The sequence below is a fragment of the Lentibacter sp. genome (assembly GCF_029254145.1).
Lineage (GTDB): Bacteria > Pseudomonadota > Alphaproteobacteria > Rhodobacterales > Rhodobacteraceae > Lentibacter.
In genome coordinates this window covers 1-51,148 of record NZ_JAQWYD010000113.1, presented here as the reverse complement: position 1 = coordinate 51,148, position 51,148 = coordinate 1, and the positions used below count along the sequence as shown (strand labels likewise).

49 protein-coding genes and 1 pseudogene are annotated in these 51,148 nt (G+C 55.5%); 20 read left to right on the top strand and 30 right to left on the bottom strand.

Features of this window, described 5'->3' with window-relative positions; translation table 11 throughout:
* Positions 1-305 precede the first annotated feature (305 nt).
* The 10 genes from P8O11_RS13100 to guaA form a co-directional block, all read right to left on the bottom strand.
* Positions 306-926: a TetR/AcrR family transcriptional regulator gene (locus tag P8O11_RS13100; RefSeq protein WP_300294868.1), complete on the bottom strand. Its 621-nt coding sequence runs from the start codon at positions 924-926 to the stop codon at positions 306-308.
* On the bottom strand, positions 919-1,788 hold the full coding sequence (gene ppk2 / locus P8O11_RS13095; protein ID WP_300294867.1) for a polyphosphate kinase 2: 870 nt from the start codon (positions 1,786-1,788) through the stop codon (positions 919-921). Before ppk2 ends, P8O11_RS13100 begins: the two co-directional genes overlap by 8 nt.
* Before the next feature lie 10 nt (positions 1,789-1,798).
* Positions 1,799-2,791, bottom strand: coding sequence for an alpha/beta hydrolase (locus tag P8O11_RS13090; RefSeq protein WP_300294866.1), 993 nt, complete (start codon positions 2,789-2,791; stop codon positions 1,799-1,801).
* The gene (gene metA, locus P8O11_RS13085) at positions 2,791-3,744 is read right to left on the bottom strand and encodes a homoserine O-succinyltransferase (protein ID WP_300294865.1); all 954 of its coding nucleotides are present in this window, start codon (positions 3,742-3,744) and stop codon (positions 2,791-2,793) included. The genes P8O11_RS13090 and metA overlap by 1 nt, the downstream gene beginning before the upstream one ends.
* A gap of 30 nt (positions 3,745-3,774) precedes the next feature.
* Positions 3,775-4,644, bottom strand: coding sequence for an ATPase (locus P8O11_RS13080; RefSeq protein ID WP_300294864.1), 870 nt, complete (start codon positions 4,642-4,644; stop codon positions 3,775-3,777).
* Between the two features lie 52 nt (positions 4,645-4,696).
* A complete protein-coding gene (locus P8O11_RS13075) occupies positions 4,697-5,608 on the bottom strand; it encodes a DMT family transporter (protein WP_300294863.1) in 912 nt (303 codons plus the stop codon).
* Between the two features lie 114 nt (positions 5,609-5,722).
* A complete protein-coding gene (locus P8O11_RS13070; RefSeq protein WP_300294862.1) occupies positions 5,723-7,012 on the bottom strand; it encodes a hypothetical protein in 1,290 nt (429 codons plus the stop codon).
* 163 nt (positions 7,013-7,175) lie between these two features.
* Complete coding sequence (locus tag P8O11_RS13065) at positions 7,176-8,051, bottom strand: DMT family transporter (protein ID WP_300294861.1); 876 nt, start codon at positions 8,049-8,051, stop codon at positions 7,176-7,178.
* A gap of 155 nt (positions 8,052-8,206) precedes the next feature.
* Positions 8,207-8,476 carry a hypothetical protein gene (locus P8O11_RS13060; protein WP_300294860.1) on the bottom strand — a complete coding sequence of 90 codons (270 nt, stop codon included), beginning with the start codon at positions 8,474-8,476 and terminating at the stop codon, positions 8,207-8,209.
* 76 nt (positions 8,477-8,552) lie between these two features.
* A complete protein-coding gene (guaA, locus tag P8O11_RS13055; protein ID WP_300294859.1) occupies positions 8,553-10,124 on the bottom strand; it encodes a glutamine-hydrolyzing GMP synthase in 1,572 nt (523 codons plus the stop codon).
* Between the two features lie 187 nt (positions 10,125-10,311).
* Here guaA and P8O11_RS13050 point away from each other — a divergent pair, with 187 nt between their 5' ends.
* Positions 10,312-11,862 carry a trimethylamine methyltransferase family protein gene (locus tag P8O11_RS13050; protein ID WP_089891271.1) on the top strand — a complete coding sequence of 517 codons (1,551 nt, stop codon included), beginning with the start codon at positions 10,312-10,314 and terminating at the stop codon, positions 11,860-11,862.
* Positions 11,863-11,920: 58 nt separating this feature from the next.
* Here the strand turns inward: P8O11_RS13050 and P8O11_RS13045 are convergent, their stop codons facing one another.
* Positions 11,921-12,232, bottom strand: coding sequence for a DUF6477 family protein (locus P8O11_RS13045; RefSeq protein WP_300294858.1), 312 nt, complete (start codon positions 12,230-12,232; stop codon positions 11,921-11,923).
* 191 nt (positions 12,233-12,423) lie between these two features.
* Here P8O11_RS13045 and P8O11_RS13040 point away from each other — a divergent pair, with 191 nt between their 5' ends.
* The 3 genes from P8O11_RS13040 (at position 12,424) to lipA (ending at position 14,503) form a co-directional block, all read left to right on the top strand.
* Positions 12,424-12,756, top strand: a complete 333-nt coding sequence (locus P8O11_RS13040; protein ID WP_300294857.1) for a hypothetical protein — start codon at positions 12,424-12,426, stop codon at positions 12,754-12,756.
* Positions 12,757-12,835: 79 nt separating this feature from the next.
* Positions 12,836-13,438 carry a DUF6456 domain-containing protein gene (locus tag P8O11_RS13035; protein ID WP_300294856.1) on the top strand — a complete coding sequence of 201 codons (603 nt, stop codon included), beginning with the start codon at positions 12,836-12,838 and terminating at the stop codon, positions 13,436-13,438.
* 111 nt (positions 13,439-13,549) lie between these two features.
* Complete coding sequence (gene lipA, locus P8O11_RS13030) at positions 13,550-14,503, top strand: lipoyl synthase (protein ID WP_300294854.1); 954 nt, start codon at positions 13,550-13,552, stop codon at positions 14,501-14,503.
* 42 nt (positions 14,504-14,545) lie between these two features.
* Here lipA and P8O11_RS13025 read toward each other — a convergent pair whose 3' ends face one another.
* Positions 14,546-15,439, bottom strand: coding sequence for a cytochrome c (locus P8O11_RS13025; protein ID WP_300294853.1), 894 nt, complete (start codon positions 15,437-15,439; stop codon positions 14,546-14,548).
* Between the two features lie 66 nt (positions 15,440-15,505).
* The gene (locus P8O11_RS13020; protein ID WP_300294851.1) at positions 15,506-15,991 is read right to left on the bottom strand and encodes a cytochrome c; all 486 of its coding nucleotides are present in this window, start codon (positions 15,989-15,991) and stop codon (positions 15,506-15,508) included.
* Positions 15,992-16,126: 135 nt separating this feature from the next.
* Between P8O11_RS13020 and P8O11_RS13015 the strand changes: the two genes are divergently transcribed.
* Complete coding sequence (locus P8O11_RS13015; RefSeq protein ID WP_300294849.1) at positions 16,127-17,011, top strand: LysR family transcriptional regulator; 885 nt, start codon at positions 16,127-16,129, stop codon at positions 17,009-17,011.
* Here P8O11_RS13015 and hpt read toward each other — a convergent pair.
* Positions 17,008-17,559, bottom strand: coding sequence for a hypoxanthine phosphoribosyltransferase (gene hpt / locus P8O11_RS13010; protein ID WP_300294847.1), 552 nt, complete (start codon positions 17,557-17,559; stop codon positions 17,008-17,010). The two genes, P8O11_RS13015 and hpt, sit on opposite strands and share 4 nt — an antisense overlap.
* Positions 17,560-17,632: 73 nt before the next feature.
* Here hpt and P8O11_RS13005 point away from each other — a divergent pair, with 73 nt between their 5' ends.
* On the top strand, positions 17,633-18,076 hold the full coding sequence (locus P8O11_RS13005) for a type II toxin-antitoxin system RatA family toxin (protein ID WP_300294845.1): 444 nt from the start codon (positions 17,633-17,635) through the stop codon (positions 18,074-18,076).
* Positions 18,073-19,341 carry an MmgE/PrpD family protein gene (locus tag P8O11_RS13000; RefSeq protein ID WP_300294843.1) on the top strand — a complete coding sequence of 423 codons (1,269 nt, stop codon included), beginning with the start codon at positions 18,073-18,075 and terminating at the stop codon, positions 19,339-19,341. Before P8O11_RS13005 ends, P8O11_RS13000 begins: the two co-directional genes overlap by 4 nt.
* A gap of 44 nt (positions 19,342-19,385) precedes the next feature.
* Here P8O11_RS13000 and P8O11_RS12995 read toward each other — a convergent pair whose 3' ends face one another.
* The 4 genes from P8O11_RS12995 to P8O11_RS12980 all read right to left on the bottom strand — a co-directional run bounded on the left by P8O11_RS12995 (position 19,386) and on the right by P8O11_RS12980 (position 22,792).
* Positions 19,386-20,564: an ammonium transporter gene (locus P8O11_RS12995; protein WP_300294841.1), complete on the bottom strand. Its 1,179-nt coding sequence runs from the start codon at positions 20,562-20,564 to the stop codon at positions 19,386-19,388.
* Between the two features lie 115 nt (positions 20,565-20,679).
* A complete protein-coding gene (locus P8O11_RS12990; protein ID WP_300294839.1) occupies positions 20,680-21,177 on the bottom strand; it encodes a CinA family protein in 498 nt (165 codons plus the stop codon).
* Positions 21,174-21,671 carry a phosphatidylglycerophosphatase A gene (locus P8O11_RS12985; protein WP_300294837.1) on the bottom strand — a complete coding sequence of 166 codons (498 nt, stop codon included), beginning with the start codon at positions 21,669-21,671 and terminating at the stop codon, positions 21,174-21,176. Before P8O11_RS12985 ends, P8O11_RS12990 begins: the two co-directional genes overlap by 4 nt.
* Positions 21,668-22,792, bottom strand: a complete 1,125-nt coding sequence (locus P8O11_RS12980) for a bifunctional 2-C-methyl-D-erythritol 4-phosphate cytidylyltransferase/2-C-methyl-D-erythritol 2,4-cyclodiphosphate synthase (protein ID WP_300294869.1) — start codon at positions 22,790-22,792, stop codon at positions 21,668-21,670. The genes P8O11_RS12985 and P8O11_RS12980 overlap by 4 nt, the downstream gene beginning before the upstream one ends.
* 181 nt (positions 22,793-22,973) lie before the next feature.
* Between P8O11_RS12980 and dusB the strand changes: the two genes are divergently transcribed.
* The 9 genes from dusB (at position 22,974) to hflX (ending at position 35,113) form a co-directional block, all read left to right on the top strand.
* Positions 22,974-23,951, top strand: a complete 978-nt coding sequence (gene dusB / locus P8O11_RS12975; RefSeq protein WP_300294835.1) for a tRNA dihydrouridine synthase DusB — start codon at positions 22,974-22,976, stop codon at positions 23,949-23,951.
* A complete protein-coding gene (locus P8O11_RS12970; protein ID WP_300294833.1) occupies positions 23,948-25,015 on the top strand; it encodes an ATP-binding protein in 1,068 nt (355 codons plus the stop codon). Before dusB ends, P8O11_RS12970 begins: the two co-directional genes overlap by 4 nt.
* A complete protein-coding gene (locus P8O11_RS12965; protein ID WP_300294831.1) occupies positions 25,016-26,380 on the top strand; it encodes a response regulator in 1,365 nt (454 codons plus the stop codon).
* 136 nt (positions 26,381-26,516) lie between these two features.
* On the top strand, positions 26,517-28,739 hold the full coding sequence (locus P8O11_RS12960; RefSeq protein WP_300294829.1) for a PAS domain-containing sensor histidine kinase: 2,223 nt from the start codon (positions 26,517-26,519) through the stop codon (positions 28,737-28,739).
* A 7-nt stretch (positions 28,740-28,746) separates the two neighbouring features.
* Positions 28,747-30,156, top strand: coding sequence for a sigma-54 dependent transcriptional regulator (locus tag P8O11_RS12955; protein ID WP_300294827.1), 1,410 nt, complete (start codon positions 28,747-28,749; stop codon positions 30,154-30,156).
* A gap of 395 nt (positions 30,157-30,551) precedes the next feature.
* Positions 30,552-31,928, top strand: a complete 1,377-nt coding sequence (gene trkA / locus P8O11_RS12950; RefSeq protein WP_300294825.1) for a Trk system potassium transporter TrkA — start codon at positions 30,552-30,554, stop codon at positions 31,926-31,928.
* A gap of 3 nt (positions 31,929-31,931) precedes the next feature.
* Complete coding sequence (locus P8O11_RS12945) at positions 31,932-33,446, top strand: TrkH family potassium uptake protein (protein ID WP_300294823.1); 1,515 nt, start codon at positions 31,932-31,934, stop codon at positions 33,444-33,446.
* A gap of 153 nt (positions 33,447-33,599) precedes the next feature.
* Entirely contained in the window at positions 33,600-33,839 is a 240-nt protein-coding gene (hfq, locus tag P8O11_RS12940) for an RNA chaperone Hfq (RefSeq protein WP_089891201.1), read from the top strand.
* On the top strand, positions 33,836-35,113 hold the full coding sequence (hflX, locus tag P8O11_RS12935) for a GTPase HflX (protein WP_300294821.1): 1,278 nt from the start codon (positions 33,836-33,838) through the stop codon (positions 35,111-35,113). Before hfq ends, hflX begins: the two co-directional genes overlap by 4 nt.
* 4 nt (positions 35,114-35,117) lie before the next feature.
* On the opposite strand, the gene P8O11_RS12930 is transcribed toward hflX, so the two are convergent.
* A complete protein-coding gene (locus P8O11_RS12930; RefSeq protein WP_300294819.1) occupies positions 35,118-37,595 on the bottom strand; it encodes a penicillin acylase family protein in 2,478 nt (825 codons plus the stop codon).
* 94 nt (positions 37,596-37,689) lie between these two features.
* Between P8O11_RS12930 and P8O11_RS12925 the strand changes: the two genes are divergently transcribed.
* Positions 37,690-38,562, top strand: a complete 873-nt coding sequence (locus P8O11_RS12925) for an NAD(P)-dependent oxidoreductase (protein ID WP_300294817.1) — start codon at positions 37,690-37,692, stop codon at positions 38,560-38,562.
* Between the two features lie 89 nt (positions 38,563-38,651).
* Here the strand turns inward: P8O11_RS12925 and P8O11_RS12920 are convergent, their stop codons facing one another.
* Together P8O11_RS12920 and P8O11_RS12915 are read right to left on the bottom strand one after the other, a co-directional pair.
* A complete protein-coding gene (locus tag P8O11_RS12920) occupies positions 38,652-38,981 on the bottom strand; it encodes an SMR family transporter (RefSeq protein ID WP_300294815.1) in 330 nt (109 codons plus the stop codon).
* An 11-nt stretch (positions 38,982-38,992) separates the two neighbouring features.
* Positions 38,993-39,448 (bottom strand): Lrp/AsnC family transcriptional regulator, encoded by a 456-nt coding sequence (locus P8O11_RS12915; protein WP_300294813.1) that lies wholly within the window; start codon positions 39,446-39,448, stop codon positions 38,993-38,995.
* 119 nt (positions 39,449-39,567) lie between these two features.
* Between P8O11_RS12915 and P8O11_RS12910 the strand changes: the two genes are divergently transcribed.
* Both P8O11_RS12910 and P8O11_RS12905 read left to right on the top strand, forming a co-directional pair.
* A complete protein-coding gene (locus tag P8O11_RS12910; RefSeq protein ID WP_300294811.1) occupies positions 39,568-39,774 on the top strand; it encodes a DUF6356 family protein in 207 nt (68 codons plus the stop codon).
* Positions 39,774-40,430: pseudogene (locus tag P8O11_RS12905) on the top strand (class II glutamine amidotransferase); the annotation flags it as partial. The gene P8O11_RS12910 and the pseudogene P8O11_RS12905, both read left to right, overlap by 1 nt.
* Positions 40,431-40,627: 197 nt before the next feature.
* Here P8O11_RS12905 and P8O11_RS12900 read toward each other — a convergent pair.
* From P8O11_RS12900 to P8O11_RS12880, 5 genes are all read right to left on the bottom strand, one after another.
* Positions 40,628-42,832 carry an NADP-dependent isocitrate dehydrogenase gene (locus P8O11_RS12900; RefSeq protein ID WP_300294809.1) on the bottom strand — a complete coding sequence of 735 codons (2,205 nt, stop codon included), beginning with the start codon at positions 42,830-42,832 and terminating at the stop codon, positions 40,628-40,630.
* 140 nt (positions 42,833-42,972) lie between these two features.
* Positions 42,973-44,205, bottom strand: a complete 1,233-nt coding sequence (locus tag P8O11_RS12895) for a multidrug effflux MFS transporter (RefSeq protein WP_300294808.1) — start codon at positions 44,203-44,205, stop codon at positions 42,973-42,975.
* The gene (locus P8O11_RS12890) at positions 44,202-44,504 is read right to left on the bottom strand and encodes a potassium channel family protein (RefSeq protein WP_089891166.1); all 303 of its coding nucleotides are present in this window, start codon (positions 44,502-44,504) and stop codon (positions 44,202-44,204) included. Before P8O11_RS12890 ends, P8O11_RS12895 begins: the two co-directional genes overlap by 4 nt.
* Positions 44,501-45,139 carry a DsbA family oxidoreductase gene (locus P8O11_RS12885; protein ID WP_300294805.1) on the bottom strand — a complete coding sequence of 213 codons (639 nt, stop codon included), beginning with the start codon at positions 45,137-45,139 and terminating at the stop codon, positions 44,501-44,503. The genes P8O11_RS12890 and P8O11_RS12885 overlap by 4 nt, the downstream gene beginning before the upstream one ends.
* 86 nt (positions 45,140-45,225) lie before the next feature.
* On the bottom strand, positions 45,226-46,743 hold the full coding sequence (locus P8O11_RS12880) for a class I adenylate-forming enzyme family protein (protein WP_300294803.1): 1,518 nt from the start codon (positions 46,741-46,743) through the stop codon (positions 45,226-45,228).
* A 52-nt stretch (positions 46,744-46,795) separates the two neighbouring features.
* Here P8O11_RS12880 and P8O11_RS12875 point away from each other — a divergent pair, with 52 nt between their 5' ends.
* Positions 46,796-47,422 (top strand): XRE family transcriptional regulator, encoded by a 627-nt coding sequence (locus P8O11_RS12875; protein WP_300294801.1) that lies wholly within the window; start codon positions 46,796-46,798, stop codon positions 47,420-47,422.
* On the opposite strand, the gene P8O11_RS12870 is transcribed toward P8O11_RS12875, so the two are convergent.
* The 4 genes from P8O11_RS12870 to P8O11_RS12855 form a co-directional block, all read right to left on the bottom strand.
* Positions 47,419-48,075 carry an MIP/aquaporin family protein gene (locus P8O11_RS12870; RefSeq protein WP_300294799.1) on the bottom strand — a complete coding sequence of 219 codons (657 nt, stop codon included), beginning with the start codon at positions 48,073-48,075 and terminating at the stop codon, positions 47,419-47,421. The two genes, P8O11_RS12875 and P8O11_RS12870, sit on opposite strands and share 4 nt — an antisense overlap.
* Entirely contained in the window at positions 48,072-48,548 is a 477-nt protein-coding gene (locus P8O11_RS12865; protein WP_300294797.1) for an arsenate reductase ArsC, read from the bottom strand. The genes P8O11_RS12870 and P8O11_RS12865 overlap by 4 nt, the downstream gene beginning before the upstream one ends.
* A 2-nt stretch (positions 48,549-48,550) precedes the next feature.
* Positions 48,551-49,393 (bottom strand): ArsR family transcriptional regulator, encoded by an 843-nt coding sequence (locus P8O11_RS12860; protein ID WP_300294795.1) that lies wholly within the window; start codon positions 49,391-49,393, stop codon positions 48,551-48,553.
* 53 nt (positions 49,394-49,446) lie between these two features.
* The coding region (locus P8O11_RS12855) for an extracellular solute-binding protein (RefSeq protein WP_300294793.1) at positions 49,447-51,148 on the bottom strand (1,702 nt) is incomplete at its 5' end.

The following is a 51,148-nucleotide window of genomic DNA, read 5'->3' as shown; positions in this document are numbered from 1 at the left end:
CTCTTCGGAGCGGCCTTTTTCTTTGGGCGAGGTGTTTCGGCTGACGCCGATCCGCTGGGGGCTTTGCCCCCAGACCCCCAGGATATTTTTCAAGAGAAGAAAAAGGGGACGGTATGACCCGCCCCCTAGGATAGAGTTGCCTCTTCTCCTCTTACGGTCATCGGCGTCCCCGCCTGTACCGCATTTTCACTTTGCATGAACTTTCTTAACAAGCCCCTACTTCTTCTCTTCTAAAATATCCCAGGGGGTCTGGGGGACTGGTCCCCCAGCTTGGCGACGACGACGTCGGCGCAATACATCAGAGGCTATTCGTCAGGTTTGATCAGGCCCAGCCCACGCAAATAGATGCCAATGCCCGACTCTAGCAGATCTTCGGGGGAAAACGGACTTTGAGTTCCTGGGGAGTTGCGTGCAAAGAGCTCCACGACACCATGGCTCATCGCCCATATATGTGCTGAGAACATTGAAGCAGGTGGGCGCTTTTCAGCAGGGATGTGTTGGCTCAGCTCGGAAGCGGCAGTTTCCAGTACGGCGCGGGCCCGTGCGGCAACTGTGGCCAGCTCGGGCGTGCGATTGACAGAGATCCCGCTTTCAAACATGGCGATGTAGTGACCCGGATACTTGCGGGCAAAGGCGAGATAGGCACGGCCTGTGGCCTCAAAGGCGGCGAGGGCGGAAGGCTGGCCCGTCTCGTAAGCATATTGCATCAGGTCAGCAAATATCTCATAGCCTTGACGCGCTGCTTCGGCGATCAGGTCTTCACGGCCTTCAAAGTGCCGATAGACTGCGGCGGGTGTAACGCCTGCTTCTTTGGCAGCTTCAGAGAGCGTAAAGCCCGTCGGCCCTTTGGCCTCGATCAGTTTCAAAGCCGCTTCGACCAGCGCTTGGCGCAGGTTGCCGTGATGATAGCCGCGTTTTTTAGGCATCCCAGATCTCGGGGCCGCCACAGACGAGGGGATCGACCGTGCCCAAGGCTTTTATGTCTTTGCGGGCGTAGTCGACTTGGCTGAGCACAGCGCGGATTGCGTTGAGGCGGGCGCGGCGCTTGTCATCGGAGCGCACGATCGTCCAAGGGGCCTCGGCTGTATGGGTGCGGGTCAGGGTTTCAGAGATGGCAGCGGAATAGCCCTCCCATTTCTTCAGCCCTTCGACGTCAATCCAGCTCAGTTTCCACTGCTTGAGCGGGTCACTTTCGCGGCCCAGAAAGCGGCGCAGCTGTTCGGCGCGGCCGACATTGAGCCAGAGTTTGACGAGGTGAATGCCTTCATCGACGAGCATCTTCTCAAAGGAGGGTGCTTGGGCGAAGAAATGTTCTCTTTGATCTTGTGTGCAGAAGCCGAAAACATGTTCGACAACGCCGCGATTGTACCAGCTGCGGTCATAGAGGACGATTTCCCCGCCTGAAGGCAGGTGATCAATGTAACGTTGGAAATACCATTCGGTTTGTTCTTTTTCGGTTGGCTTGGAGAGTGCAACGACGCGTGCGCCGCGAGGATTAAGATTTTCACGGAAGCGCTTGATTGTGCCGCCTTTTCCCGAGGCGTCACGGCCTTCAAAGACAATTGCGATGCGTGCGCCTGTTTCTTTGGCCCAGGTCTGGAGTTTGACCAGTTCGATTTGCAGGCGGGCGAGGTCTTTTTCGTAGGCTTTGCTCGGCATCCGCTCTGAATGTGGATAGGTCGGGCTGAGGATATCTCCCTTTTCAGCTCTCTTTATGGCCGCACGGACGGCCTCGGGGGCGTCTTGTTCAAAAAAGGTGCTGATCGCACCGTCAAAGGGCAGCTCCATGAGAGGCCTCCTACTGGTTTTCACTTACTATGGCGGCTTCGGCCGCGGCGCGCAATCCTGAGCGCGTGGCGGCGCGACCGATGGCGGCGACAACCTGATCTTCTGCGCTATGCTGGACCATATGGCCGTGGCCTTTTGCGCGTGTGAGCGCCGCATTGGGCAAGTCTTGGAGCAGCGGTTCAGCATGTATCCGCAGGCCGACCGTGATGTCTTGGGTGCCATGAAGAATTTCGACGGGTAGGTTTACTTGAGGGTATAGAGGGACCATCGCATTGATTTCGTTCAATAGATTGGCACGCTGGAGGGATGTGGCGCGCATCGAAGTGTATCGGAGCGAGAGCTTTGGGCCGAAATAGTCAAAGTAGCCTTCAGGTACAGGATCTGGTGCGAAGACGTTCGTGAGCGCGGCTTCCAGATAGGGCTCGGTTATCACCGCTGGCAGGAGCGGCAAAAATACAAGGCCGAGAAGCGGATTTGAGCCCGCGCGGTAGAGAGGATCAAGGGGGGTGTCCCATGGGTGGGACGCGGCGGCGAGCAGGACAAGGGCCGACAGGCTCTCTGGCTCATATGTGGCCCAAGCCAGCGCGACCGACCCGCCATAGGAGTGGCCCACCACAATCGGTTTTTTCGCGCCCATTGCAGTTGCGGCGGCCGAAATTTGCGCCGCTTGCGCGCGCAGGCTGTCGCCCTTGGGGTCAATTGCAGCGCTATACCCAAGCCCTGGTCGATCTACCATAAAAATGCGGTAGGTCGGCGCGAGCTTGGCCGCGAGTGAAAAGCTCATGTCACGGGTGTGGCCGTTGGAGCCGTGAATGAGGACGAGATCGGGACCATCAGGCGCGCCAGTGACGACCACATGCATTGGTGATCCATTGACGGTAATGATGTCTCCTCGCGCAGGTGCAGCCTCCTCGGCCGCGCGCTCTGCCCTTTGCGCGACAAGCCAAAGTGCGAGCCAGAGGAGCGCGAGTATGATGAGGCTATAGAGGGCGGGCTTGAGCATCAACCGCGCAGATCGGTGCTTTCGAGGCCGATCTTTTCGATATCAAAGGGCGTGGTTTCATAGATTTCTGAAATCCAGTTGCCATAGAGCAGATGGGCGTGGCTGCGCCAGCGGTTGAGCGGTGTTTTGCTTGGATCATCTGCGGGGAAATAGTTTTTAGGAAGCTGAATGTCCGCCCCTTCGATCTGGTTTTGCGCGAGGTCGCGCGCGTATTCTTCGCCCAGCGTGCCGCTATCATACTCAAGATGATTAAAGACATAGAGCGCGCGGTGTGCTGTGTCTTCGACCAGTGCGGGGCCGACTTCTTCGGAGTGCAAAAGTACGGTGAGACCGGCCGCTTCGATTTCGTCGCGACGCATCTCTGTCCAACGGCTTACAGGCATCACGAAATCGTCAGAAAATCCTCTTAATAGAGTGCTTTGGGGAGCGAAGTTAAGGTGTCTGTAGCAACCAAAGAGCTTGTGATCGAGGAGGTGCTTTTTGACGCCATGGAAATAGCCGAGCATGGCCATACCGCCCCAGCAGACGCCAAATGTGCTGTGGACATGGGTTTGGGTCCATTCAAAAACGCGCGTCAGTTCGTCCCAGTAAGTGACCTCTTCAAAAGGCAGATGTTCGATCGGGGCGCCTGTGATAATCAGACCGTCAAACTTCTCGCCTGACTCTACCACCTCTTCAAAAGAGCGGTAAAACTCTTCGAGGTGTTCTGCGGCTGTGTTGCGGGCCTGATGTTCGGACATGCGAATGAGCGAAAGCTCAATCTGCAAGGGCGTTGCGCCGATGAGGCGGGCGAACTGATTTTCAGTCTGGATCTTTTTGGGCATCAGGTTGAGAAGGCCGATCCGCAGCGGGCGGATGTCCTGACGGCTGGCTTGATCTTCGCCCATCACCATAACCCCCTCGCGACTGAGCACGGAATAGGCGGGCAAGTGAGAGGGCAGTTTGATCGGCATGGGCTTGGCCTTGTATTGGGGAAGACTGATTTAGGACGCTTTGGCGCGCGCCTCAAGAGCAGCCATGACGACTGCATCGAAATCACGGGCGTCGCGGACTGTTGCGATATCTGTGGCGTCAATGGTGACGCCCCATTTTGCCATGGCTTCGTAGCGAGGCTGACGGTGGGCGAGGGCGCGCGCATATGTGAAACGGATGAAGCTGTCTGGATCAACTTCGTTTTCAGTGCATTGGTTTTCGCTCAAGTATTCGCCCCAAACGCGCGCAAGAAAGCTGGGCTGATAGGCCATTGGCTTGGGCGCACGATCGAAGCGGCGGATGAGCTCTTCGGTATGGGCCTCTGAGCCTTTGAGCCAGATCATCAGGGTGTTTTCACTCAAAGCCTTCATGAGCTCATCGTTTGGGTTGGACGGATCGACCCATTCACAGATTGAACCACCTGTGTCGCATATGAAATGCGGATAACCATAAAGGGCTTCGGCGCGGTCAATGAAATACGGGGTGTCGAGCAGGGCTGCAATCTCAGCCCGGCGGAACTGTTCTTGGCGGGCGCCGTAGCGCCCCATGCTCATACCGCCTTTGGCCTCAGAGCCCGGCTTGCCGAGATAGGAGGAGACGGCGGCAAGATTGCCGAAGGTGATATTTGAGCCGATATATATGGAATCGCTCATCAAAAGCTCACGCAAGAAGGGCACTTTCATGGCCTCGCGCTTGGCATTGTCGGCGATATATTCGCCCATGTAACGCGTACCGATGCGGTAATCGATCGAGTAGTGAAACCAGTCGCCTGTTTCGCGCAGGCTATTGGCAATATGGGTTTTGCCAAGGCCCGACATACCGAAAAAGAGCGCCTTCTTTTGCGCGGCTTGCTGCCAGCTTTGGGCTGTTGGATAGATCATGCTCGGCCTCTTTGTTCACCTTCCTCTGGAGTAAAGGGGTGGCGCACGAGGGTCAAACTCTATTGCGAAGATACGAAAAGAGGCGACCATCCAGAATGAGCAGGCCAAAGGCGAGAATAGCAAAGCCAAGGAGTGCCCGCGGGTGTAGCGCCTCGCCCAAGACAGCCCAACCCAAGAGAATTGCGATGGGCGGCATGAGTAGGGTCACGAGCATGAGATTGCCTGAACCAGCCATGGCGAGGACGCGGTAGTAGAGCAGATAAGCGAGCACTGTCGCGACGAGGGCGTAATAGGCTATGGCGGCGAGCGTCTCGACACGCAGGGCAAGCGACAGGGGGCCCTCAACGTGCCATGCGAGTGGAACCATGATCAGCATGGTCGCGGTGAGCATGCCAGCGGCGGCGACAAGCGGTGGGAGGCCAGCCAGATGTTTGCGTGCCCAAACGCCTGCAAAAGCGTAGGACAGCGTGGCAGTGAGCACCGCGATCTGGGCAAGGGAGCGAATGTCAAAGTTGCGCAGGTTTTCAAGGCCGATGGCTGTGGCGACCCCCAAGAAGCCGATGCAAACGCCCGCAAGTTTGCGGGCACTCAGGCGTTCATCCGCGAAAAAGAGGCTGGCGAGAAGCACCCCAAAAATGGCTGTGGCACTGTTGAGAATGGCGGTGAGGCCGCTTTCTATGTGGAGCTTTGACCAGTTGAGCAGGGTGAAGGGAATGATGTTGTTGAGCAGTCCCATGACCAGGAAGGCACCCCATACGGGCCAAGCGCGTGGAACAGGCAGGCGCAGGGCAAAGACGAGGCCCCACAAGACGAGCGCGGCCCAGAGTGCGCGGTGCGCGACCGTAGAGAGCACGCCCACTTCGTTGAGCGCGATGCGCACAGAAAGAAACACGCCGCCCCAAACAAGCGCCAGAAGCAGAAGCTCGGCCCATGCACGGGACGAGAGGGATTTTTGATCTGTCATGAGGGAGCTATGCCTGCTTTAGAGCAGCTTCACGACCCGTTTCTTGCGGGAAGGCCACAAAAAAACGCCCCGCCGATTTGGCAGGGCGTTTGGGTTCTTTAAAGCTTCTGAGCTTTAGAAAACGACCTCGATTTTTAGTCCCGCTCCAACTGCCGAGTTGCTTCCAAACGAAGCCGCTGTCTGTCCTCCGACGCCCGCATTGGCGGCTCCGAGCCAAGTGTAGTTCAACCCGCCTGAAATATTGACGTTGTTTTTCGAATAGCGTCCACCGACGGTTAGGCCATAAAGGCCATCTGTTGGGCCAAGTGGCGATACTGTGGCTGCATTGCCAGCTTCCTCGTAGGACAGTGAAACTGTTCCTGCAAATTGATCAGAAAAGCGATGCGCAACACCGATTGAATATCGGTAGGAGTCGTCGATGTTTACTAGATCAGAGCCGAGCAGTGTTGGAACAACATCAACAGCCGAGAAGTCTGTCCAGCGGAAATTGGCTGTCAGCAGGGTGTTTTTGGCAACGCCTGTCTGGAAGTCGAGATTGAAGGACTGTGGCGTGACATAATCGACTGTGCCGGGCACAGAACTCAGTCCTAACATGCTTTCTGTTGTAGCGGCGCTGTGGTCGGTTTCGAACCGATAGCTGGCAGCCAAACGAAGGGCAATGTCCGGTATTTCATAGGCGGCGCCGAGCAGGAAGCCGACAGAAGTGTCTTGCTTCATGTTAAACTTATAGCCGTCATTGGTAGCGAAATTAGTCGCTGTCGTTCCAAGCGAGCCTGCCAAAGTCGCGAAAGTGCCTGCGCCATATGTTGTATCAATTGCGGTTTGTGCTGTTGTATCTCCGAGTGCTGCGGCACCCAATGTTGCGGAGCTGAGCTCAGCGGCTCCTGATGGTAGGCTGGCATTAAAACCTTTTGCGACGGCTGCTGCTGAAATCGCACCGCGATAGGCCGTGCCGTTTAGGTTCACGGTTCCCTCTACGGTCTCAACACTGATCCCGCCCAGAAGGCTGAAGCGTGGCGAGAGAGCATAGCGGCCAACAACTGTCGCAGCATGGCTTGAAAGATCGGCCATTGTGCCGCCAAGTGTCGATGTGAGTGGGCTGTTGCCATATGTGACATTGGCGCCATAAGGCTGGTCAATGATAAGAGCGTAGCTGAACGCGTTAGCCTTTCCACCCGTGTATGAATATCCATATTGTTGGTAAGCATCGCCGACATTGTAGCTATTGCCAGCCGTGTCGGTTCCCTTGATTGAGGGTTTCACGGCTCCAAAGGATACTGACGTTGAGCCTGGGGCGCTAAAGATCGCTGAAATGCTTTGACCTGAGCGATCAAGACCGCCAGCGAGCGCTGCGCTTGACGCTAGCGCTAGAATGCTTGTGCCGAGTACGAGTGTTTTCATCATATTCTCCTCCCAAAGAATTTTATTAAACGGTATCGGCAAAAGCTTGCTCGTAAAATAGGTTCCGTAGCGGCAGGACTTGAAAAGCCAGTTTTTGTGACATGAAAGACAAAAACATGGCGATCTGGGCCCGGAATAGCGTTATTTTGGGGCGCTGGCTTGTGTTTTATCGCAGTGATTTGCGCGTTTCAGTCCAGATGTTGAAGTAGTTTCCAGCGAAAATCAGCAGGGCTCCGACAAAGACCCTGACGTCCAGCGCCTCGGCGTAGGCTGCCCAGCCGATGACGGCAATGACGGGGAGGCGGGCAAAATCAATCGGCACAACCACTGTGGCTGGTGCGAGACTCAGCGCCGTTGTCAGGCAGAAATGTGCAAGAAGGCCCGCGCAGCCGATGAGCAAAAGCCATGGTGCTGTGGTGGCGGAGGGCAAGGCGACATCGCCGTCATAGCCTGCGGCAAGGACGCCGAAGACGGCTTGCATGACGGTGAGGTAAAACAAGATGCAGGTGATTTTCTCGCTGCGCGTGAGTCGCTTTGTGAAGATGATGGTAATGGCAAAGCAGATGGCGGCGAGAGAAGCCGTGACCACGCCAAGCCCGACTGTTTCGCCGAAGGGGCGGGCCACAATCAAGATGCCCGCAAAGCCGAGGAGGGCGGCGAGGGCGCGTGTTTGGGTCATGCGCTCCCCCAAAACGAAAGGCGAGAGCACGAGCACCCAGATTGGTGATGTGAATTCGAGCGCAAAGACTTGTGCAAGCGGGATGACTGTGAGGGCGAAAAACCAGAGATTCTGGCCTGCGAAGTGGGCGATATTGCGGATGGTGTGGGCGCCCATTTGCCGGCGTGTAATGTCGCCCAGATGTCCCGTGCTGGCTGCGATACCGATCACGATGATCATGCCGATAAAGCTGCGGTACATCATGATTTCAAAGGTATCGAGTTCAAAGCTGACGGCGCGGCCTGCAACGGCCATTGCTGTGAAGGAGGCGATGGCCCCGATCATCCAAAGCGCTGCGCGCAGGGTTTGGGGCGTATCGCTCATTTGGACTTGGTTCCCTTGCCCTTTGCTTAGGCCGCGAGGTTAACCGAAGTCTGCACGAGGTTGGAGCCCTAAATGATATCTGATCATTCGAAATATTCTTTGGAATGTCGACGCGCTTTTGCCCTGAGTTGCTGGTGGTTCAGTTGCTCAGGATTTCAGACCACCCGGGCCTCGGTGTCGAAGGTCAGCAGAGCCTCTTGCCAAGTGGGAATGCTGTTGGCCTCGTACCCGCAAACTTTGCCTTGTGCGATCTGGGCGAAAACCTTCATGGTTTTTCGGTGAACCGGAGATGACCTATCGGCCATCATTGATTTCTTATCGACCCAAACGGTCAGAGTGTGGTGGTATCCGTCACGTTTTTTCGCTTCGCAAAACAGACAGCCCGCCGCTTTTTGGGCCGCTCTGAAGGCGGGCACAGCCAACATCCAGAATCTCACACGGCCAAAAAATGCTTGGGTTTCAAGCCTGTTACAGAAACATACACCGTCTAACAGCTCCAGCTCACTCCCACTCGATCGTTCCGGGCGGTTTGGATGTCACGTCATAGGTCACACGGTTGATGCCTTTGACTTCATTGATGATACGAGTCGCAGTCTCGCCAAGGAATTCATGCGTGAACGGGTAGTAATCCGCTGTCATGCCATCCACAGATGTCACCGCGCGCAGGGCGCAGGCGAAGTCATAGGTTCGGCCGTCGCCCATGACACCCACGGTGCGCACAGGAAGGATTGCCACAAAGGCTTGCCAGATTTCATCATAAAGCCCGTGCTTGCGGATCTGGTCGATATAGACCGCATCTGCCTTGCGCAGGATTTCGAGTTTTTCGCGCGTGATCTCGCCAGGGCAGCGAATTGCGAGGCCCGGGCCAGGGAAGGGGTGACGGCCGATAAAGCTGTCGGGTAGGCCAAGCTCGCGGCCGAGCTCGCGCACTTCGTCTTTGAAGAGACCGCGCAGGGGCTCGACAAGTTTAAGCCCCATCTTTTCGGGGAGGCCGCCAACGTTGTGATGCGACTTGATTGTGACGGACGGGCCGCCAGAGAACGAAACGCTTTCGATCACGTCAGGGTAGAGTGTCCCTTGCGCGAGGAACTCGGCGCCTTCGATCGTATCTGCGTATTTCTGGAACACGTCGATGAAGAGGCCACCAATGATCTTGCGTTTGGTTTCTGGGTCGGACTGACCCTCAAGCTTACCAAGGAAAAGCTCGGTTTCATCGGCGTGAATGAGATTGAGATTGTAGTTCTCGCGGAACATTTTTGTGACTTCTTCGGCCTCGTTCAGGCGGAGAAGTCCGTGATCGACGAAAACGCAGGTGAGTTGGTCCCCGATGGCTTCGTGCAGGAGAAGGCCTGTCACCGAGCTATCCACCCCGCCAGAGAGTGCGCAGATCACTTGCTTGTCGCCGACTTGTTCGCGGATCAGGCGGATCATTTCTTCCCGGTAAGCGCCCATTGTCCAGTCGCCAGAGAAGCCTGCGAGTTTTACGAAGTTTTCATAGAGTGTTTTGCCGTTCGGAGTGTGGTGCACCTCGGGGTGGAACTGCACAGCAAAGAAGTTGCGTGCGAGGTCGGCTGTCATCGCAAAAGGTGCGCCGGGGGATGTGCCAAGAACTTCAAAGCCGGGCGCGATTTCGCTGACGTGGTCGCCGTGGCTCATCCAGACTTGTTCGCGGCCTGAACCATCCTGGAACCAGCCGTTGATAAAGGCGCCGCTTGTGTCTGTTGGGGTGACCCATGCGCGTCCAAATTCGGCAGTGGCATTGTCGCCTGCTTCGACTTTTCCGCCGAGATCATGCATCATCACTTGCTGGCCGTAGCAGATGCCCAAAATAGGCACACCGAGCGTGTAGGCACTCGCGGGCGGGCGCGGCGAGCCATCCCGCATCACGGAATCAGGACCACCCGAGAAGATGATCGCCTTTGGCGCCAGCTCCGCCAGAAACGCGTCTGTGACGTTCTGATAGGGATGAATTTCGCAATAGACGTTTAGCTCACGCAAACGGCGCGCAATAAGCTGCGTCACTTGGCTGCCAAAGTCGATGATCAGGAGTGTTTCATGCATAGGTGTGTTCATGATTTGCTCGTAAGGGCAAATGCCTGCGGTATCAAGACCCCAGCCGCGCCACGAGGCTTGCTGCGCGCACAACTTCGAGCAATGTCGCTTTTTCCTGCCAAGGGGCGCAAAAGCGCCGCAGGACAGACGCGCCGCAAGCTATCTAGAAACAGATTTTTTCCTTTGTCACAGAATCAAGGATGGCCCAATGACCGAGGCAGCAGTACGTAGACGTGGACGTGGCGCAGGAGGCGGCGGTGCAGCTCGCCGCGCTGAGCGCAGTGCCGTTTCTTTTGAAACAGCCAAGTATATCGAACGAAATATTCCAAACTTCGAAGTGCTCAACGAAGAAGCGCTGGCAATTATCGAGGCCAACGCCGAGACGATTCTGGAAGAGGTTGGTGTCAACTTTGTTGACAATCCCGCCGCGCTTCAGCGCTGGCGCGATGCGGGCGCTGACGTTCAAGGGGAACGTGTTCGCCTTCCAAAGGGTCTTGCACGTGAGCTGATCAAGACCGCTCCGAGCGAGTACACACAGCATGCCCGCAATCCTGACCGCAATGTTGTGGTGGGGGGGCGTAATCTTGTGTTAGCACCAGTCTATGGACCGCCCTTTGTGCGCGATGCCGCGGGTGGCCGCCGCTATGCGACAATGGATGACTTCAAGAAATTTGTGAAGCTTGGCTATATGTCAAAGTGGCTGCATCATTCGGGCGGCACAGTGTGCGAGCCAACAGATGTTCCGGTGAACAAGCGTCACCTTGATATGCTGCTTGCGCATATGCAGCTCAGCGACAAGCCGTTTATGGGCTCCGTAACCGAGCCAAGTCGTGCGCAAGACTCTGTTGATATGTGCGGTATTCTTTTTGGCAAAGAGTTTGTTCAAGAAAACACAGTGATGACGTCGCTGATCAACATCAACTCGCCCATGACATTTGACGATGTAATGATGGGTGCGCTTGAGGTTTATGCCGCCAACAACCAAGCCTGTATCATCTCGCCGTTTATTGTTGGTGGGGCTATGGCGCCCGTTTCGGTCGCGGGCACGCTAACACAGGTTTTGGCTGAGGTTTTGGCGGGCGTGGCGTATTCACAGCTCTGCAAAGCAGGCGCGCCTGTGATTTTCGGGGCGTTTGTGAGCTCGATTGATATGAACTCTGGTGCTCCGACCTTTGGAACGCCAGAGGCGAGCCTTGTGACCTATGGTGCAGGCCAGCTTGCACGCCGCTTGGGTCTGCCGTTCCGATCTGCTGGATCGTTCTGTGGCTCAAAGCTGCCAGATGCACAGGCGGCCTATGAGACGGCCAACTCGCTCAACATGGGCTTGCTGTCAGGGGTGAACTTCATGTTGCACTCTTGCGGCTGGCTTGAAGGCGGCCTTGTGGCTGACTTTGAGAAGTTTGTCATGGATGCCGATCAGCTTGGTGCGCTGCACCAGATGGCCAAAGGCATTGATATGAGCGAAGGCATGCAAGCGATGGATGCGATCCATGAAGTTGGGCCAGGTGGGCACTATCTGGGCTGCGCGCATACGCAGGCGAACTTCAAGACGGCGTTCTGGAAGTCTGATTTGTTTGACTACAAACCGTTTGAAACTTGGGAAGATGAAGGTGCGCGCGATACGCGTCAGCTTGCGACGTCTCGGGTTGAGCGCCTCCTCGGGCAATATGAACAACCCGCGATGGACCCTGCGGTAAATGAAGCTCTTGAAGCCTATGTGGCTGAAAAGAAGGCTTCTATGCCTGACGCGTTTATCTAAAGCGACTGATCTACAAAATAGACGGGCCTCGCAGACTGCGGGGCCCGTTTGCGTTTGGCTATTCCGCGGCAATAGGCTGGCAAGTGGCGCGCAGCGTCTGCGCCTCGGCCAATGTAGCAATAAGAACTTCAACATGGCGGAAGTAGCTATAGCCTGCTTCATTCTTGTGGCGCTCGTCGTTGAGTTTCTGCTCAATTTCCAGCAACTCCTCCAAGGCTTCGAACGGCCTAATCAACCGCGCATGGCCCTGACGACCCAAGGCACGAGACAGGTGTGTTTCGCGGTGGTAGTGACGCAAACCAGCGCGCGCGGCCTCAAGCAGCAAACAGGGACGGCGCAGAGACTGAACGCGGGAAAGGGGATCTTGCATGGCAACCTCACAGAAAATTTAAAATTATGAGGGTAGGCTAATCAACTCTGACGGGTGTTGCGCAAATGGAAGGTCCAGCGCACGCAGGCTTCAGCTTTGTTTAGATTTTATCAACAATAGTTTCCAATACGTAAAAATTAACGAATGCGTAACCACACAAGCTTAGGCTGTGGAGAACGTGAGGACTTTGAATGACCGTCATTCGCTTTGAGTTGGCAGAAACTGAACGCTTCGGTGCGCGACTGGGCCTTTGGCCTCAGTGGTTTCCGAGTTCTGCTCTTGCTTACCTGGCGCATACGGATCTTGGTGTATCGATCAGGGCATTGAGCCGTTTGAGTCAGTGTCATCCGTCAACGATTTCGCGGCAGATCAGCCGATGGGAGCGTTTGCGCGACGAAAGCCTGATTGACGAGGCGCTAAGTCGCCTGAGTCTGAAGCCCTTAGCCATCGCAGCGCATGACAAGAAAAAGGAGCCTGCTTTGATCCATGTAATGCCCCCCCGAGACGTCATGTTTACCAGATGATCAAACGTTTGCAGCCGAGGCACGACGGATATTACGCCGCCTGAGCGAGCCGGGGGCCGTGTTGGCGCTGGCGAGTGACATGGAGAAAGGTGTTGTGGTGCGCGAGACGGAGGCAGGCACAACAACGCGTACAGCCGTTGTGGAACGCGCTTTGGCGCAGGCATTGGCCGTGAAAGACTGGATTGTTTGTGCGGCTGAAGGGCGGATCACGCGCTACAGGATCACTTCGGCAGGCCGTGCAGCGCTTGGTGAGCTTTTGGCAAAAGCGGAAAACCATGCGCAGGGCTTTGCAGAGGGGCAGGTGCGGTTTGACAGCCGCGCTGCGAAGGGGGGAGCGCGGCGTGCGATGGTGGGGGAGACGCCGCTCATGATCTTGTCGCGGCGCCGTGAAAAGGATGGTGAATTGTTTTTAGCTCCCGCACAGGTCAGTGCTGGCGAACGGCTGCGTGAGGACTTTGAATTGGCCCAAATGGTGCAGGGCGCGAGTTATGATTGGGAGGCGCTCTTGGAGCAGGAGAGCCAACCTGCACGGTGGAAAACGGAGCCTTTGAGTGCAGAGGCCGCGGCAGACCGCGGACTTGGCTGGTCGGCCCGGTCCGGGAAGATTGTGCTCCGCATCGCTCTGGAGCGGCTAGGGCGGTATTATGTCAGTCTGGGCGAGCGCAATAAGATGATTGGCTGACTGCGCCCGTTGCGAGCTATGCACTGAGCGAAAGGCTGAGTGCCGCGCTTCCTGCGTGACAGGGCGCGGCGTTTTGGCTATGGGTGGGCGAACTGTGAAGGAAGCTCTCTCATGCGTGATCTGAAGATACCCGAACAACGCCACCCCGAGAAGGCGCGCAAGCCCGACAACGCCCAGCCGCGTAAGCCAAGCTGGATCAGGGTCAAGGCGCCACAAGGCGACGGTTATAAAAAGACTCACGAGATCATACGCGAGCACAAGTTGACCACCGTCTGCGAAGAAGCCGCTTGCCCGAATGCGGGTGAATGCTGGAGCCAAGGCCACGCCACCATGATGATCATGGGTGAAGTTTGCACGCGCGCTTGCTCGTTTTGCAATATTGCTACAGGAAAGCCGCCTGAAGACCTTGATCCGTTTGAGCCAGGACGTGTGGCAAACGCGGTTGAGAAACTCGGATTGAACCATGTCGTTATCACCTCGGTTGACCGTGATGATGTCGAAGACGGGGGGGCGGAGCACTTTGCCCAGACCATTCGTGCTATTCGTCACCGCTCGCCAGAGACCACGATTGAAATATTGACGCCTGATTTTTTAAAGTGTAATCCCAGTGTGTTGGAGATCGTTGTTAAAGCTAAACCAGACGTTTTCAACCACAATCTTGAGACGGTCCCAGGGCTTTACGCTGAAGTGCGCCCTGGCGCTCGGTATTTTCATTCCTTGCGTCTTTTGCAGCGGGTGAAAGAGCTTGATCCGTCAATTTTCACGAAGTCAGGCATTATGGTGGGCCTCGGTGAGGACAAGCAATCTGTGATGCAGGTGATGGATGATATGCGTGCGGCGGATATCGACTTTCTGACGATTGGCCAGTATTTGCAGCCGACACCAAAGCACCAGACGCTCGACCGCTTTGTGCATCCAGACGAGTTCAAGGCCTATGAAACGGCTGCGTATGGCAAGGGCTTCTTGATGGTTTCGGCGACACCTCTGACGCGCTCAAGCTATCATGCGGGTGATGACTTTGCGCGGCTCCGTGACGCACGAGAAAAGAAGCTTGCACAGCGCTAGCGCGCGTTTTTTGCCAGTGCGGTTGTTTGTTGACGAAAGCGATCAGGGCAAAGCGGCCAGATAGGCCGCGATTGCTGCTCGATCGTAAGCGGGGAGCTTGGCCAGATTTTCGACCACAGCGGCCATATGACCGCCAGCACTGTCAAAATCGGGTGTGAAGCCGGTCTCTAAATAATAGGCGATGTCCTTTTCGCTCCAGTCGAGCGCATTTATCGCAGGAATGCGGCCTTCGCCTGAGGGGTTGGCCGCGCCTGCGAGCCACTGGGCATTGATTGGGGCGCCAACAGGGTTTTTTGGTGTGTGGCATTCTCCGCAGTGCCCCAGCGCTTCGACAAGGTAGCGCCCACGTTGCAGGGGAGCGCTTTCAAGTGGCATTGACGCAACCCAGTAATCATCCAGAAAAACCCGCTTCCAGAGGCCAAGGCCACGTCGGATGTTAAAGGGAAAGCCAACCTCATGTGGCCGGCTGGGTGTTTCTGAAGCTGGAAGTGTTTGCATGAAGGCATGCAGATTGGCGAGGTCCTGAAGGCCATCGCCGCGCAGTTTCATGCGCACATAAGAGCCATAGGGAAAGGCAGGGTAGTAGTGTTGACCTGTGGGCGACGTGCCATAGAGCATCGCGTTTGCCAGATCGGTTTTGCTCCAGCCGCCGATGCCGTGGATTGGATCGGACGAGATATTTGGAGCAATGAAGGTTCCGAACGGAGACGCAAAGCGCATGCCTCCGACAAGCACGAGCTTGTCATCGCCGCGGTCTTCGGGAGCAGCGTGGCAGGATGCACAACCTGCTGCGTGGAAGACCTGTTCGCCCGCGTCTGCATCTCCGACTAGGTCAGCAAGGGCTGCCTCAGGAAGGCTTTTGGGAGAGGAAAGCTGCCAGGCAGCGAAGCCGCAGACGGCAATAACAGCAGTCAGGCGGATCATCAGGCGGCGCATGTCATCTCCTTTGCTCAAAGCGTTCGCGCGCAAGGCTGACGCGCGCGAACGCGAGATAGGCTCGTGTCAGCTGTCAGACTGACGATACACCTTGTGGCAGCCACCGCAAGATGCGCCAACTGCGCCAATCGCCCCTTGCAGCGCTTCAAGGCTTTCACCAGCGGCGGTTTGCATTGCCGCGGCTGCCTCACGCAAGGCTGCTGCTTTTGCGCCGACATCTGATCCGCTTTGCCAGATGGCAGGGAGGGCCGTTGTTACATTTTTGCCAAGGCTGTCGATGTCGGAACCCATGGGCCAAACAGCTGCGCCGTTGAGATTGGAGAGCTGGACAAGATTGCCTGCAGCAGCACTGGCAAGACCAGCATCATAGGGCATCTCGCCTTTTGCCATCGCGCCAAGCTGTCCGAGATTGAAGGCATAGAGTTGCATCTGAGCCTGACGGGCTTCGATGGCTTTGAGCATTGCTGCGTTGGCGGCTGTGTCACTGTTGGCGACAGTTGTGAAGCTGGCCACGAGTGCGAGGCCGAGCACAGGGAGGGTAAGGTGACGCATTGTGTTTCCTTTCTTAAGAGGGCGACTGGAGCCGGGGGGCAAATGGAAGAGAGTGGCTGAGAGTACTCCCAAGAGCAGTATATCTGTGCTAAACTTGATGCGTATTCTGTAATTACGCAGGTGAACTGTCGATTTATGCACAGATATAGTTGGTACGACCTTAAATTTGTCTTGGCAGTTGCAGACACTGGTACGATCAGCGCCGCGGCGCGGCTGCTTGGCGTAAATCATGCAACGGTTTTGCGGCGGATCGCTAATTTTGAGAAAGAACACGGTGCGCCTGTGTTTGAGCGCCAAAGCCATGTATACTCACTGTTAGATGACAAAGCGGGGGTGATTGAAGCGGCTCGAGAGGCGCAAGAGGCGATTTTTTCAGTCGCCCAACGCATGCAGGGGCGTGCGGACGCGATTGCGGGTGTGGTGCGATTGTCATCGACAGATACGTTTTGTCAGGCTGTGCTGCCAGAGTTTGTAAAGCATATGACAGAGGTCAACCCAGAGCTTGAAATTGAACTCTTATGCTCAAACGATTACGCAGATTTAGCACGTCTTGAGGCGGATATTGCTGTGCGCCCTGCGCTGAAGTTGCCTGAAGTGTTGCGTGGCGAGGCCGCAGGGTTTCTTGGCTTCGGTGTTTATGCTCGCCCAGACATGGCAGCTGAAGAGACACGCTGGCTTGGCCTGCAAGGCGCATTGAAACGCTCCACCGCAGCCCGCTGGCTTGTGGAGGAAACCGCAGGCCGCCCCAATGTGTTCGGGGCACAAGCGGACAGCTTTTTAGTCTTGCGGGCGTTGGCGCTTCAAGGGCTGGGGCAGGCCCTTTTGCCATGCTGCCTTGGTGATGAGGTGTCAGGGCTTGTGCGCCGGCATGGGCCGCTTGAGGGCGCGCGGGTGCCGATCTGGGTTCTGACCCATAAAGACAGACGGATGACGCCGCGCCTACGCGAAGTTCAGCGGCGGCTCTGTGCCTTTTTGCGCGCCAAAAGCTTGCGTCTGTCTGGCGAGGATATTGCAGATTAAGCTTCGTTTTCGGCCAGAAAGCGTACGCATCCGATAAAGGGCAGGTTACGATTGCGTTGGGCAAAGTCGATCCCGTAACCCACAACAAATTCATCAGGGATTTCAAAGCCGATCCAGTCGGCCTTAACGCCCGTTTCGCGGCGTGTGGGTTTGTCGAGAAGGGCAATGGTGCGCAGTTTGCGCGGCTTACGGCTTTGCAGAAGGTGCAACACATGCTCCAGCGTAAAGCCTGTATCGATAATATCTTCGACGACCAGCACATCGCGGCCTTCGATCTGGCCGCGGATGTCTTTTAGGATGCGCACTTCGCGAGACGATTCCATTCCGTCGCCGTAAGAGCTGGCCTCGAGAAAGTCGACTTCGACAGGCAAATCAAGCTCGCGCACGAGATCGGCGATAAAGACAAAAGAACCGCGCAGGAGCCCAACGACCACGAGCTTGTCTGTATCTTTGTACTCTGTCTTGATGGCACGGCTCAGCTGTTCGATCCGTGCCGCGATGGCTTTGGCCGAGATGAGTTCGTCGATCACATATGGACGCTGTGGCATGCTACCCCCTTGAATTCTGCGCGCTACCATACGAAATGGGGGGTCACTGTAAACGCTAAACTTAAGAGGCCCCATGCCCAAACACGAAGAGACGCGGGTTTTGCCCTATAGCCCTGAGCAGATGTATCAGCTGGTGGGCGATGTGGCGCGCTATCCAGAGTTTTTGCCGTGGTGTTCTGCAGCGCGTGTGCGTTCGGTTACGCCGATTGATGACGGTGAGGAAATGCTGGCCGATCTTGTGATTGGGTTTCAGGTGTTTCGGGAACGCTTTGGCAGCCGCGTGCGGATGTTTGAAGGGGATGCGCGGATCGAAACCGAGTATCTGGACGGGCCATTCAAATATATGCGCTCAAATTGGCGGTTTGTTACGGCGGAGGGCGGTTGTGAAGTGCGCTTTGATGTGGATTTCGAGTTCAAGAATTTTTTATTGCAGAAGGCTGGTGGGCTTTTCTTTTATGAGGCCATGCAGCGGATTGTGAAGGCCTTTGAGGCTCGTGCAAAGGAACTCTACGGATGAATGCACTTGAGACACTGGCGGCGTTCTATGAAACGCAGCGAGAGGCGGAGTTGCCTCGCTCGGCGACTGATGTGATGCGTCTCTGTCTGCTGGATTGGCTGATTGTGGGCCGCGCTGCAAAGGGTGATGCCGTGGCCGAGAGTGCGCTGGCGTATGCTGGCGGGCAGGGTGAGGCTTCGCTTTTCTTTGGCGGCGGTGCGACTGCGCGGATGGCGGCACTCGCCAATGGAACTGTGAGCCATGCGTTGGATTATGATGATACGCATTTTGCCCATATCGGCCATGTGAGCACTGTTGTAATCCCTGCTGCAGTCGCTGTTGGTGAGGCACAAGGCGCATCGCTTGAGACGATCTTGCGCGCGGCTTTGATGGGCGCCGAGGCGGCGACGCGCTTTGGGGTTTGGCTCGGTCGGGATCACTATCAGATTGGCTATCACCAGACCGCGACGGCTGGTGCAATCGGTGCTGCTGTGGCGGCGAGTATCGCGGCGGGGCACAGTGATGCGCGGGCTGCTTTGAGCAACGCAGCGGGCTTTGCGGCTGGGCTGAAGGCGCAGTTTGGCACGGGGATGAAGCCTGTGAATGCGGGTATGGCGGCGGCCAATGGTGTCGAAGCTGTTTTGATGGCTGAAGCGAGGCTGTCTGGCTCTGAGGCTGTGTTTGAAGCCTTTGCAGAGACCCATCACGGCATCAAGGACCACGCGGCCTGGGACGGGATTGGCGAAACGTGGCTTTTTGAGGCGGTGACGCATAAGTTTTACCCTTGCTGCCACGGCACTCACGCAATGATCGAGGCACTGAGCGAAGCTTTGCAGAGGATGCCCGCGCCCGAGCGGATCACAGTACGTACCCATCCACGCTGGATGAGCGTGTGCAACAAGCCAAGTGTTAAGGATGCGCTGGAGGCAAAGTTCTCATACCGCGCTTTGGCCGCGCTTTTGATACAGAATGGCGGCACAGGTGTGGATGAAGTGGGATTGCAGGGCCTCTTTCCAATGACGGATGTTGCGCGAGCGATTATGGCGCAGGTTGAGGTGATTGCGGTTGAGGGAGTGAGCGAGGAGGCGTCACGTGTCACGCTTGAGGCGGGCGGACAGGTCGTTCAGGTGGAACATGACTTGCGCGCACCGATGAGCTTTGAGGCGCGTCTTGAGAAGCTTTTGGCCAAGGGCGAAGGTGTCTTGCCCAAAGCTGAGGCGGCGCGTTTCTGGGATGTTGTGCAGAGTGCAGATGTCCAAGCGCTTCTGTCTGTAATCACCGAATAGAAAACAGACTGGAAAACGGGCGCCCCGAAGAGCGCCCGTATCATTTAGGATCTGTGGTCGTAGGCGCGTTCGCCGTGGACCGCGAGGTCAAGCCCGTTCACCTCTGTTTCCTGATCTACACGAAGAGGCGTGATCAGTGCACAGAACTTGAGCAGAGCGTAGCTCACGACGACTGTAAACACGCCGACGATGGCAAGGCTGCCGAGCTGTGCGGCCCATGAGCCAGCTCCGAAGGCCGCGATCATTATCGTTCCGAAGATTCCGCCGACACCATGTACGGCAAAGACATCGAGCGTGTCGTCGATCTTGAGCTTATGACGAATGAGCGTCACAGCCTCTTGGCAAAGCACACCTGCGACCGCACCAATCAAAAGGGCTTCGACGGGGCCAACAAAGCCAGAGGCTGGTGTAATGCTCGCAAGACCTGCGATTGTGCCTGTGACGATGCCGACAAGTGAGGATTTGCCGTATTTGATGCGCTCCCATAGCGCCCAAGTGAGTGAGGCCGTTGCCGCGGAGATATGTGTAACGGTCAGGGCCATGGCTGCACCACCATCGGCTGCAAGCTGTGAGCCGCCATTGAAGCCGAACCAGCCAACCCAGAGCATTGCTGCGCCGATAAAGACATAGCCAGGGTTGTGCGGAGGTGTCGTTGCGTTGCGGCGCGGGCCGAGAGCCGCAGCAATCACGAGGGCTGCGAGGCCTGCTGTCTCGTGCACCACGATGCCGCCTGCAAAGTCACGCACGCCTGTGTCACCAAAAATACCGCCATCCGACAGAAAGCCGCCGCCCCAGATCCAAGCCACAACGGGCGCATAGCATAGCAGCATCCAAAGCCCTGAGAAGAGCAGCACGAAACCAAAGCCGATACGCTCAACATATGCACCAACGATCAGGGCTGGGGTGATGATGGCGAAGGTCATTTGGAAGGCGAAGAAAAGAATTTCGGGGAGGCTGCCTGAGAGGCTGTCTGCATCAACGCCCCAGAGAAAAGCTTTGCCAAGGCCGCCCCAGTAAGCATTGGCCCCACCAAAGGCGATAGAATAGCCCACAGCAAGCCAAAGCACGCTCATCAAGCACGCGATGGCGTAGACCTGCATAAAGACGCTGAGCACGTTACGCGCCCGGACAAGGCCGCCGTAGAAGAGCGCAAGGCCGGGTAGGGACATGAAAAGGACCAGCGCTGTTGCGACGATGATCCAAGCGGTGTCGGCTCCGTTCATTTTAGTATTCCTTCTTTGCTTTGAAGTGCTCAAAGCGCAGGCGGAGTGCTGAAAGAAGGGGCGTGAACGCTTAAATCGCGGGCGTTTTGCGTATTGCCTCAATTTTAGGCGATATTTAGCATCCGCGCCTGAAAAATGTGCGCGATGTGGAGGCTGCCTTGAGTAAGAGCGCGAGGGCGTGAAGGCATGCCGCGTGCCGCACTTCGGCACGGCCGAGAGCACCGAAGTCTACCGTTTCTGTCTTGGTGGCTTTGCCAAGTTGGGCAAGGCCAAAGCAGACGCGGCCTTCGGGTTTGTGCTCGGAGCCGCCAGGCCCTGCGATACCTGTGATGGATACAGCTAGGCTGGCGTGTGAGCGTTCGAGCGCACCGTCGGCCATTTCGCTTGCGACATCTTCAGACACAGCGCCGTGGGCGATAAGTGTTTGTTCTTTGACACCTAGCATCTCGCGTTTGGCAGCGTTGGAATAGGTGACAAAGCCACGCTCAAAGACATCCGAGCTGCCAGCGATATCTGTCAGGGCCGCGGCGACCATGCCTCCGGTACAGCTTTCGGCAGTTACAAGTGTGAGGCCAGCGGTGCGCGCGGCTTGAAGGAGGGCCGCGGCGCTCACATCAAGAGCCCGTGCCAGACATAGGCTGCGAGGCCCACAGTGAGGGCCGCGGTGACACCTGCGATGATATCATCGAGCATCACACCCAAGGCATCGCCTCGCCGATCGGCCCAGCCGATGGGGCCGGGTTTCAGAATATCAAAGAAGCGAAACCCAAAGAAGGCCACGAGCCAACCTGGCCAGAGCGCAAGGGCGTCAACGCCAGCGTGCGATGCGCCGATCAGGACTGGTAAAAGCGCAATCCACTGACCTGCGACTTCATCTATGACAACTTCTGAGGGGTCGTGGTCATCCTGCCCTTCGATCATAACCGCCGTGGCCCACCAACCGATGAGAAAGGCCGCAAGCGCGCCTATTGCAACAAGCCAATAGCCGCCAACCAGATTGAGCGCATAGGCTACGGGGAGGGCGGCAGCGGAGCCCCAAGTCCCTGAAAACGGGCGCATATAGCCCACATAGAAAAATGTTCCTGCGAGTCTCGCGAGAGGTTTCATGATTTCATCAAGGTTGCTGTTGCGATGGCGGCAATCCCTTCTTCGCGGCCTGTGAAGCCAAGGCGCTCTGAGGTTGTCGCTTTTACAGAAATACGGGATGTGTCCAGCTCCATAATGCGGGAGAGCTTGGCTTGCATTGCGTCGGCGTGCGGGCCTATTTTGGGCTGTTCGCAGATCAGCGTGCAGTCGATATTGTTTATGTCATAGCCGCTGGAGCGGGCAAGTGTGCAGGCATGGGCAAGGAAGATATGGCTTGCAGCGCCCTTCCATTGGGGATCGCTGGGCGGAAAGTGGCGCCCGATATCGCCTTCGGCCATCGCGCCATAGAGTGCGTCCGTGATCGCATGCATTCCGACATCAGCGTCAGAATGGCCTAGCAGAGCTTTGTTGTGTGGAATTGTGACGCCGCAGAGGACGACATGATCACCTGTCGTAAAAGCGTGTACGTCAAACCCATTGCCAAGACGAATGTCCATGTTGCCTCTCAAGATGCGCTCGGCGCGGATAAAATCCTGCGCGTGGGTGAGCTTTAGGTTATCTTCATCGCCCAGTGTGATCGTGACATCAAGCCCAGCACTGCGAGCAATCTGAACATCATCCAGCGCATCTCCTTGATGGGCGCGGTGTGCGGCGAGAATAGCGGGGAAAGCAAACCCTTGCGGTGTTTGGGCGCGGAAGAGGCCTTCGCGCGCTTGTGTGCCAGTGACGCGCTCATCGGCGCCCAGCCAGAGCGCGTCTGTCACAGGCAGCGCGGGGGCGGCAGCTTCGCTTGACTGGAGCGCTTCAATGACGCCCGAGATGGTGGCGGGGGAAACGCAGGCGCGTGCCGCGTCATGTATCAGCACGTGGCTGAAACCTGCGCCATCAAGTGCTTCAAGCCCCGCGCGTACAGAGGCAGCACGTGTGTCCCCGCCGTGAACGGCTTCAAGGCCAGCAGGCAGATAGGCATGATCATCAGGGTGCACGACAGCGACAACATGGGCGATGTCGCTGTGTGATTTGAAGGCTTGATATGTCCAATCAAAGACGCGTTGACCAGCCAGAGCGCGCCATTGTTTAGGCAGCCCTGCGCCTGCGCGGGTTCCGCGGCCAGCTGCGACAAGAATAGCGGCGATCTTCATCATTGATCCTTTCGTTAGAATGTCTTGTATCATTGAGGCGCGGAAGGGCAATGCGATGAATTAACGTGCAAACTGCTTAATTTTTATGCAATAGGTTTGAGTGTAGGGTGCGCGCGGGCGTAAGAGCTTGAGACACTTATGAAAAGCCCCTTAGGGCTAGGATGAGAATGCGGACATAACAATGCAAAATACCAGCCAAACACTTCTCCAAAATCCGCCAGTGGCACTTGCACCACTGGCTGGCATCACTGATCTGCCCTTCCGCAACCTTGTTTCCTCCTTTGGTGCAAGTTTTGTGGTTAGTGAAATGGTGGCCAGTCAAGAGATGGTGCAGGCCAAAAAGGGTGTCCGTGAAAAAGCAGAACTTGGCTTTGAAAGCGCCAATACGGCCGTTCAACTCGCTGGGCGTGATCCATATTGGATGGCCGAAGCTGCACAAATGGTGGCGGACAATGGCGCGCAAGTGATTGATATCAATATGGGGTGCCCAGCTAAGAAGGTCGTTGGAGGCTTGTCTGGATCAGCTTTGATGCGTGATCTGGACCATGCATTGAGGATGATTGAAGCGGTGACTGCGGCTGTCACTCTGCCTGTTACGCTAAAGACGCGCCTTGGCTGGGACGACGATAGCTTGAATGCAGCCGAGCTTGCTCAGCGTGCTGAGAGTGCGGGTGTAAAGCGTTTGGTGATCCATGGTCGTACGCGCTGTCAGTTTTACAAAGGGCGGGCAGATTGGGCGGCTATTCGCGCTGTGAAAGAGGCAGTGAAAATTCCTGTTTTTGCCAATGGTGACATTTGTAGCGCAAGTGATGCACGCAATGCGCTTGGAGCCTCTGGCGCCGATGGTGTGATGATTGGGCGCGGTGCGCAGGGGCGGCCCTGGGCCTTGCAACAGATTGCCCATGAGTTGGGCGATGCGGCAGCGCCATCGATTCCCGAAGGGAGCGCATTTAGTGACATGATTACAGGTCATTACGAGGCTATGCTTACGTTTTATGGTGTTCAGTTGGGTGCGCGGATGGCACGCAAGCATTTGGGATGGTACATGGATGTAGCCAATACGCCTGTGGCGCTGCGGCGCGAGGTCCTGACCGCGACGGATATGGCACAGGTTTTGCGTTTAATACCGCTCGCGACGATTGAGAGGAGCGCTGCATGAAGGATGCAGACAAACTCTGGACGTCCTTGCCGCTGCCAGCCTTATTGATAGGGGCGGATGATCGTATCGAAGCGGTAAACCCTGCAGCAGAACAGCTTTTGATGGGGTCCGAGAAAAGCCTCGCTGGTAAACCTTTGTTTGAAGCCGTGAGCTTTGAAAACGCTCTCAACGAAGCCTTTGAGCGGGCACGGCGTGAGGATGCGCCGCTGTTTGTACGCGATGTCGGGCTGGCGCGATCCGGTCGTGCTTTAGAGCGGTGCGATTTACAGCTTGCGCCTTATGAGGCGGCACGGATGCTGCTACTGATCACGCCGTTGGCGCAGGTGAGCAATCTGCCCAAAGGCCGCCGTGCCAAAACAGCTGCGCGCTCTGTGATCGGTATGGCCGAGATGCTCGCGCACGAAATCAAGAACCCTTTGGCGGGTATCACGGGCGCCGCACAGCTCCTGTCGATGGGGTTGCGCGGAGATGATCTGGAACTCACCGATCTGATCGTTGCTGAGAGCCGCAGGATTGTGAAACTCCTGGAGCAAGTGGAGGAGTTCGGCAATTTGAGTCCGCCTGAACGTGCACCTGTGAATCTACACGATGTGCTCGACCGTGCGCGCCGTTCAGCGCAGCTTGGTGTGGGGGCGGATGTCCAAATTATTGAAGAGTATGATCCGTCTTTGCCAGAGGCTTGGGCTGATGCGGATCAGCTTTTGCAGGTTTTGCTCAACCTTCTGAAAAACGCGGCAGAGGCGGCTGGTGCGGGAGGTGTGATCCGCTTGCGCACATCATATGAGCACGGGTTTCGCCTGCGCACAGAAGATGGGCTGGGGCGGCCTTTGCCGCTTCAGATCGAAGTGATTGATAACGGACGCGGGATTGCGCCCGATATGATCGACGATATTTTTGAGCCGTTTGTTTCGGGCCGTGAGAACGGAACAGGGCTCGGGCTAGCACTTACAGCAAAAATTATGGCGGCACATGAAGGCTGGGTCTCGGTGCGTTCCGAACCTGGTGCAACAGTCTTTCGGCTGTCTTTGCCGCGTGCGCCTAGAGCGACTGAAAAGGAGAGTTAGATGGATGGCACGGTGCTTGTTGCGGATGATGACCGCACCATCAGAACGGTTCTGACCCAAGCGCTAGCGCGTGCGGGCTGCAAAGTTCAGGCGACAAGTTCACTCACGACGCTTATGCGGTGGGTTGGCGAGGGGCTCGGTGATGTTGTGATCACTGACGTCATGATGCCTGATGGCAATGGGCTTGAGATGTTGCCCAAGATCGCCGCAGACAGACCTGACTTGCCTGTTATCGTTATTTCGGCGCAGAACACTATCATGACGACGATCAAGGCGGCTGAGGCCGAGGCCTTTGATTATTTGCCCAAGCCCTTTGATTTGCCTGACCTGATGAAGCGTACGGCGAAAGCTCTTGAGGTCAGCCGAAAGCGTGGCGGTGGGCGCGCGATGAATGTTTCGCCCGAACCAAACGAACTGCCGCTTGTGGGGCGCTCTGTCCCGATGCAAGAGGTGTATAAGCTTGTGGCGCGTGTTCTAAACGCCAATTTGCCTGTTATCGTGACGGGCGAGAGCGGCGCGGGAAAGTCTCTTGTCGCACGGGTCATTCACGATATGTCCGACAGGCGGACCCAGCCTTTTGTGGTTCTGACCGAAAGCGCTTTTGGCAAGAGCGGTGCGCTGGCCGATGTGCTCGCTGAGGCGGGGCAGGGCACAGTGTTGTTTGAAGAGATCAGTGATCTGCCTGATGCCTATCAGATGAAAGCGGTACACCTCATGGACGCAGCTGGGCGCAATGGCCCGCGCTTTTTGGCGACGTCTCAGATGGAATTGTCCCAAGCGATGGCGCAGGGCAAGCTGCGCAATGATTTGTTTTATCGTCTTGATGGGGCCGTCTTGAGCCTGCCGTCTTTGAGGGCGCGTGTGGAAGATATCGGGCTGCTTGCAGAACATTTCCTAAGTCAGAGCCGCGCGACGGGGGCCGCACACAGTTTTGCACCTGCCGCGCTGGAGGCGCTCAGACATTACAGCTGGCCTGGAAATGTGCGCCAGCTCGCCAATACCGTCGAGCGATTGGCTTTGACTGCGCGCAGTGGCGAAATCAGCGAGACTGAAGTCGGATCGGCTTTGGCCGCGCAGCCTGCTTTGGCGCCGAGCCTTGGGTCTTTGTCTGACGAAAAGCTCGCAGAAAGCGTTGCACGTCATGTGAAGCGTTACTTTGATTTGCACGGTGATGCTTTGCCGCCCCCCGGACTTTATGCGCGGATTTTGCGTGAAATGGAGCTGCCTCTGATCGAGATCGCACTGGATGCGACAGGGGGTAATCAGGCGAAATGTGCTGATTTGTTGGGCCTCAACAGAAATACCTTGAGAAAGAAGATCACCGACCTCGATATAAGCGTGACACGGCGCCGTAAATTGATGTAAAACCGCAACAGAAGCGTGGCGGCCTTGCATCACGCGAGGTTCAAGCCACCAGGTTTGGCGGTTGAGGGTTGATGCAACACAGTATGGGGGAGGCGTAAGCGTGGCCTCCCGACCACATAAGTTAAGCTGGAACCGGTTGAGCAAGCTGCGTCGTCGTAGACGTGTGCAGAACTTTGCGACACTCGGATTGGTGATTCTGGGGCCAGTTCTTGTTCTGGCGACCTTCCTTGTCTTTGGTCCATTTGACCAAGGCGCACGATCTCCTGCGCTTCGGATCGTTCTGCTTGCTGATCTTGTTTACGTATTGCTTGTTGCGGCGCTTGTCATGCAGCGCGTGGCCAAGATGATTGCGGCACGGCGCTCGCGCTCGGCGGGGTCGAATTTGCACCTGCGCTTGACGGGCGTGTTCACAATTATGGCCTTGATCCCGACTGTTACTGTGGCGATTTTTGCTGTGCTGACTGTGAACCTTGGCCTTGAAGGCTGGTTCTCAGACCGCGTACGGCAAGTGGTTGGTTCGTCTCTCTCTGCCGCTGAGGCTTATGAGGGGGAGCACCGCGACAACTTGATGCGCAACGCACAGTCTTTGGCGCGGGTGATTGACTTTGAACACTCGCTCACGCCCTTTATGCGCGACCCAGATTTGCGTGAAGTTCTAACGCTTGGGCAGCAACGCTTTCAGCCCGATATGCGCGAAGCCTATGTGATCGACGGGGTCGGAGAGCTTAAGGCGCGCGGTGAGCGCTCTTATCTTTTCAACTTTGAAAAACCGAGCGCTGCCAAGATAGAAGAGGCCCGTGAGGTCGGTATTGCGGTTATTCAGGATTGGAATAACAATGAGTTTCGCGCCATCGTACCGCTGGCTACATTTCCAGATAGATTGGTTTATGTGAGCCGCGACGTTGACGGGCAAATCCTGAACCTGTTGAGTGAAACGCAGGAAAACGTACGCCTTTACAATCAGTTGGAAAGCGATCGCGGGCAAGTTTTGTTCCAGTTCGGTCTGGTTTATCTTGGGTTTGCTGTCATTCTTATTCTCGCAGCCGTATGGCTTGGCCTATGGTTTGCCGAGCGGCTATCACGCCCAGTTGGGCGGCTAACGAGTGCTGCCCAGAGGGTAGGCGAGGGCAATCTTGATACGCAGGTGATCGAAGAAGAGGGTGATGACGAAATCAGCCAGTTGAGCCGCTTGTTCAACCAGATGACCCGTCAACTCAAAGGTCAGCGTGATCGCCTTTTGGAGAACACCGAGCAAATTGAACTGCGTCGGCGCATGTTTGACTCTGTTTTGAGCTCTGTGACCTCTGGCGTTGTCGGCTTGGACGCCGAGGGGCGCGTCGCTTTTGTGAACCGCTCTGCAGAGCGATTGCTGGACTGGGAAAGCACCAAAGACACTCTCGAACTACGCGTTGCTGTGCCCGAGTTTGGTCCGATCTTTGAGGCGGTTTTGCAGAGCAGTAGCGGGATCGTTCAAGACGAAGTGAAGGTCACGCGGGCAGGACATCTGGAGAACTTGCTGGTGCGTATGTCGGTGCGAGAGGGCGAGGGCGGCCAGATAGAAGGCTATGTTGTTGCTTTTGACGATGTGACTGATCTGGTGAGTGCGCAGCGGATGGCGGCTTGGGGTGATGTTGCGCGACGCATTGCGCATGAGATCAAGAATCCATTGACGCCTATCCAGCTTTCGGCGGAGCGTATCAAGCGCAAATTTTCACGCGAACTGGCTGAAGCGGACGCATCAAAGCTTTCAGAGCTGACTGATGTTATTGTAAGACAAACCAATGACTTGCGCCGCATTGTTGATGAGTTTTCCAAATTTGCGCGGATGCCTGAGCCTGAGCGACGGGCAGAAGACCTCTGCACGCTTTTGAGCGGAGCGATTACACTTCAAAAGGCGGGACAACCTGATGTCCGTTTTGATGTTGATCTTGGTGGAGAGCCACTAGAAGGCCAGTATGACGCAACAATGGTCGGGCAAGCTTTGACAAATCTGATCAAGAATGCCGGCGAAGCCATTGAGACGCGCCTAGAAGACCTCGGGGGAGACATCGTCCCACAGATCAAGATTACAGCGCGGCGCGTGGATAATGACGCAGAAATTTCCATTTCGGACAATGGCATCGGCCTTCCTGAAGACCGCGCCAAACTTTTTGAACCCTATGTGACCACACGGGACAAGGGGACAGGGCTTGGCCTGCCGATTGTGAAGAAGATTATCGAAGAGCATGGCGGGAGCCTCAAACTAGAGGATGCCGCGCTTTTTGAGGGTGAGAGCCACCACGGAGCTATGGCTCTGATACGGCTGCCTCTGAGTCTAGGCAGTGAAAGTGACATTAAACAAGATTCCAGTGCGGAATGAGGGCAATATGAGCGATATTCTGATTGTAGATGACGAACGCGATATTCGGGAATTGATCTCGGATATTTTGGAGGGTGAGGGCTTTACGACGAGGCTCGCTGGGAACTCAGACGATGCGATGAAAGAGGTGCATGAGAAGCGCCCCGGCCTTCTTATTCTCGATATCTGGCTTAAAGACAGCAAGATGGACGGTATTGATATTCTTAAAGCCGTGAAGACAGATTACCCCGAAGTGCCTGTGGTGATTATTTCGGGGCACGGCAATATCGAGATCGCTGTCGCTGCGATCCGTCAGGGGGCATATGATTTCATCGAAAAGCCTTTCAACATCGACCAGCTTTTGGTCGTTATTCGCCGCGCCATGGAGACTTCGAGGTTGCGTCGCGAGAACATAGAGCTGCGCCGCAAAGAGACTGTCCCGTCAGAGATGATCGGTGGTTCGGCTGCATTTCGTGCGATGCAGGGGCAGCTGGATAAGGTCACAAAATCAAACGGTCGCGTAATGCTGTCGGGGCCTTCGGGTTCGGGCAAGGAAAGTGCTGCACGCTATATCCATAGCAATTCCAACCGTGCAGCTGCGCCATTTGTGACAGTAGGATGTGCTGCCATCGAACCTGACCAGATGGAAAACGTTCTTTTCGGGCGCGAAAGTCTCGAAAAGGGCGTAGAAATGGGTTTACTGGAAGAGGCCAATGGCGGGATCATTTATTTTGATGAGATCGCAGATATGCCGCTCGGTACGCAATCCAAAATTCTGCGTGTGCTTGTCGATCAGCAGTTTTTGCGCGTTGGCGGTACCAATAAAGTCAAGGTTGATTTGCGGGTTGTCTCGTCGACGTCAGAGAATCTGGAGAGCGAAGTGTCGGCAGGACGCTTTCGAGAAGAACTATACCATCGCTTGAATGTAGTTCCGATTGCTGTGCCCTCTTTAGAGGACAGGCGCGAGGATATCCCATTACTTGCGCAGCACTTTATCGAGCGATTGAACAAAGAGCAGGGGCTGGCCCAGCGCGCTGTGAGCGACGATGCGCTGGCGCTTTTGCAGACGATGACCTGGCCTGGAAATTTGCGTCAGTTGAAAAACATGATCGAGCGGCTGCTTATTTTGGGCGACAGCAACGGGGACATTAGCGCCAAAGAACTCTCTGCTGGTGACGCGCTGCAGGGCAATGATGACACAGGCAAGATTGTCTTGCCGAGTGTCATGGCAACATTGCCTCTCCGTGAGGCGCGAGAAGAATTTGAGCGCGAGTATCTGCTCACCCAAATTAACCGTTTTGGCGGCAATATCTCTCGCACGGCTCAGTTTGTCGGAATGGAGCGCTCGGCCTTGCACCGCAAGCTTAAATCCCTTGGTGTTGTGACCTCAAACCGCTCAGGGGCGCGGATTGCTGAACATGAAGGTGAGGAAGAGTAGAACGCCTACGGGGATACGATCTGCCATGTTGCACCTTGGTTGCGGATAACTCAGCTTTGGGAGCTTAGCTTTGAGAAGTGTGTTGTCGCGGCCGCAGGCGCCAGCCTGTCGCCGTGTCTCTAGATGTCTGGATTCGAACGCCTTGATTATAATCGATATAGAGTGGAATTTAGGCCGACAGAAAAAGCGTGGCGGCCCAAATAAAGCGTGTCTGGCACATCTGTTTCCCCGATGTATATGCGCCGCTGTGGCGGATATTTTGAGCGAAGTCATTTGCTTAAGAGTGCGAACGTGGTCTAAAGGCAAAGAAATGCCTATAGTCATCAGCATGACAAAGGAATTGACGCCTTGAGGCGCTTCTGGCACGAAACCTCACCAAGGATCGGGGAAGACCTATGAAAGTGATCATTTGCGGGGCAGGGCAAGTTGGCTGGCAAATTGCGCGCCATTTGTCCGGAGAAGCCAACGACGTCACTGTCATTGATAGCAACCCTGATCTCGTGCGCCGCGCGATGGATACTTTGGATGTCCAGGGGTTTGCGGGCTTTGCGTCATATCCTGATATTCTAGACAAAGCGGGAGCGCGCGATGCTGATATGGTTATTGCAGCGACCCATTCTGACGAAGTGAATATGGTGATCTGTCAGGTCGCTCACTCGATTTTTTCGGTTCCGCGCAAAATTGCGAGATTGCGCTCTCAGAGCTATCTAACGGCGATCTACTCAGACCTTTACCGCCGTGACCACTTGCCGATTGATGTCGTGATCAGCCCTGAAAGGGAAGTGGCCGAAGCGGCGCTGCGCCGTCTTTCAGCACCGTCTGCCTTTGATATCGAGACGTTTATGGGGGGCAAAGTGCAAGTTTTGGGGATCAGGCTTGAAGCCGATTGTCCAGTGATAAACACGCCTTTGCGCCAGCTTTCTGACCTCTTTTCAACGTTGAAGGTGATCGTGATTGGCGTGCGTCGAAAGGGGAGATTGTTTGCGCCCGATGCTGGTGATCAGCTTTTTGTTGGTGATGAGTGCTATCTTTGTATCGCGCGTGAAGATGTGCCACGCACACTTGAAGTCTTCGGCAAAAGCTCAGCGAAGCAAGAACGCGTTGTGCTGATTGGTGGAGGAAATGTCGGCCTTACTGTGGCGCTGGCTCTTGAAAAGCACGAAACACGGATCAGAGCGAAGGTTATTGAGCGGAACAGAACTACAGCGGAACACGCAGCCGATGCATTGGAGCGCACGATTGTACTCAACGGCGATGGATTGGATGTAGCTCTTTTGGCTGAGGCCAATATCGAGCGGGCAGATGCGGTGCTTTGTGTGACCGATGACGACAAGACAAACCTGCTGGCCGCTGTCCGTGCCAAGAGCGAGGGCTGCAAAATGGCGATTGCCCTCATCAATGACCCGACCCTGATCCCGCTTATGGCGCCAATGGGTATTGACGCCTATATCAATCCGCGCGCAACGACTGTGAGCTCAATCTTGCGCCATATTCGTCACGGCCGCGTGAAAGGCGTTTATTCTATCGGAGATGCCGAAGCAGAGATTATCGAGGCAGAAGTTCTCTCGACCTCGCCAATTTCTGGTCAGGCCATACGGGATATTCCGTTTCCCGAGGGTGTGCTCATTGGCGCGCTTATGAAAAATGGCGAAGTGATAAAGCCGCATGGGGGCACCCGTGTCGAAGAGGGCGATGTGATTGTGCTTTTCGCTATGGCGGCAGATGTGCCAGAGGTGGAGCGATTGCTGCAAGTCACGATCGACTTTTTCTAAGCCATGAAACGCCTCGCCGAGATCCCTTTGTTTTTGCAGCTCACGTTGTTGGCATCTCTTTCGATGTATGTTCCTGCCGTTCACGCGCTGAACTGGAACAACCACCACGAAGCGCGCGTCTTTTTCTACGCAGGGTCTCTCGGTCTGTTTGTTTCGATCTTGATCGTGATCACGCTGAGCTCGGGGCGAACACGCCGACGTGGTGGGCTTGGTAATCTTGCGGCTGTGGTTGCGGCATATTTCCTGCTACCACTTTTGTTAGCGGTCCCTTTTTATGAGGCGGTTCAAACAACCAGCTTTCTCAATTCGTATTTTGAGATGGTTTCAGCCTTTACCACAACGGGTGCGCCACTTTTTGAGCCGGGTCGGCTTTCGGGAACCATGCATCTTTGGCGCGCGCAGGTTGGCTGGCTTGGGGGCTTGTTTGTTTGGATCACCGCGGCGGCTGTTCTTGCGCCTTTGGCGCTTGGCGGGTTTGAAGTCACCGCGTCTGCAGAACCAGGGCGCGGAGATGTCCCTTTGGACCGTTATGTTCCTGCCAATGATAGTAGGCGCCTCATTCGGGGCTTGGCGGGGCTTGCGCCGCTCTATGTCGGGCTTACAGCTGTTTTGACGATTTGCTTGATCATTATTGGAGATACACCCCTTGTCGCTGTGATCCACGCGATGGCCACACTTTCTACCAGTGGCATCTCTGCGACAGGTGGGCTTGAGGGCAGTGCTTCGGGGTTGCGTGGAGAATTTGTTATATTCCTGTTCTTATTCTTCGGTTTGTCACGGCTGACTTTCTCGACGGATACGATCACAACGGGGCGGCATGGGCTTCACAACGACCCTGAATTTCGTATGGGGATGATGATTGTCGTTGGGGTGACATTTTTACTTTTTGCGCGTCATTGGGTTGCGTCTTTTGAAATCGCGCAAGAAGAAAACATCGTTTTGGCGCTGCGCGCCCTCTGGGGCAGCTTTTTCACAGTCATGTCCTTTTTGACAACAACGGGATTTGAGAGCGCGGATTGGGAGGCTTCACGGGGCTGGTCCGGGCTGGGAGCACCTGGGCTTATTCTTTTGGGGCTTGCGCTTATTGGCGGTGGCGTTGCCACAACGGCAGGGGGCGTGAAACTATTGCGCGTCTATGCGCTGTATTTGAACGGTCTGCGAGAGATGCAGCGCCTTGTGCACCCGTCCTCGGTCGGGCGGGCCAGTAGCCAAAGCCGACGCATACGCTCAAAGGGGGCTTATGTTGCATGGATTTTCTTTATGCTGTTTGCTCTCTCAATGACTTTTGTGACGCTTGTCCTCACTTTTACAGGGGTTGGATTTGAGGAGGCCATGGTTTTGGCGGTTGCCGCGCTGTCGACAACGGGGCCTTTGGTACATGCTGCTGCAGAAACGCCAATCATGCTGGGACAGTTGAGCTCCGCTGCCAAACTGACGCTTTGCGGCGCGATGGTTGTCGGGCGTCTTGAGACACTCGCGATTATCGCAATGTTTAACCCCGCACTCTGGAGAGATTGAAAACCTTAGGGTTGTGTGGCGAGTGAAGCGCGCAAGCAACAGAATTGGATAGTCTAAGCGTTTTGGGGGTTTAAAGTTTCTGTGCCGCAAGACATACTGCGGTATACACACGGCCGATGCACGGCCGGAAACTGACAATAAGGCATTAGAACCATGGCTTCCGACCGTCAAAACCTTCAGGATGCGTTCCTGAACCACGTCCGTAAGACAAAAACACCAGTGACCATCTTTCTGATCAACGGCGTTAAGCTTCAAGGTGTGATCACTTGGTTTGACAATTTCTGCGTGCTGTTGCGCCGCGATGGCCAGAGCCAACTTGTCTATAAGCATGCGATCAGCACAATTATGCCTGCGCAGCCTATTTCTCTTTATGAGGGTGAAGAAGCTCAGTGAGCGAACATGATCCAGCGCTGACGAGGGCGTGGGTTCTTCACCCCGAAATCCGCAAAGACGAGCAAAGCCGAACGCCTGCACATGCGCTTGAAGAAGCTGTGGCGCTCGGAGAAGCTATGCCGGGGCTCGAAATTATTGGCTCCGAAATTGTGAAGCTTAAGAAGCCACACGCAGGGATGCTGTTTGGCAAGGGTAAGCTTGACGAAATCAAAGAACGGCTTGAGGCAGGCGAGGTTGAGCTTGTTTTGATCGATGGGCCCGTAAGCCCCGTTCAACAGCGCAATCTTGAGAAAAAGTGGGGCGTCAAGATTCTTGACCGCACGGGGCTTATTCTTGAGATTTTCTCCGATCGTGCGCGCACGCGAGAGGGTGTTTTGCAAGTTGAGATGGCGGCGTTGAGCTATCAGCGAACGCGGCTTGTACGCGCGTGGACGCACCTCGAACGTCAACGGGGCGGTCTTGGTTTCGTTGGGGGACCAGGCGAAACCCAGATCGAGGCAGACCGTCGCGCGATTGATGACCAGCTTGTGCGCTTGCGCCGCCAATTGTCCAAAGTTGTCAAAACGCGTGAACTGCACCGTAAGAGCCGTGCGAAAGTGCCTTATCCGATTGTTGCGCTTGTCGGCTATACCAATGCCGGCAAATCGACGCTCTTTAACCGTCTGACAGGCGCGGATGTTTTTGCCAAAGACATGCTTTTCGCAACGCTCGATCCAACCATGCGCAAAGTGACACTGGGTGAGTCCGGACTTGAAGTCATCATGTCCGATACCGTGGGCTTTATTTCGAATTTGCCAACAGAATTGGTGGCTGCCTTCCGTGCGACGCTTGAAGAAGTCTTGAGCGCTGATCTCATCCTTCATGTGCGTGATATTGCGCATTCTGAAAGTGAGGCTCAGGCCAAAGATGTGACCAAGATCCTTGAGAGCCTCGGCATCAATGACGAGACGCCACTCTTTGAGGTACTCAATAAAACCGATCTGCTGGAGCCTGAAGACAAAGAGGCTGTTGAGACACAAGCCGCGCGCAGCGAGACGGTGTTTGCTGTGTCGTCAATCACAGGTGATGGGTTGGAAAGCTTGCTCGCAGCCGTGGCAGAGGCCCTTCAAGCCAGCGCCAAGACCGAGGCCCTAAGCCTATCCTTTGCGGAGGGACGCAAGCGAGCTTGGCTCTTTGCGCAAGGCGTGGTTGAGGATGAGCGGCAGACTGATGAGGGGTATACGCTGAAGGTCAGATGGACACGCAAGCAGTCAGAGCAATTCGTGCGGCTTTGATCTCTTAGTCAGATTTGGGCGTCAGAACTGTTTCCCCTACAGATGCGGCGCGTGCGAGGCCTTCATCCAGTGACATGGTGATATACTCGCCGCGCCGCCAGAGCTGCGCAAGATCGTCATAATGACGGGATAGGGGATGGCCTGATTGGCCTGTGGAAGTGATGAATATCGAGCTGTCAGGATCGGTGAAGTCATAGACGCCACGATATCCTGCAGCGTGGACATTTTGAAATGGCTCTGGCCCTGTTCCGCGTGTGCGCCCGCGCATCAGAGTATTGTCGCCACCAGATGTGCTTTGGCGAATGTTGACGAAATGACGCAAAACAGACACCTCGCCCAACACGGGATGATCATGTGTTGCTTCGTGGGCATCTCCCCAGCGGAGCGCTTCTATTGATGTGCCGTAGACCTCGCTGAGCCAAACAAGTGCATCATCAAGGGACATGCGCGCGATGTCTGTACAGGTCTCTGTTGCAGACGATTGGATGATATTGCACCAGACGCCAGCGCCATCAATGTTGCGGAAAACGCGCTCGATAAACAGCGGCTCGAGATGAGGGAACTCTTCCGCCAAGGGGCCAAGCTCGTCCTTGATGAGCCGCTCCTGCAAGAAACGCATCCATGCGGCATAGATCAACGGCTCTGGTAGGTGCTCGTTCATGCTGCCTGTCCAGCCGGCCAGCAGGTTGAGTGCGATCTGGCGGCGGCGCTCTGGAGTGCCTTCTGGAGCGGCTTCGCCTGTAAACCAGAGGTCAGCAGCGACCAGTGGCAGAATCGTGCGCGCTGTCGTGCTGGTGATATCCAGTTGCGCCTCAACAAAGCTTTCGCGGCTGTGAGCTTTGCGTCCTTGCATGAGACGCTGCCAGCGCTGAATACGCTGACTGTCGCCCCATTCGTAGGAGACATGTAGCGGAAAGGGGCGTTCAAGCAGTTTGTTGTTGGTATTGCCAACAATTCCGCCTGTGGGCCGTATGAACTCTGGGTTGGCCGTCGCAGGGAAATAGCGTGTCCAGCGGTTCTGTGTCAGCCAGCCGCGCGAGGGAATCCGACCTTTGCTTTCAGCCTCTGCAGGACGGCGCGGCATGGCACCGATTGTTTTCATGGCAATGTTGTCTTTGTCTGCAAGCGTCAAATTTTGGGAGGGTGCTATATAGAGCGTGCTGGCTGTCAAAGCGTCGTTAATGTCTTGCGCCTGCATGATATGAAAGCCAGCGCTCATTGACGTATCGTTCGGCTCAAGGGCTGTCCATGCGAGGGCTGCGACATGGCCAGCGGGTGTCACTGCGCCGACATTGCGAAAGCTTGGAGGGAGAACAGGGCCGTTATCTGTGCTGTGAAGTGTGAGGGTGATTGAGGGTTCGTCTTTGATCTTGATGATTGAACGTCGCGACACAAAGGGCTTGTAGCCGTCTGGGGTGCGATACTCTTCACGGTTGTTCGGATTCAGTTCCTCAATGAAGATATCCTGATCATCCAAATAGGAGGATGTTAGGCCCCAACCAAGGCTTTCACTGCGCCCTACAAGTATGAGCGGCATCCCAGGAATGGTTGCGCCGATCACTCCGCCTGAGGAAAGCTCAAGGCGTGCGAGATACCATATCGCGGGAGCGGTAAGTCCAAGATGGGGATCATTGGCGAGCAGCGTACCGCCTGTCGCAGAGCGCGAAGGCGCAGCAGCCCAAGCATTGGATGCCCCTGCCAAACCCCGCGGCTGAAATGGTGAAAGCGGGTGCTGCGGCAGGCTTTCCGCTCGCGCGATTTGGGGCGCAAAATCCGCCGAAGGAAAGAGGCTTGCGTAAGCTGGAAGGGCCGCTACGCCAGTGCCAGGCATGTCTGGAAGCAAATCTTTGAGGCGTGTGTCATCCTCCAGCAAAAGAGAGGTGCGCGCGCGCAGGATTTCATCTGCGGCATGGCCAGAGAGCTGAACGGCCATAAGCTTGAGAATGGCGATGGAATCTTCGGGGCGCCACGGTGAGATGGGGGCATTGAAGAGAAACATTTCGGGGGCGCCACGGCCCAGTGCGCTTTCGTTAATTTCTGCAAGGCGGGCGTTAACACCCGCGGCGTAGGCCTCTAGCGCAGCCAGTGTTTCTGCGTCTTGGGCTGCAACCGAGCTGCGTGCGAGAGAATAGATATCAAAGCGGCGCAGGAGCTTGTCGACAGGCAGTGTTGCCGACCCGAACACTTCAGACAAGCGGCCTTGGGCGGTCCGGCGCATCACCGTCATTTGCCACAAACGATCCTGTGTATGAGCATACCCAAGCCCAAAGAAGATAGCGGCATCTTCCTCTGAAAAGATATGAGGCACATTGGAATGGTCGCGCAAAATACGCGTCGGCGCGGTCAGGCCTGAGACATCGAGAGCTTTGTCATAGTCCGGCAGGGAGCGTGAGGCCAGATAATAGACGCCCATCACGGCAAGCACCGAGAGCACGACCAGCACGGATGCGATCCGCAATAACCACCGAAACACTAACAGCATGAACGTCCCTTGTTCTTTAATCAGGCTTTTGGCTTGCCAAGTTGCCCCGCGACCGACACAAACGATAAGACGTTTGAATGCAAGGGGAAAGACTATGGCGAAACTCGCTTTTCTAGGGCTCGGTGTAATGGGATATCCGATGGCTGGCCACCTGAAAGCCGCAGGGCATGATGTTTCAGTGTATAACCGCACATCGGCTAAAGCAGAGGCTTGGGCGAAACAACATGGCGCTCAGGCCTGTGTGACGCCACGCGAGGCAGCCGAAGGGGCTGAGTTCGTTATGGCCTGCGTGGGCAATGACGATGATTTACGCGCCATTTGTCTTGGAGACGATGGTGCCTTCGCGGGCATGGCTGCAGGCAGCTGTTTTGTGGACCACACGACTGTATCCGCAAAAGTGACCGCCGAGCTCTACGGGATGGCCAAGGAGACGGGTGTCGCATTCGTCGATGCGCCCGTGTCAGGCGGACAAGCGGGCGCTGAGAACGGTGTTCTTTCTGTGATGTGTGGCGGTGACGCTGAGGACTATGCGCGCGCAGAGCCCATTATGGCGGCTTACGCTCGTATTTGCCGACGGATCGGCGAAAGCGGTGCCGGGCAAATGACAAAGATGTGTAACCAGATCGCGATTGCTGGACTTGTTCAGGGCTTGTCTGAAGCACTTCATTTTGCACAGGTAGCGGGTCTCGACGGGCGCGATGTGGTTGAGGTAATTTCGCAGGGCGCAGCGGGCAGCTGGCAGATGAGCAATCGTCACGAAACGATGTTGGATGACAGGTTCGAACACGGTTTTGCCGTTGACTGGATGAGCAAGGACCTTGGGATCTGTCTTGAGGCAGCGGATGAAATTGGCGCAAGCCTGCCCGTAACGGCGCTTGTCGATCAGTTTTATAAGGACGTCCAGAAGATGGGGGGTGGCCGTTGGGACACCTCCAGTCTTATCAAGCGGTTGGGGTTTGAAGCCTAGGGGTTGCGCCGCCTTTGGCGACGCCGTGCTGGGGGCTTTGCCCCCAGACCCCCAGGATATTTGGCGAAAGAAAAAGACGACGCGAGAGACTAATGCGCCGTTGCGTTTGAAAAAAGTTGGATGACAACAATCCCGGCTATAATCAGCCCTAAACCAGCGATAGCAGGGAGGTCGAGTTTTTGGCCAAGGACTGCATACCCGATCAGCGCGATGAGAATAATGCCAAGGCCCGACCAAAGCGCATAAACGATACCGACCGGCATGAAGCGCAGGGTCAGGGCCATGAAGTAAAAGCTTATCGCGTAGCCGACAACCACGAGCACCGAAGGCCAAAGCCGTGTAAACTGCTGGCTGGCCAGCATGGCTGAGGTTCCTATCGTTTCAAAGGCAACTGCGATAGCGAGGTAGAGATAGGGCATGGGGGATTCCTTTAGATAGGTAACTCTGTTGTATCCTTGATACTCTCCATCACAAAGCTTGCAGATACATCAGCCATGGAAACTTCGGCGATCATCTTTTGATAGAGCCTGTCGTAACCTGCCATATCTGCGACATGGGCGCGAATAAGGTAATCCAGATCGCCCGACATACGAAAGACACCCGTGATTTCAGGGATCGAGCGTGTGGCACGGGCGAAAGCCGCGGACCATCCCGCAGCATGCTTCTCAGCGCGCACCTGAATATAGACTGTCAGCCCAAGACCAAGCTTTGGCGCGTCGAGTAAAGCCACTCGTTTGCGGATGAAACCAGCCTCTTGCATGTGTTTTATACGCCGCCAACAGGCGTTGCGCGACAGGCCGATTTCGAGACTGAGCATGTCCAGCGAGATATCGCAGTCACGCTGCAGTTGCCGTAGGATTCTGCGATCCACTTCATCCTGTCCCAAGAATATCTCTCCTTCTGTGAATTTGTCTCACTTGAAGCGCAAATTAGGTGATTTTTGGGACAAAGGGAACACTGTGATGCGCTACATAGGCCGAGAATAGAACACACAGGAGCGCCGACATGATTGCAAAGTTATTTTTGAACCACCCAGACTCTGTAAACGAAACATATTTTGAGCATATGCGCTTTGCGCTCTGGTTTGCATTTTGGCTGGGAGCAGCCGCTTTTGCAGTGTTGGTTCATGCCGTTATCCCTGCTGCATTTGAAAAGACTGGAAGCAGGATCATCGCAAAGCTTTATGAGCGAACACACAATCGGGGGCGGTGATGTGCCGTTGGGCTGCGTATCTTGGGGCGCCTATCTTCATTGAAGACCTTGTGACGAAGCCCGGTCATTCCCTGATTGTGCAATCGCGGGCGGCAGAAGAGTGCAAAACGTCGATCAACGCGGATGGTTTTGGCATCGCTTGGTATCACGCACGCCCTGAGCCTGGGCTATACCGAGATGTGTTTCCAGCGTGGTCTGATCCAAACTTGAAGGCGTTGTGTGCGCAGGTGAAATCCCATGCTTTCATCGCTCATGTTCGCGCCTCGACGGGCACGGCGATCAGCCGCAACAACTGTCATCCTTTTACCTATGGCCGCTACAGTTTTGTGCACAATGGACAAGTTGGCGGCTATGACGGCTTTCGTAAGACTGCTGATATGATGATCGAGGAGAGCTATTACCCACATCGCAAAGGCGCGACCGACAGTGAAGCGCTTTTTCTTATTGCTTTGGGCGAGGGGCTTGAGGCTGATCCTTTAGGGGCAATGGGGCGCGCTGTGGCACGACTTGAAGCACTGGCACGCAGGAGTGGTGTGCTTCCGTTTATGCGATTTTCAGCGGCGCTTTGTGATGGCGAGCGGCTCTATGTTTTTCGATATGCCTCAGATGAGAACGCTCCAACGCTCTACAATCGCTGGAGTGAGAGCCGGAAAGGCTGAGCGATTGTGTCGGAACCGTTGGTCGATGGGGAAAAGGGATGGCATGCGCAAGAGGCAGGAACTGTTGCTATCTTTGAAGGCACGCAAGTGTCCTTTGAACGCTTTGCACCTGAGTGCTCTTCGGACTAGCTTTTTAAGATCGCCTAAAGTGAATAGAATAGAGGCGCCCTGTTTCCAGAGCGCCTCTTTTTGATTTAGCCGATGATCGCATTGAGCGTCGCGCTCGGGCGCATCACAGCGGCGAGTTTGGCTGCGTCAGCGTGATAGTAACCGCCTGTATCTGCGGGCTTGCCTTGCACTGCTGCGAGCTCGGCGATAATTGCCGCTTCGCCATCTGCCAAGGCTTTGGCAACGGGGGCAAACTCAGCCGCAAGGGCTGCATCGTCTGATTGAGCTGCCAAGGCTTCGGCCCAGTAACGTGCAAACCAGTAATGGCTGTCGCGGTTGTCAGGCTCTCCAACTTTGCGCGAAGGCGAGCGGTTGTCATCCAAGATTCCTTGGGTCGCGGCATCAACAGCCTTGCCCAGAACACGTGCTTTTTCGTTGCCTTTGGCGTCAGCCAAGAATTGCAAGCTTTCGCCCAAGGCGCAGAACTCACCCAAGCTGTCCCAGCGGAGGTGGTTTTCTGCGTCAAGCTGTTGCACGTGCTTGGGAGCCGAGCCGCCAGCACCTGTTTCAAAGAGGCCGCCACCTTGCATCAGCTTTACGATCGAAAGCATTTTGGCCGATGTTGCGAGTTCAAGGATCGGGAAGAGATCGGTCAGATAGTCGCGCAACACGTTGCCTGTGATTGCAATGGTGTTTTCGCCTTTTGTGATTGTCTCAAGTGAGGCGCGCGTGGCTTCGCGCGGGGCCATGATTTCAAATTTGTCAGCAACGCCTTTTGCTTCAAGGATAGGCTTCACATATTTGATAAGCTCGGCGTCATGAGCGCGGGCGGCATCAAGCCAGAAGATTGCACGGAAACCTGTGGCGCGTTGGCGATCAATCGCAAGGCTTACCCAGTCTTCAATCGGCGCCTGGCGCGCGGAGGCCGAGCGCCAGATGTCACCCGCCTCGACTGTGTGGCTGTGAAGCACGGTGCCGTCCTCAAGGATCATCTTCACTGTGCCCGCTTCGGCAAGCTCGAAGGTTGTTGGGTGCGAGCCGTATTCCTCAGCCTTTTGTGCCATCAGGCCGATGTTTTGCACTGTGCCGGCTGTTGCAGGATTCAAGGCGCCGTTTTCTTTGAAGAACTTGATGCTCTCGTCATAAACAGGAGCGTAGGAGTTGTCGGGGATGACACAGTTGGTATCACCCTCTTTTCCGTCAGGGCCCCAGCCTTTTCCGCCAGCGCGGATCAGCGCGGGCATGGAGGCATCGATGATCACATCTGAAGGCACATGCAGGTTGGTGATACCACGGTCTGAGTCGACCATATACATGGGTGGGCGGGCTGCCATGCAGGCGTCGATCGCGGCCATGATATCGGCGTTGTCTTTGACCCGCGCGAGAAGATCGCCGAGGCCAGAGTTGGGGTTTACACCAAGGGACTTCAGCGCGTCACCATGGGCTTCAAATACGGGCGCAAGAAATGCGCGCACAGCGTGGCCGAAGATGATTGGATCGGAGACCTTCATCATCGTGGCTTTCATGTGCAGTGAAAAGAGTGTGCCTTCAGCCTTCGTCTTTTCGATCTCTTCTGCAAGGAAGCTGCCAAGAGCCGCAGCACTCATATAAGTTGCGTCAACAACCGTGCCTGCGGGGTATGAAACGCCGTCTTTCAGAACAGTTTCCCCTGAGGCGGTTTCGAGAACGATTTTAGCGGTTGCGGCTTTGGCGAGGGTGGCTGAGGCCTCGTTTGAGAAGAAATCACCGCCTGACATGGCTGCAACACGGGTTTTGCTGTCGGCTGTCCATTTGCCCATGCGGTGCGGGTTGTTTTGCGCGTAGTTCTTAACAGCGACGGCAGCGCGGCGGTCTGAGTTGCCTTCACGCAAGACAGGGTTCACAGCGGAACCTTTGAGCGTGTCATAGGTTACACGAACAGCTTTTTCAGCATCTGTTGCTGGCGTTTCCGGATAGTCAGGCAGAGCATAGCCTTGGGACTGAAGTTCTTTAACAGCCGCTACAAGCTGCGGCACAGAAGCCGAGATGTTTGGCAGTTTGATCACATTCGCTGAAGGGGTCTTAACCAATTCACCCAGCTCCGCGAGATCGTCCGACTGACGCTGCGCTTCTGTGAGGTGATCTGGGAAGGCGGCGAGGATACGGCCCGCAAGCGAAATGTCCTTTGTGCCGACAGAAATGTCTGCAGCTTTGGCAAAACGCTTGATAATTGGTAAAAGCGAGGCGCTGGCAAGCTCTGGGGCTTCGTCAACCTTTGTGTAAATGATATCGGGTGTATGTGTGTCAGCCATCTCAGATCCTTCTCGATCAGGTGTTACGATTCAGATATTTTCCTGTCTCATAGACCAGATCACGCTCAAATGAAAGACGGTATGCAAAAGTATACAGAAAAATTTTGGATCGCATGAGAGGCGACACTTCAAAGTGAAACCTATATATTTCTGTTAGCTTTCCTCCCGTGTTGCACTCTTGGTGTGCGCTCCAGCTTGAGCATAAAGACAAGTGCAACCACGCAAAGCAAAAAGACCCCAATCGCAGCCGGTCGTGGGGTTCCGTCAAAAGCTAAACCGATGGGAATTGCGAAGGCCATTGCAAATACAGTAGACGTACCGCCCAAAATTGAGGCCGCGAGGCCAGCAATGTGCCCGAGCGGTTCCATTGCCATCGCGTTTAAGTTTCCAAGCGTGAGACCCGCCATTGCAAAAAGCGAGAACTGCCAAAAAACGAAGAGCCCGAAATAGACATCGACTGGAAGAGACAGAAAAGTCAGCAGGATCATGCAGGCAGAGAGAGCAACCTGTAAAACAAGCGTGACCGTCGTCAAAAACTGCATCCCGAGCCTCACCACGAGCATCGCGTTAACGATCGATGCGCTGCCTGCAAGGATAGCCACAAGTCCAAACCAATATGGAAAACTTTCAGCGCGCTGGAACGTGATGTCATAGATCTGCTGTACAGAAGACAGTGCAGCGAAGAGAACCGCAAAGCAAAGCGTTTGGACGATAATCACACTCCGCACGACGGGGTATGAGAGCATGTCTTTCAGCGCGCCTTTCAGCTTACCGGCTTCAAACGGGCGCCGCTCTGCTTTTGGAAGTGTCTCCTCAAGTCGCAAGCCAAACCAACCCGTGACCAGAAACGCAAAAATGATGAAGGCTGCAAAAATTCCGCGCCAACCTGTCAACGCGATAATGCCTGCGCCGATGAGTGGTGCGATCGCGGGCACAAGTGTAAAGATCATCATGACAATCGATACAAGCTTGGCCATTTGACGCCCTGAATACAGGTCGCGGATAATCGCGATAGAGACGACACGGGGGCCTGCGATGCCAAGGCCTTGCACAAGGCGCGCGGCCAGAACCAACTCAAGTGTCTGGGCCGCCCACGCCAAAACCGCCCCGACCATATAGAGCACAATGCCAGCATAGATCACAGGCTTGCGACCGAAGCTGTCAGACAGGGGGCCTGTGAAAAAGGTGCCGATGCCCATCCCAAGAACAAAAGCTGTCAGGATCAGCTGCGCTGCATTGAGATTTTCAGGGCTAAGCTCTTCTCCGATTTGGGGCAGGGCGGGAAGCATGGCATCAATCGAGAAAGCGGTCATCGCAAACATCATCGCCATAAGACCGATAAACTCGGCTTTACTCATACGGATTTCGCTCATTCTTGGGTCTCGCGGCGTGGCTCAACGGCTTTTCTTCGGCGCTTTAGAAAAGCAAAATGGCCGAACTGTTGAATGGCCAAGGCGAATATCCCGAGACCTGTAAAAATAAAGACGGTTGTTCCGATCTTGCCAAGCACTGTCGCGGGGACAAGATTGCCGTAGCCCACGGTCGAAAGGGTGACCACCGTGAAGAAGTAAGCATCAATCCAGCTCCAGCCTTCGACAAGGTGGAAAAACACTGTGCCAGACAAGACAACGACAACCAGCAACAAGAGAATAGAGCGTGTCGAGAGGGTCATTTTCCCTGCGCCTCAATCAATTCGTCCATGACTTTGAGCCAAAGCTCGGGAGGCTGGGCTCCAGGTACGGCATGCTGGCTCGCGACAATAAATGTTGGCACAGAATTCACCCCCATTTCACGCGAGTGCGCATCACGGGCCTTGATGTCTTCGACATCAGAGCCAGTCCCAAGGAGCTTGAGCACGAGAGCGGCGTCCATACCCATGCTGTCGGCCACATCCGCGAGCACTTCATGGCTGCCAATATCGCTGCCTTCCTTGAAGTAGGCTTTAAAGAGCGCCGAAACGACAGGGGTTTGACGCCCTTCGATCCCAGCCCAATGAATGAGACGGTGGGCATCAAGAGTGTTTGGCGTTCTTTTCATCGCCTCAAAGTCAATCTTGAGGCCAGCGCGCTCGGCTGTTTCGACAACGGGAGCATAGGCCCGCACCGCGCCTTCTTTGCCGCCAAACTTGGTTTCGAGATACTCGCGCCTGTCCATTCCCGCCTTGGGCATGGTCGGGTTCAACTGAAACGGATGCCACTCAACCGTAAAGGGATGATCAGGGCGTTGCTCAAGAGCGCGGTCAAGATGGGCTTTGCCAATGTAGCACCAAGGACAAATAGGGTCGGAGATAATATCAAGTTTGATCATGAAACTGCCTTTCGCTTTCTCTCTATCTGCGTCAGCCCAAAAGCTAAACCCAAATGGCGAGACCTGTTCTAAATAGCTCGCGCGCTTCAGAGAAAGTCCTTCAAGGCCGCGCGGCGTAGTTTGTTGTTGGGGCCAAGCGGCATAGCGTCGATGCGCCTATAAAGTTTGGGGCGTTTGTAGGCGGCAAGTCTGTCTTTCGCCTGAGCCTCAAGAACAGCTTCATCGACCTTCGCCTCTGATGTATAAAAAGCCGCAATGATGCGCACGTCCTGCTTTATTTCCACATCACAGACGGCGAGGGCCGTTATATTCTGAGCTTCGGGCGCGGCCAAAAGAGCCGCTTCAACTTCAAGCGGGGAGACACGGTAGCCACCGGCGTTCATCATATTGTCGTTGCGGCCCTTGTAATGTATTTGGCCATCCTTAGACAAAACGCCAAGATCACCCGTGAGAAACCAGTCGCCACGATAGCGCTTCTCTGCGTCCTCGTTTGCGTCACGATATCCAAGCATCAAGCCAGGATCAGAGCGGTGCACAGCAATTTGGCCGACCTCGCCTTGGGGCGCAAACCCGTCCTCGGTTAGTAAGGCAATATAACGACCCGTCTGAACGGATCCAAGCGCGCCATTTTTTGCAGGGGCAGTCGGGTTTGCGGAAATAAAGGTGGAACATTCTGACATTCCGTACGCCTCATAAACACCTGTTCCTGTTTCTTTTTTCCACTGGTCGCGGAGCGGCTCACTGAGTTTTTCACCTGCAGAAAGCCCGTGACGGAGCGCTGGCAGATCAAGCCCGCTGCCAGATTTGACAATTTTGCGATACACGCCCGGAGCAGCGGCAAAGATGCTTGCCGAATGGCGTTTCATTAAGTCGGGCAGCGCTGCGGGGGGAATTCCATCTTCAGGGATAAGCGCAGTTGCGCCGATCGTCCATGGGTCCATCAGGCCCGTGCCAAGCGTGTAAGTCCAATTGAAGGCGCCTGCGTGACAGAGCCTGTCGTCTTCTTTGAGATCATACCAACCCTCAAACATCATTTGCCGCGCCCATATCGCTCGGTGGGCGTGCATGACCGCTCGGGGGCGGCCCGACGTCCCTGAGGTGTAAATGATATAGGCCATGCGTTCAGGCTCGCCCATGACATAGTCACAGGGCGGCAAAGCGTGCATTTCTGCAAGATCAACCTCACTGATGCGCTGAAATTCTCCCTCTTCAGGAGACGGAACCGAGGTGCCGTACGCTATCGCCTTTGGTTTGAGCGTCGTGACGATTTTTTCGACTTCGCTCAGAGTGAGCTGTGACGACGTGGGCACAGGGATCACGCCAACAGCGATTGCACCTAGATAAGCGATGGGAAACTCAAGTGTGTTGCCCAAGCGCAAAAGCAGAATATCACCCGCCTTAAGGCCAAGCCTCAAAAGCCCCGTGCCTGTGCCGCGCACGGCGGCCTCAAGCTTGGCGTAGCTCCAGTGCGTGTCTTGGCGGCGCCCCATCACGGTTAGGGCTACTTTTTCGGGCTGCATGGTGGCGCGGCCCAAAACGTGGGCGGCCATATTGAAAGGAGACGGGCAGGGCGCGAAAGGCCCTTTATTGAGTATGCTGTCCATAGTCTTTTGCTAGGGGCTTGGCGCGGGCTGCGCAAGGCCCTATGAAAGCGCCATGACAAATGCGGCTGACCCCAAATCCCTTATCAAGATCGCCCGTGCGGGCGGCGATGCGCCTGCTCCCGAGCAAATAGATCTTGGGACACGTGTGCGAGATCTGCGCAAGAGTCTTGGGCTGACGCTAGAGCAGGCCAGTAAACAAGCAGGGCTGGCGCGCTCTACCTTATCCAAGATCGAAAACGGCCAGATGTCGCCAACCTATGAGGCGCTCAAAAAGCTCGCACAAGGCCTTGAGATTTCTGTGCCTCAGCTGTTTACGCCGCCACAATCCGCGCAAGCCACCGCGCGTATGAGTCTCACACGTTCGGGCGAGGGCGCAGGGCACATCACGGCCACATACGAGCACAGCCTGATGGGCGAAAGCTTGTCGGCGAAGAGAATGCTGCCCTATCAGGCGCGTATCCGCGCACGCAGCATGGATGAGTTTGATGGCTGGGTGCGCCATGACGGCGAAGAGTTTTTGTACGTGCTTACAGGTGTGATACGGCTCTACACCGAGTTTTACGAACCTGTAGAGATGCGCCGCGGTGATAGCGCCTATTACGACGCTTCGATGGGGCACAATGTCGTCTCAGTCAGTGCAGATGATGCAAATGTGCTCTGGGTGACCTCGCTGGGTTAATCCGCCTTTGAGAAGACCAGTGGCAGGACGAGATAGGCGACGCCCACCCCGATCAGCTGCATAACCACAAACATTCCAATATGCTGGGGCGCGATGCCAGCGAATGTATCTGACCAGCCGCGCGCAAATGTGACCGCAGGGTTGGCAAAACTTGTTGAAGAGGTGAACCAGTAAGCGCCCGTGATATAGAGACCAACAAGCGGCGGGACCGTATCAGGTTTGTGAACGACTCCGCCAACAATCACAAACAGCAGTCCAAACGTCGCAATGATCTCTGAACTCCATTGTGCAAAGCCTGTGCGATGCATGGTGTCACTCACTTGCAGGATGGGCATGTCAAACATCACATGTGCAGCCCAAACCCCGAGCAGCGCACCGACGACCTGCGCAATAACATAGGGTAAAAAAGCGCTCCAGGCGTGCACACCGCGCAGGGCGAAAAAAAGGGTCACTGCCGGGTTGAAATGCGCGCCAGAAACGGGGCCAAGACATGTGATAATGCCGTATAAGATGCAGCCCGTTGCGATAGCGTTGGCGAGCAATGCGATGGCGGTGTTTCCCTCCGAGAGCGTCTCTCCCATGATGCCCGAACCTATAACGCCAATCAAAAGAAAGGCTGTTCCAAGGGTTTCGGCAATAAGCTTTTGTTTCATGAGAGTGTTTCCACAGCATCGAGCGCTGCTTTTAAATCTGTTGGTGAGGGATCGGCTGTAAGTGCCTCTAGAAAGGCCTGTGCGCGTAAGTGAAGAAGCCGATAGGCGTCCTCGAAGGCTTGGGGCAAGTCAGCCTCAATCGCTGCTGCAGGATCATCAACGCCCCAATGTGCGCGTACGGGAGCACCAGGCCAAATGGGGCATGTTTCCCCTGCGGCTGACGCACAGACCGTTATGACAGCGTCCATCATGGGCGCGTCGGCGGCAGCAAACTCGTCCCAGCTTTTGGACCGTGCCATAGACGTGTCATACCCTCGTGATGCTAAAAGCTTCAGGGAATAGGGGTGAACCTTGCCTGAGGGCTGTGATCCCGCAGAATAAGCGGTCACGCGGCCTGCACCCTCGGTGTTCAAGATCGCTTCAAGCAGTATTGAACGCGCGGAGTTGCCTGTGCAAAGTACCAGAATATTCATAATCAAGGGGCCTCTTGGGGAGTCGGTGAGGTCACTGCGATTGCATCAACCTCGCGTTGAAGCGATATAGCAGAGAGTTCAGACGCCGGCAGAGCCACAAAGGCGGTGAGGCGATTTTTCAAAACGCCATAGGCGTGCTGAAAAGCAAGGTTTATTTCTGCCTCTGTTCCAGTTGCTTTTGCTGGGTCGGCCATGCCCCAATGGGCTGAAATGGGCTGGTTTGGCCAAGCTGGGCAGGCTTCGTTTGCGGCATCGTCACAAACGGTAAAGACGAAGTCAAACCGAGGGGCGCCATCAGACTGTAACGTGCTTAAGGACTTTGAAAAGAGCTGCGATGTGTCGTGGCCTTTGGCCTCTAGCAGCGCTTTAACGCGCGTGTTTATGTCTGGTCCGGCCTGTGAGCCCGCAGAGTACGCGGTAAACTTTTCTGCGCCAAGCGTGTTCAGGATAGCTTCGGCCATAATGGAGCGTGCAGAATTGGCGCTACAAATAAAGAGAACTTTCACCATGCGGTCCTTCTTCGGCGCAGGCTCATCTGACGCAGAGAATGTGCACACATCTGGGCGGCCTTTGCAGCAATCCCCAAGTAGCGCATCGGTCATTGCCTGTACGCCAATCATGTTGACGCTGTAGTGCAGGTGCGTTGCGCGGCGCTCGCTTGTGATGAGGCCAACGGACTTGAGGGTTGAGAGATAGTCTGACCCTGTGCTCGCTTTCAGCCCCAAGACAGAACATATTTCACCCGCTGGAAGGGCGTCAGGGTAGCGGCGCATCAGAAGCTTAAACAGTGTTATGCGCTGCGGATGACCCAATGTTTGAAGTTGAGATGTTAGCCTGTTTTTCATATTTCGGATATTTCCGAAATTGGGCAAATCTTCAAGTGAAAGTTTTGCAAAAATCAGTCCTCATACCACCAGACGTCAGGCAAAAACCAATAGCCGTCCCCATTGATCGGAATATGGGCGGGGTATTTTAGCTCCTTCACATGGGCAATACGGCTCGTGCCGAAGGCATAGGTCGGTATGACATAACGGCCCGCTGTCAAAATACGATCGAGCGCACGCGTCGCAGCGATAAACTCTGCTTTGTCGTCTGTTCCAACCATTGTCTTGATCATGGCTTCCGCTGCGGGAGAGTTCATACCCATGAGATTGCGCGAACCAGGCGTGTTGATGCCGTCACTGCCCCAATAGAGCATCTGCTCGTTTCCAGGGCTCAATGAAAACCCGCGGCGGATATCAGTCATTTGAAAGTCAAACTCGTTCTGACGGGCAAAGTACTGTGCATTATCAACACTTTCCACTTCGGCTTTGATCCCGAGACGCTCAAGAGCCTGAATATAAATATTGGCAAATGCAAGCAATTCGCCTGCGCCCGTTGGCAAAAGAATTTTGAAGACAAACTCTTGGCCATCAGCGGACTTAAGTGTGCCGTCATTCGCGCTCCAGCCTGCTTCGGACAGTAGCTTGATGGCTTTGCGTAGGTTGGAGCGATTGCGCTTGGTTCCGTCCGAGACGGGCAGGGCGTAGCCTTCTAAAGTGCCCGACGGCAGCTCCGCTGCAAATGGTGCAAGTAGCTCAGCCACGCGGCCTTCGGCGGGGTCATGGGTCATCCCAAGCTCGGAGCCCGAAAAATATGATGTTATTCGTCGCTGTGCACCGCCTGTGACCACATCATTCATGAACTCGAAGTTAAATGCGAGGATCAAGGCCTCACGCACGCGCCAGTCCGCAAAAAGGGGATCACGCGTGTTCATTACAAAACCCGTTATACCTGTGGGCTTACCGTCCTGAATTTCGGCCTTGAGAACGTCCCCGCGCTGCATAGCAGGGTAGTCATAGGCCGTATCCCATTTGTTCGCGTTGTTTTCACGCACAACATTGAGGACGCCCGCTTTGAACGCTTCTTTCAAAACGGTGTCATCAGCAAAGAACTCAATACGAATTTCGTCCAAGTTGGCTGTGCCACGCTGCAGCGGCAGATCGCGGCCCCAATAGTCGGGATTGCGCTTGAGCGTGATATAGCGGTTTGGCTCGTAGTCACCAATCACATAGGCTGCCGAGCCTATTGGCGCGATATCAAAGCCAGATTGATCAAATGCGCGTCCTTCCCATTGCGCTTTCTTGAGGATTGGACGCAGCCCGGCGATCAGGGCCAGCTCACGATTGGCTGTGTTGAATGTGATCCTAAGTGAGCGTGGCCCCGTTCTGCTCAAGCTTTCGACCTGTGCCATAAAACCACGATAGCGCGGGTGGCCCTCGCGACCCAAAGTTTCGTAACTCCAGATGACGTCCTCAAGCGTCACAGGCGAGCCATCAGAGAATCGGGCCTCTTCACGGAGCGTAAATTCCACCCATTCCCGATTCGGACCTGTCTCAATCGATTCGGCCAGAAGCCCGTAGAGCGTAAATGGTTCGTCCCAATTGCGGCCCATGAGGCTTTCATAGGCCAGAAAGCGAAGCTGCCACGGCGCGGTGCCTTTAAAGATAAACGGATGTAAACTGTCAAAGCCTCCCGTGTTGCCTGTGACCACCCGCCCGCCTTTTGGCGCCTCTGGGTTTACATAGGGCAGGGACACAAAATCAGGTGGTAGAGCAGGC

What these genes read in the sequence shown, in the direction of transcription:
- P8O11_RS12970 (WP_300294833.1), top strand. Translation starts at nt 23,948, where the DNA reads ATGAAGGATGCAGACAAACTCTGGACGTCCTTGCCGCTGCCAGCCTTA.
- hpt (WP_300294847.1), bottom strand. Translation starts at nt 17,559, where the DNA reads ATGCCACAGCGTCCATATGTGATCGACGAACTCATCTCGGCCAAAGCC.
- trkA (WP_300294825.1), top strand. Translation starts at nt 30,552, where the DNA reads ATGAAAGTGATCATTTGCGGGGCAGGGCAAGTTGGCTGGCAAATTGCG.
- dusB (WP_300294835.1), top strand. Translation starts at nt 22,974, where the DNA reads ATGCAAAATACCAGCCAAACACTTCTCCAAAATCCGCCAGTGGCACTT.
- P8O11_RS12870 (WP_300294799.1), bottom strand. Translation starts at nt 48,075, where the DNA reads ATGAAACAAAAGCTTATTGCCGAAACCCTTGGAACAGCCTTTCTTTTG.
- P8O11_RS13040 (WP_300294857.1), top strand. Translation starts at nt 12,424, where the DNA reads ATGACCGTCATTCGCTTTGAGTTGGCAGAAACTGAACGCTTCGGTGCG.
- P8O11_RS13075 (WP_300294863.1), bottom strand. Translation starts at nt 5,608, where the DNA reads ATGACAGATCAAAAATCCCTCTCGTCCCGTGCATGGGCCGAGCTTCTG.
- P8O11_RS12860 (WP_300294795.1), bottom strand. Translation starts at nt 49,393, where the DNA reads ATGAAAAACAGGCTAACATCTCAACTTCAAACATTGGGTCATCCGCAG.
- P8O11_RS13020 (WP_300294851.1), bottom strand. Translation starts at nt 15,991, where the DNA reads ATGCGTCACCTTACCCTCCCTGTGCTCGGCCTCGCACTCGTGGCCAGC.
- P8O11_RS12925 (WP_300294817.1), top strand. Translation starts at nt 37,690, where the DNA reads ATGGCGAAACTCGCTTTTCTAGGGCTCGGTGTAATGGGATATCCGATG.
- P8O11_RS12985 (WP_300294837.1), bottom strand. Translation starts at nt 21,671, where the DNA reads ATGAAACCTCTCGCGAGACTCGCAGGAACATTTTTCTATGTGGGCTAT.
- hfq (WP_089891201.1), top strand. Translation starts at nt 33,600, where the DNA reads ATGGCTTCCGACCGTCAAAACCTTCAGGATGCGTTCCTGAACCACGTC.
- P8O11_RS12865 (WP_300294797.1), bottom strand. Translation starts at nt 48,548, where the DNA reads ATGAATATTCTGGTACTTTGCACAGGCAACTCCGCGCGTTCAATACTG.
- P8O11_RS13070 (WP_300294862.1), bottom strand. Translation starts at nt 7,012, where the DNA reads ATGATGAAAACACTCGTACTCGGCACAAGCATTCTAGCGCTAGCGTCA.
- P8O11_RS12890 (WP_089891166.1), bottom strand. Translation starts at nt 44,504, where the DNA reads ATGACCCTCTCGACACGCTCTATTCTCTTGTTGCTGGTTGTCGTTGTC.
- P8O11_RS13060 (WP_300294860.1), bottom strand. Translation starts at nt 8,476, where the DNA reads ATGTTGGCTGTGCCCGCCTTCAGAGCGGCCCAAAAAGCGGCGGGCTGT.
- P8O11_RS13050 (WP_089891271.1), top strand. Translation starts at nt 10,312, where the DNA reads ATGACCGAGGCAGCAGTACGTAGACGTGGACGTGGCGCAGGAGGCGGC.
- guaA (WP_300294859.1), bottom strand. Translation starts at nt 10,124, where the DNA reads ATGAACACACCTATGCATGAAACACTCCTGATCATCGACTTTGGCAGC.
- P8O11_RS12995 (WP_300294841.1), bottom strand. Translation starts at nt 20,564, where the DNA reads ATGAACGGAGCCGACACCGCTTGGATCATCGTCGCAACAGCGCTGGTC.
- P8O11_RS13005 (WP_300294845.1), top strand. Translation starts at nt 17,633, where the DNA reads ATGCCCAAACACGAAGAGACGCGGGTTTTGCCCTATAGCCCTGAGCAG.
- P8O11_RS13000 (WP_300294843.1), top strand. Translation starts at nt 18,073, where the DNA reads ATGAATGCACTTGAGACACTGGCGGCGTTCTATGAAACGCAGCGAGAG.
- lipA (WP_300294854.1), top strand. Translation starts at nt 13,550, where the DNA reads ATGCGTGATCTGAAGATACCCGAACAACGCCACCCCGAGAAGGCGCGC.
- P8O11_RS12895 (WP_300294808.1), bottom strand. Translation starts at nt 44,205, where the DNA reads ATGAGCGAAATCCGTATGAGTAAAGCCGAGTTTATCGGTCTTATGGCG.
- P8O11_RS13080 (WP_300294864.1), bottom strand. Translation starts at nt 4,644, where the DNA reads ATGATCTATCCAACAGCCCAAAGCTGGCAGCAAGCCGCGCAAAAGAAG.
- metA (WP_300294865.1), bottom strand. Translation starts at nt 3,744, where the DNA reads ATGCCGATCAAACTGCCCTCTCACTTGCCCGCCTATTCCGTGCTCAGT.
- P8O11_RS13065 (WP_300294861.1), bottom strand. Translation starts at nt 8,051, where the DNA reads ATGAGCGATACGCCCCAAACCCTGCGCGCAGCGCTTTGGATGATCGGG.
- P8O11_RS13035 (WP_300294856.1), top strand. Translation starts at nt 12,836, where the DNA reads ATGGAGAAAGGTGTTGTGGTGCGCGAGACGGAGGCAGGCACAACAACG.
- P8O11_RS13090 (WP_300294866.1), bottom strand. Translation starts at nt 2,791, where the DNA reads ATGCTCAAGCCCGCCCTCTATAGCCTCATCATACTCGCGCTCCTCTGG.
- P8O11_RS12885 (WP_300294805.1), bottom strand. Translation starts at nt 45,139, where the DNA reads ATGATCAAACTTGATATTATCTCCGACCCTATTTGTCCTTGGTGCTAC.
- P8O11_RS12910 (WP_300294811.1), top strand. Translation starts at nt 39,568, where the DNA reads ATGATTGCAAAGTTATTTTTGAACCACCCAGACTCTGTAAACGAAACA.
- P8O11_RS12900 (WP_300294809.1), bottom strand. Translation starts at nt 42,832, where the DNA reads ATGGCTGACACACATACACCCGATATCATTTACACAAAGGTTGACGAA.
- P8O11_RS12930 (WP_300294819.1), bottom strand. Translation starts at nt 37,595, where the DNA reads ATGCTGTTAGTGTTTCGGTGGTTATTGCGGATCGCATCCGTGCTGGTC.
- P8O11_RS13025 (WP_300294853.1), bottom strand. Translation starts at nt 15,439, where the DNA reads ATGCGCCGCCTGATGATCCGCCTGACTGCTGTTATTGCCGTCTGCGGC.
- P8O11_RS12920 (WP_300294815.1), bottom strand. Translation starts at nt 38,981, where the DNA reads ATGCCCTATCTCTACCTCGCTATCGCAGTTGCCTTTGAAACGATAGGA.
- P8O11_RS12965 (WP_300294831.1), top strand. Translation starts at nt 25,016, where the DNA reads ATGGATGGCACGGTGCTTGTTGCGGATGATGACCGCACCATCAGAACG.
- P8O11_RS12880 (WP_300294803.1), bottom strand. Translation starts at nt 46,743, where the DNA reads ATGGACAGCATACTCAATAAAGGGCCTTTCGCGCCCTGCCCGTCTCCT.
- P8O11_RS13045 (WP_300294858.1), bottom strand. Translation starts at nt 12,232, where the DNA reads ATGCAAGATCCCCTTTCCCGCGTTCAGTCTCTGCGCCGTCCCTGTTTG.
- P8O11_RS12875 (WP_300294801.1), top strand. Translation starts at nt 46,796, where the DNA reads ATGACAAATGCGGCTGACCCCAAATCCCTTATCAAGATCGCCCGTGCG.
- ppk2 (WP_300294867.1), bottom strand. Translation starts at nt 1,788, where the DNA reads ATGGAGCTGCCCTTTGACGGTGCGATCAGCACCTTTTTTGAACAAGAC.
- P8O11_RS12980 (WP_300294869.1), bottom strand. Translation starts at nt 22,792, where the DNA reads ATGAAGATCGCCGCTATTCTTGTCGCAGCTGGCCGCGGAACCCGCGCA.
- P8O11_RS13015 (WP_300294849.1), top strand. Translation starts at nt 16,127, where the DNA reads ATGCACAGATATAGTTGGTACGACCTTAAATTTGTCTTGGCAGTTGCA.
- P8O11_RS13100 (WP_300294868.1), bottom strand. Translation starts at nt 926, where the DNA reads ATGCCTAAAAAACGCGGCTATCATCACGGCAACCTGCGCCAAGCGCTG.
- P8O11_RS12955 (WP_300294827.1), top strand. Translation starts at nt 28,747, where the DNA reads ATGAGCGATATTCTGATTGTAGATGACGAACGCGATATTCGGGAATTG.
- P8O11_RS12945 (WP_300294823.1), top strand. Translation starts at nt 31,932, where the DNA reads ATGAAACGCCTCGCCGAGATCCCTTTGTTTTTGCAGCTCACGTTGTTG.